Origin of the sequence: Streptomyces sp. NPDC004629 (assembly GCF_042873595.1) — a bacterium.
GTDB lineage: Bacteria > Actinomycetota > Actinomycetes > Streptomycetales > Streptomycetaceae > Streptomyces.
Genome location: NZ_JBIALO010000001.1, coordinates 1 through 55943, shown reverse-complemented (window position 1 = coordinate 55943; position 55943 = coordinate 1). Strand labels below are relative to the sequence as shown.

The window sequence follows — 55943 nt, the reverse complement described above, 5'->3', positions numbered from 1 at the left end:
CACCGAACTCCTGGGACGGGACGTACGGGCGCGAGCCCGACGCGTACTACCCCGGCGGCCGCTACGTCGACGTCGTGGGCGTCGACGACTACAGCGACACCCCGGCCAGGCCCTTCGGCGAGGGCGCCTGGACCGAGGTCTGGTACCGCGGCCTTGAGGCGTACCGCAGGCCGCGGATCGTCGCCGAGTCCTTCCACGTGCCGCTCAACGCGGCCCAGCCCCGGACCCTGGCCCGGACACCGTGGGTGCTGTGGACCGTGTGGGGCCAGGCACTGACGTACGACAACGTCTCCGCGCCCCGGCAGAAGAACACCTCGGCGGATGTGAAGCGGACCTACGGGTCGGCGAGGGTGATCACGGGCGGGCAGCACCGGCCGTTCACCCACACCACATAAGAGACGGTCGCACCACTGCACACGTGGTGAACTCTTGATGTCGCCTTCCTCACAAGAGTTCCCGCTGTCGTGCATATATGCGAAGATAGGTCGTCTGTTCGGCCAGTGGTTCGGAGCCCGGGGGGGCATCTGAGGCTCCACTGGCCAAGACGCCAGAAAAGGCGTTGAGGGGGATGGAACCCGGAACAACACCATCGCCGCGGTGCGGCCACGCCCGCCGCGACGGAGATCCGTCGATGCCTCAACGCGCCACCGATCTCACAGGAGTTCCGCAGCAGTCATGGCAGCGACAGTCGTCGACGGGGGGGTGCCGCATTCGCGGCACAACGCGAAACTGGCCAAACGCACCGCCGGCTGGAAGCCGGGCATCCTGCCGTTTCTGATCCCGATGGTGGGCCTGCTCTGTTTCAGTCTCTGGTCCTACACCCCCAGTCAGTCACCGCTGGCCTGGGTGATCACCATCGCCTGGGCCCTCCCGGTGCCCGGCGTGCTGGTGTCGATCCAGGGCTTCGTCCTGATCCGCCGCCGGCAGCGCAAGGCGCATCTGATGACCCCGCCCGCGCCGGTGGAGCAGGACTTCCTGATCGTCCTCGTCCCCACCATCGGCCGGCACGACACCTACCCGGCCCTGGAACGCTCGGTCCTGTCGTACGTGGAGCACCTGCCCTTGTGGTTCCCGTACATGCGCGTGGACGTGCTCACCGAGGAGGGCTGCGAGGCCGCCGAGCGCATCGACGCCCTGGCCGCGAACAGCCCGCTGATCCGCGTGGTCACCGTCCCGAAGGCCTACGAGACCAGGAACGGCACCCGCTTCAAGGCCCGCGCCAACAACTACGCCCACGAACTGCGCATCGAGGAGGGCGAGGCACTCGACCATGTGTGGGTCCTGCACATGGACGACGACACCGGCGTCGGCCCCGACACCGCCTCCGCGCTCGCCCAGTTCATCAACCGCCAGCGCCGGGCCCCCGCCGACCAGGTCAAGCACATGGCGCAGGGCATCCTGACGTACCCGCGCGAGAACGCGGTCAGCATGATCACCTGGTTCGCCGACGCCATCCGTCCCGCGGACGACATCGCGCGGTTCCGCGCCTTCACCGGGCTCGGCACGCCGGCCGCCGGTGTGCACGGCGAGCTGCTCGTCATCCGCGCCTCCGTCGAGGCCGAGATCGGCTGGGACTTCGGCCCCAAGGAGATCGTCGAGGACGCCCGTCTGGCCCTGACCTTCTGCCGCCTCTACCCGGGCCGCAGCGACTGGTTCAACGGCCGCTGCTACGGCGCCTCGCCGGCCAACACCAAGGACTTCATCAAGCAGCGCGAGCGCTGGGCCTGGGGCCTGGTGGCGCTCTGCTTCAACCGCAAGGTGCCGCTGCGTTACCGCTGGTTCCTGACCATCTGCGTGACCAGCTGGATCCTGGGCCCGCTGCAGCACGTCGGCACCGTGCTGTTCGTGGCCTGGTTCATCGGTGACATGAACACCTCGCCGGTGACCCAGTCGGTGGTCCTGCTGTGGTCGATCAGCTTCGCGTATGTGATCTGGGCGTACTGGGAAGGGCTACGGCTCAACGCGATCGCCTCGGTGAACGGCCGGCGCAGGTGGTGGGAGCCCTTCGCGGTCCTCGCCCTGCTGCCCTACTTCTCTCTCATCGAAGGCACCGGCGGCATCAAGGGCCTGTGGAAGTTCATCCGCCGCGAGGAGAACAAGTTCGTCGTCATCGCCAAGCCCGCCTGACCCGGAAGAGTCCGACATCTCATGAAGCGCGCCCGCTTGCCCCTGCTTGCCGTGCTGCCCATTTCCGTCATCTCCTTCGTGGTCGCGGTCCCCTTCGTCGCGGGTGACCACCCGCTGCGCTGGGACTCCGGCTCCCTCGTGCCCGACCTCGTCCTCAAGGGCGAGGACGGCACGCGGTCCGGCGGCTCCTCGGACCGCGACGGCACGACCGCCGCGTCGCCCTCCGAGCACGTCGCCAAGGTGGACAACCAGTGGAAGAAGGGGATGCCTCAGTGGGGCGTCCAGCTCTACTGGGAGGACAACCCCCACCACCCCCTGGAGTACGTCGAGAAGCAGGCCCGGCTGCACGCCGACTACCTGGTCGGCCTGCACGCCAACTCCGTCAGCGTGTCCTTCCCCTTCTTCACCCCGGGCAAGACCTCGACGAAGATCACCCGCGGTGACAAGACGCCCACCCCCGCCCGGCTCGCCCGCGTCCTGCGGATCTTCCACGAGGCCGGGCTGCGCACCACCGTCCGGCCGCTCATGGACGAGTCGTCCCTCGACATCGCGGACGGCAACTGGCGCGGAAACATCGCCCCCACCGACCGCGACGCCTGGTTCGCCTCGTACGAGAAGTTCCTGACGCCCTACCTGCGGGCGGCGCACGGCGAGAAGGCCGCGACCTTCGTCATCGGCACCGAGCTGAACTCCATGGAGGGCGACCAGCGCTGGGGCAAGCTCGTGGACAACGCCGAGAAGGCCTTCGGCGGCGAAGTCGCATACGACGCGAACTGGGACAACTACGTCAACGGCCCGATCACCATGCCGGTCAACCACCTCGGCATCGACGCCTACTTCCCGGTCAAGGTCGATGATGACGCCTCCGTGAAGGCCCTGGTCGACGGCTGGGACACGTGGCTGGACAAGAAGGCCACCGGCACCCTGCCGAAGATCACCATCGCCGAGGCCGGCATCGGCGCGATGAAGGGCGCCTACCACGCTCCCGGCGATTTCTACACCAAGCGCGCGGTCAACCCGCGAGTGCAGGCCAACTGGTACACGGCCGTCTGCAAGGTCGTCCAGGAACGGAAGATGAGCGGCGTCTACTGGTGGTCGATCTACTTCGACGACGACCCGACCACCAAGCCCGACGACAAGGTTGCCTCCCGGCTCGACTTCGCCGGACGCCCCCTCACCGAGAAGGCGATCAAGTCCTGCTTCACCTCCGATTACGCAGGCCCCGGGACCGACACCGCTAGCTGACCGAGCGAGGCAATCATGCAAGAAGCCATCATCCTGGTGGGCGGCAAGGGAACTCGCCTGCGCCCCCTGACGAACCACACCCCGAAGCCGCTCCTCGACGTGGCGGGCTCCTCCTTCATCCGCCACCAGGTGGCCAAGCTGATGGACGCGGGCGTCGAGCACCTGGTGTTCGCCACCTCGTACCTCGCGAGCCTCTTCGAGGAGGAGTTCCGGAACTTCTCCCGGGACCTGGAGATCTCCTACGCGGTCGAGGAGGTGCCGCTCGGCACGGGCGGCGCGATCCGCAACGCCGGACGCCTGCTGCGCGGCGCACCCGACGCGCCGGTCCTGATCCTCAACGGCGACATCCTCTCCGGCGTCGACCTGCGCGGCCTCCTGGAGCACCACGAGGCCCGCGCGGCCGACGTGACCCTGCATCTCACCCGGGTCGCCGACCCGCGCGCCTTCGGACTGGTCCCCACCGACGACACCGGCCGGGTGCTGTCCTTCCTGGAGAAGCCCAAGACCCAGCAGGAGTGCGTCACCGACCAGATCAACGCCGGCTGCTACGTCTTCCGCCGCTCGGTCCTGGACGCCATCCCCGCCGACCGGGAGGTCTCGGTCGAACAGGAGACCTTCCCGCAGCTCGTCGCCCGGGGCGCGCGCGTCCTCGGCCGCACCACGGACGACTACTGGCGCGACCTCGGCACGCCCCTGGCCTTCGTGCAAGGCTCCGCCGACCTGGTCACGGGCGTGGCGCCCTCGCCCCTCGTCGGACCGCCGGCCGAGGCGCTGATCCACCCCACGGCCACCGTCGACCCGGCCGCGCGCGTCACGGGCGGCTCGACGATCGGTGCGCACGCCGTCATCGGCCCCCGGGTGGTCGTCGACCGTTCCATCATCGGCGCGCACGTCACCGTGGGCGACGGCGCCCGGATCCACGAGTCCGTGGTGGACCACGACTCCACCATCGGCAGCGAATCGTTCCTCCGCGAGGTCGTGGTGGGCTGCCACGCGCACGTCGGCGCGGACAACGAGCTGCCCGCCCAGCTGCGGCTGTCCTGCGGCATCCACATTCCCGCCCAAGGGGTGCGCGTCAGCGGAACGGCTGCCGCCTGCCTGACGGCCCACTGACCACCTGCTACGGGAGAACCGTGACCCGCCATCGCTCAACGGCCGCCCAGGCAGAGCGCCTTCGCAAGTACCGGCCGGACATCCAGGGCCTGCGCGCCGTCGCCATCATGATGGTCGTCAGCATGCACTGCGGCATCCTCGACATCCACGGCGGCGTGGACGTCAGCTTCGTGCTCAGCGGCTTCCTCATCGGCAGCCAGCTCCTCGCCGAGATCGACAAGACGGGCAAGGTGTCCCTCAGCAAGTTCTGGGCCCGCCGCTTCCGCCGCCTCGCCCCGGGCGCCGCCATCACCATCATCGTCACGGCCGTCGTGGCCTGGCTCTACGCGAGCCCGTTCCACTTCCGTGAGTACATGCACGACGGCTTCAGCGCCTCCCTGAGCATCATCAACTGGCGCCTCGCCGAGAACGGCACCGACTACTTCGCCAACGACGGCAGCCAGTCCCCGTACCAGCACTTCTGGTCACTGGGCATCGAGGAACAGTTCTACGTGGTCGCCCCGATCGCGCTCGTCGCCGTCGCGTGGCTCAGCCGTGTCGTCTTCCGCAACCGCCTGCTGGTCGGGCTGTTCCTCATCGCCGTGGTGGGCGCGTCCTTCTGGATGGGCTACACAGAGACCACCAAGAACCAGCCGCTCGCCTACTTCGGGACCCACACCCGCATCTGGGAGATCGCCTTCGGCGTGCTGCTCGCCCTGTGCGCCCCGTTCATCTCCCGCATGAACACCGGGCTCGCGGCCGTCCTGTCCTGGGTGGGGCTCGGCACCACCATCGGCACGGCACTCATCATCACCGAGGAGACCCCGCTGCCCGGATACGCGGTGGCCGGCCCCGTCCTGGGCGCCTCGCTGATCATCGCCGGCGGCTGTGCCGCTCCCGCCTTCGGCGCGGAGAAGCTCCTCGACAACCCCGTCCTCAACTTCGTCGCGAACGTCAGCTACGGCTGGTACCTCTGGCACTGGCCGGTCCTCATCCTCTGGCCCAGCGTCCTCGACCGGGAGTTCACCTACTCCGACCGTTTCCGGGTGGCGTTCCTCTCCCTGTTCATGGCGATCGCCATGCACTACATCATCGAACGGCGCTTCAGGGAGAACGTGAAGCTCGTCCTCACCCCCTGGCGTGGCATCCTCGCCGGCGGGGCGCTGACCGCCTGCGCGGCCGTCGCCACGGCGATCGCCCTTCAGGTGCCGCTCAACCTGTCGCTCGCCACCTCCGCGACCGCTGCCTCCGCCACGGGCTACTCAGGCACCGCTTCGGTGAAGCAGGCCGTGAGCACAATGGACCATCCGAAGATCAGCGAGAACGCGCTGCTGAGCGCGCCCGACGACCGAGGCGACCACGGCTGCATCGACGACCTGCTGATCACCGGCTACACCCTGCGGAACGACTGCGTGATCGGCGACACCAAGGCGACCAAGACCATGGTGCTGCTCGGCGACTCGCACGCCTATCAGTGGGGCAACGCGTTCAACCAGCTCGGCCTCGACCTCAAGGTCAAGGTCATCACGGTGATCAAGAGCGGCTGCACCCCCGAGGCATACAAGATCACCCGCGAGGACCTCGGCCGCGAGTACACCGAGTGCACCACATGGCGGAAGACCGCCCTCGACCGCATCGCCGGGCTCCACCCGGACGTCATCGTCGTCGCCAACCGCGTCCAGTCGACCACCACCCGCGAGGGCGCCCGGGAGACGTTCGAAAAACTCAAGGCCACAGGTGCGGACCTGGTGTATCTGACCGACACGCCATACCCGAACTTCAACGTCCCGGACTGCCTGGCCAAGAACGCGCACCACCTCTCCGCCTGCAACCCGAAGGCCGAGAACGTCGTGGACCGCGCGGAGTACCGACAGATGGAACGCGAGGTCGCCAAGGACTACGGTGCCCGGATCATCGACACGATTCCCGCGTTCTGCGCCAACGGCTACTGCCCGGCCGTGATCGGCGGACACGTCGTCTACTGGGACTACAGCCACATGACGGGCAGTTACTCGAAGTCCCTGGCGCCCTATCTGCGGCCGGCGTTCAAGAAGGTCCTGGCCGGCTGAGCAGGGGTACGTCGCCGCGTACCCGGCGGGCCTGCCGCTGCCGCTCCGCGAGCAGCCCGTCCGCCGGGTAGGCGACCTCCTCCAGGGTCAGCCCGTGCGGACGCACGACATGGACGGCGCTGTCGCGGACACGGGCGTCCAGGACCCGCCGCGGCCAGCCCACGTCACGGTGCCCGTCGCCCACGAACAGCAGGGCACCCACCATGGACCGCACCTGGTTGTGGCAGAAGGCGTCGGCCCGGACCTCGATCTCCACGACGCCGTCCGCCCGCCGGCGCACCCCGAAGTCGAGGATCTCGCGGACCGTCGTCGCCCCCTCGCGCCGCTTCGCGTACGCCGCGAAGTCGTGCTCCCCGATCAGGGACTTCGCTGCGGCGTCCATCACCGCGACATCCAGCGCCCAGTCGTGCCAGAGCACATGGCCGCGCAGCAGCGGATCCACCCCGCCGGGCTGGTCCCCGACCCGGTACACATAGCGCCGCCACAGCGCGGCGAACCGCGCGTCGAACCCGGCCGGAGCCTCGGTGAGCGCCCACACCCGCACGTCCTTCGACAGCCGCCCGGCGAGCCGCTTCAGCAGCTTCTCCCGGTGCTCGGCCCACAGCTCCGCCGGCAGGTCCACATGGGCCACCTGGCCACGCGCGTGCACCCCGGCGTCCGTCCGCCCGGCCACGGTCAGCTCGTACGTCGTCTCCCCGGACCGCGTGACGGTCCGCAGCGCGTCCTCGATCTCCCCCTGCACGGTCCGGCGTCCCCCGGCCTGCTTGGCCCACCCGGAGAAGTCGGTGCCGTCGTACGACAAATCGAGGCGCACCCGTACATGACCGGGCTGTACTTCGTCACTCACCCCTTGATCCTCTCCACTACATGAAAGCGGGCCCGCCCCATGAAAGGAACGGGCCCGCTCACGCGCCCTGAAGGGGCGCGGGGAACTGCGCGACCAGCCACGACGAAGCCGCAGCCATCGGCCGAACAGAACCCCACGGACGCTTACGCGTCCTTGGCCTCCTCGGCGGGAGCCTCCGGCTTGGCGTCCTCGACGGCCTCGTCGGACGGGGCCTCGACGGCCTCCTCCTTCTTGAGGACGTCTTCCTTGACCGCACGCTTGGTGGCGGCCTCGGCCTCACCGGTCGCCTGCTGGGCGACGGTCAGCGCCTCCACCAGCTCGATGACGGCCATGGGCGCGTTGTCGCCACGGCGGTTACCGATCTTGGTGATGCGCGTGTAGCCACCGGGACGGTTCTCGTAGCGCGGGCCGATCTCGGTGAAGAGCGTGTGGACGATGCCCTTGTCCGTGATGACCTGAAGCACCTGGCGACGGTTGTGCAGGTCGCCCTTCTTCGCCTTGGTGATCAGACGCTCGGCGTACGGGCGCAGGCGGCGGGCCTTCGCCTCGGTGGTGGTGATACGGCCGTGCTCGAAGAGGCTCTTCGCGAGGTTGGCGAGGAGCAGCTTCTCGTGCGCGGCGCTGCCGCCCAGACGGGCACCCTTGGTGGGCTTCGGCATTCTTCTTCTCCTGTGTCTCTGCCCCGGCCGTACCAGGTACCGGGGTCAGTATCTGAGCAGACGGTTGTCTGTCAGAGATCCGGACGACAGCCCCGAAGGGGCGTGTCGTCCGGAAAGAGCGCGGGGAACTGTGCGATCAAGCACAACACACCCGCACCCGGCATCGGACCGTCGATCCCGAGCGCTTAATACTGCTCGGTCTCCACGAAACCGGCATCCGCATCGTCGTCCGCGCCGAACGCGTCCGCCGCGGCCGTCGGGTCGAATCCGGGCGGGCTGTCCTTCAGGGCCAGGCCCATGCCGGCCAGCTTCGCCTTGACCTCGTCGATGGACTTCGCACCGAAGTTGCGGATGTCCAGCAGGTCGGCCTCGGAGCGCGCGACCAGCTCACCCACGGAGTGGATGCCCTCACGCTTGAGGCAGTTGTAGGAGCGGACGGTGAGTTCCAGCTCCTCGATCGGCAGCGCAAGGTCCGCGGCCAGCGCGGCGTCCGTCGGGGACGGACCCATGTCGATGCCCTCGGCGTCGATGTTCAGCTCACGGGCCAGACCGAACAGCTCGACCAGGGTCTTGCCGGCCGACGCCATGGCGTCACGCGGACGCATGGCCTGCTTGGTCTCGACGTCGACGATCAGCTTGTCGAAGTCGGTGCGCTGCTCGACACGCGTGGCCTCGACCTTGTACGTGACCTTGAGCACCGGCGAGTAGATCGAGTCGACCGGGACACGGCCGATCTCCTGGCCCACTTGCTTGTTCTGCACGGCGGAGACATAGCCGCGACCGCGCTCGACGGTCAGCTCCATCTCCAGCTTGCCCTTGCCGTTGAGCGTGGCGAGGACCAGATCGGGGTTGTGCACCTCGACCCCGGCCGGGGGCGCGATGTCGGCGGCGGTGACCAGACCCGGGCCCTGCTTGCGCAGGTACATCACGACCGGCTCGTCGTGCTCCGAGGAGACGACCAGCTGCTTGATGTTGAGGATCAGGTCGGTGACATCCTCCTTGACGCCCGGCACGGTGGTGAACTCGTGCAGGACACCGTCGATGCGGATGCTGGTGACAGCGGCACCGGGGATCGACGACAGGAGGGTGCGACGCAGAGAGTTGCCGAGGGTGTAGCCGAAGCCCGGCTCCAGCGGCTCGATCACGAACCGGGAACGGAACTCGTCGACGACCTCTTCGGTCAACGAGGGACGCTGAGCGATCAGCATGTGTGGATCAGATCCTTCTTTCGTGGACGCCCGCTATTTGACGTCCGACGGAAACCGCACCTGTGAAAAGCGCGGGTACTGCAAGGGTACGGGCGGCACGACCATATGGAGCCGTACCGCCCGGAACCCAGAGCCCAACGAAGGACCGCCGCGGATCAGACCCGGCGGCGCTTCGGCGGACGGCAGCCGTTGTGCGGGGTCGGCGTGACGTCCTGGATGGAGCCGACCTCAAGGCCCGTGGCCTGCAGGGAGCGGATCGCGGTCTCGCGACCGGAACCCGGGCCCTTCACGAACACGTCGACCTTGCGCATGCCGTGCTCCTGCGCGCGGCGGGCGGCCGACTCGGCGGCCATCTGCGCGGCGAACGGCGTGGACTTCCGGGAGCCCTTGAAGCCGACATGGCCGGCGGAGGCCCAGGAGATCACGTTGCCGGACGGGTCCGTGATCGAAACGATCGTGTTGTTGAACGTGCTCTTGATGTGCGCGTGGCCGTGAGCGACGTTCTTCTTTTCCTTGCGGCGCACCTTCTTGGCAGCGCCCTGACGTCCCTTGGGGGGCATCCTCTAACTCCTACGGGAGGTGGTCGGTCCTACAGCGAAGACCGTGGACAGGTGTCCGCTGCGGACTACTTCTTGCCCGGCTTCTTCTTGCCGGCGATGGCGCGACGCGGGCCCTTGCGGGTGCGGGCGTTGGTGCTGGTGCGCTGACCGCGGACGGGCAGACCGCGACGGTGACGGAGACCCTGGTAGCAGCCGATCTCCACCTTGCGGCGGATGTCGGCCTGAATCTCACGACGGAGGTCACCCTCGGTCTTGATGTTGTTGTCGACGTACTCGCGGATCGCGACCAGCTGCTCCTCGCTCAGGTCGCGAACGCGGGTGTTCGGGTCGACGCCGGTCGCTGCCAGCGTCTCCTGCGCGAGCGTCCGGCCGATGCCGAACACGTAGGTGAGGGCGACCTCCACGCGCTTTTCGCGCGGGATGTCAACACCGGAAACGCGTGCCATTCAATGGCTCCAGTTACTTGTCGGAGGTCTTCCACAGGACCGGATCCCAGCCGCCGTACCAGGTACGAACTGGGTCCCCGGCCTCCGAGCCGGGGGTATCGGAACCGAACGGCTCCGGGCCCTGCGTATGAACAATTCAGCTTGCGTCGCGCGAAGTCCTGCGTGATGCAGAGGTGTGGTCCTGTGTCAGCCCTGGCGCTGCTTGTGGCGCGGGTTCTCGCAGATGACCATGACCCGGCCGTGACGGCGGATCACCCTGCACTTGTCGCAGATCTTCTTGACGCTCGGCTTGACCTTCATGGGATGTGAGGTTCTCCGGGTCAGTGCCATCACCCCGGCGAGCCGGGGCGCGGGCAAGATCTACTTGTAGCGGTAGACGATCCGGCCACGCGTCAGGTCGTACGGAGACAGCTCCACCACGACCCGGTCGTCAGGGAGGATGCGGATGTAGTGCATACGCATCTTGCCGCTGATGTGTGCCAGGACCTGGTGGCCGTTCTGGAGCTCGACCTTGAACATGGCGTTCGGAAGAGACTCGACGACAGTGCCCTCGATCTCGATGGCACCTTGCTTCTTGGCCACGCTTCGCCCTTCGAATCGACTACCTTGATCGACTCCCTCGCGTCCCTTGCGGGCACATGTGGACATGCGGATGCACGAGAGCCGACGAGTCAGTCTACGTCAGCGCCCCCGGAAAGACGAATCGCGGAAGTCTGCCCCACACCGGAGATCGTTAACCGAGCGGGTCGGGGGCGGCCGTGATGCCGTGCTCCGCCAGCTTGGCCCGGCCGCCGTCCGGGGCGGTCAGCACCAGCGGCCCCTGCTCGGTGAGCGCGACGGAGTGCTCCCAGTGGGAGGACCAGGTGCCGTCGGTGGTGATCACCGTCCAGTCGTCCTGGAGCACCTCGGTCTTCGCGGTGCCGAGGGAGACCATCGGCTCGATGGCCAGGCAGAAGCCGGGGACCAGCTTGGGGCCCTTGCCGCGCTTGCGGTCGACGTAGTTCAGCAGGTGCGGGTCCATGTGCATCTCGGTGCCGATGCCGTGGCCGCCGTAGTCCTCGATGATCCCGTAGCGGCCGCCGCCGGGCTTGGGCTGGCGGCGGATGTAGGTCTCGATGGCCCGGGAGACGTCGACGAGCCGGTTGCCCTGCCGCATCGCCGCGATCCCGGCCCACATCGACTCCTCGGTCACCCGGGACAGCTCGACCAGCTCCGGGGCGTGACCGGAGCCCACGAAGGCCGTGTAGGCGGCGTCGCCGTGCCAGCCGTCCACGATCGCGCCGCAGTCGATGGAGATGATGTCGCCGTCCTTGAGGACGACCTCGTCCGAGGGGATGCCATGGACGACGACCTCGTTGACCGAGGTGCAGATGGTGGCGGGGAAGCCGCCGTACCCGAGGAAGTTCGGCGTGGCGTTGTGCTCGGCGAGCACCTTGCGCGCCACCTCGTCCAGGTCCTTGGTGCTGGCGCCGGGCACGGCGGCCTCCCGGGTGGCCGCGTGGATGGCGGCGACGACCAGCCCCGCCGCACGCATCCTGGCGATCTGCTCGGGGGTCTTGATCTGCACCATGGGGGCCTGCGCTCTCCGTCACTCGCGACAACCGGTTACTGCACAACACTACGGCCGCGGCGCCCTGGGGGTCCGCCCGGAGCAGGTCCGGGGGGAGGGCACCGCGGCCGGGAACGGCCCGAGGGGGCTACTTGGCGCCCTCGTCCCGCTTGAGCGCTTCCAGCGCCCGGTGGGTGATCTCGTCCACCGGGCCCAGGGCGGAGATCGTCACGACCAGGCCCTGCGCCTTGTAGTAGTCGATGATCGGCTCGGTCTGCGTGTGGTAGACCTCCAGCCGCTTGCGGACGGTGCCCTCCGAGTCGTCGTCACGCTGGTACAGCTCGCCGCCGCAGACGTCGCAGACGCCTTCCTTCTTCGGCGGGCTGTAGGTGACGTGGAAGACGTGCTCCGACTTGTTGCGGCAGGTACGCCGGCCGGCGATCCGCTTGACCACCTCGTCCTCGGGGACTTCGAGGTCGAGTACCGCGTCCAGCGTGACGCTCTCGTTCTCCAGCAGTTCGTCCAGCGCCTCGGCCTGGGAGACGTTCCGCGGGAAGCCGTCGAGCAGGAAGCCGTCCTCGGCGTCCTGCTGCTCCATGCGGTCCTTGGCCATCGCGATGGTGACCTCGTCGGGGACGAGGTTGCCGGCGTCCATGTAGGACTTCGCGAGTTTCCCCAGCTCCGTCTGCTGGCTGATGTTGGCCCGGAACAGGTCGCCCGTGGAGATGTGCGGGATGCGCAGTTCTTCGGAAAGACGCACGGCCTGCGTTCCCTTACCGGCACCCGGCGGCCCGACGAGGACGATTCGCATCAGCGGAGGAACCCTTCGTAATTGCGCTGCTGGAGCTGGCTCTCGATCTGCTTCACCGTTTCGAGACCGACACCCACGATGATCAGGATGCTGGTGCCACCGAAGGGGAAGTTCTGGCTTGCCCCGAAGCCAACCAACGCCATCGTCGGTACGAGAGCGATCAGGCCCAGATACAGCGAACCCGGCCAGGTGATCCGGTTGAGTACGTACGACAGGTACTCAGCGGTCGGTCGGCCAGCCCGGATGCCCGGGATGAAGCCACCATACTTCTTCATGTTGTCGGCGACTTCTTCGGGGTTGAAGGAGATCGCCACGTAGAAGAACGCGAAGAAAACGATCAGCAAGAAGTAGAGGGTGATGTAGATCGGGTGGTCGCCCTTGGTGAGGTTCGCGGTGACCCACTGTTTCCAGCCGGAGTTGCCGCCGGCGAACTGGGCGATCAGGGCCGGGATGTAGAGCAGCGAGGACGCGAAGATGACGGGGATCACACCCGCCTGGTTGACCTTCAGCGGAATGTACGTGGACGTACCGCCGTAGGAGCGACGGCCGATCATGCGCTTCGCGTACTGCACGGGGATGCGGCGCTGGGCCTGCTCGACGAAGACGACGAGCGCGACCATGATCAGGCCGACCGCGATGACGGTGCCGAACTCGATCCAGCCGTCGGCGAGGGTGCCCTGCTTCTTGATCGCCCACAGCGCGGACGGGAAGGTCGCGGCGATCGAGATGAACATCAGGATCGACATGCCGTTGCCGATGCCGCGGTCGGTGACCAGCTCGCCCAGCCACATGACGACGGCCGTACCCGCGGTCATGCAGATGACCATCGTGATGGTGGTGAAGATCGCCTGGTCGGGGACGATGCTCGACGCGACGGTGCAGCCCGAGAAGAGGGCGCCGCTGCGGGCGGTGGCCACCAGGCCGGTGCCCTGGAGGATGGCGAGCGCCACCGTCAGGTAACGGGTGTACTGGGTGATCTTCGCCGTACCGGCCTGGCCCTCCTTCTTCAGGGCTTCCAGGCGCGGGATGACCACGGTCAGCAGCTGCAGGATGATGCTCGCCGTGATGTACGGCATGATGCCGAGGGCGAAGACGGTGATCTGCAGCAGCGCGCCGCCGCTGAACATGTTGACGAGACCGAAGAGTCCCTGGTTGCCGGATGCCTCGTTCACGCACTGCTGGACGGCTTGGTAGTTGACGCCGGGGATCGGGATGTGGGTACCGACCCGGTAGACCACGATGATGCCCAGCGTGAAGAGCAGCTTCTTGCGCAGGTCGGGCGTCTTGAACGCCCGGGCGAACGCGGTGAGCACGGTGCCTCCTGCGACCCCCGCGCAACTGCGTCAAGGGTGACGGTCTTGAGGTTCGACGAATACGTAACGGTCAACTGCCGATCAGAGTGCCCCATCTGAAGCACCCAATGAAAGTGGGCAGTGCAGGCAACCTTACCGGCGACACCGCCCCCCTTGGAACGACCAACCGGGGATACCCCTTTTGTGGAGCATCCCCGGTCGGGATCGTTCAGGTCATCGAGACGTCCGAATGGGTCAGACGAGTTCGGTGACGGTGCCGCCGGCGGCGGTGATCTTCTCCTTGGCGGAGCCGGAGACGGCGTCGACCGTCACCTGGAGCGCCACGGAGACCTCACCCTGCCCGAGCACCTTGACGAGGCTGTTCTTGCGAACGGCGCCCTTGGCCACCAGGCCCTCGACCGTGACCTCGCCACCCTCGGGGTAGAGCGCGGCCAGCTTGTCGAGGTTCACGACCTGGTACTCGGTCTTGAACGGGTTCTTGAAGCCCTTCAGCTTCGGGAGGCGCATGTGCAGCGGCATCTGGCCGCCCTCGAAGCGCTCCGGAACCTGGTAGCGGGCCTTGGTGCCCTTGGTACCACGACCGGCCGTCTTACCCTTCGACGCCTCACCACGACCGACGCGGGTCTTGGCGGTCTTGGCGCCCGGGGCGGGACGGAGGTTGTGGATCTTGAGCGGGTTCTGCTCCGCCATGATCAGTCGACCTCCTCGACCGTCACGAGGTGGCGGACGGTGTGCACCATGCCGCGGAACTCGGGACGGTCCTCCTTGACGACCACGGTGTTGATCCCCTTGAGACCAAGCGACCGCAGGGTGTCACGGTGGTTCTGCTTGCTGCCGATGTAGGACTTGACCTGCGTGATCTTCAGCTGCGCCATCACGCACCCGCCCCGGCACGCGCACGCAGCAGGGCCGCGGGGGCCACGTCCTCCAGGGGCAGACCGCGGCGGGCCGCGATCTCCTCGGGACGCTGCAGGCCCTTCAGGGCCTCCACGGTCGCGTGCACGATGTTGATCGCGTTGTCGGAGCCGAGCGACTTCGACAGCACGTCGTGGATGCCGGCGCACTCCAGGACGGCACGCACGGGACCACCGGCGATCACACCGGTACCCGGCGAGGCCGGCTTGAGGAGCACGACACCGGCGGCCTTCTCACCCTGGATGGGGTGCGGGATGGTGCCCTGGATCCGGGGGACCTTGAAGAAGTGCTTCTTGGCCTCCTCGACACCCTTGGCGATGGCGGCCGGCACCTCCTTGGCCTTGCCGTATCCGACACCTACGGTGCCGTCACCGTCGCCCACCACGACCAGCGCGGTGAAGCTGAAGCGACGACCACCCTTCACAACCTTGGCGACGCGGTTGATCGCGACGACACGCTCGACGTACGCGGTCTTCTCGGCGGCAGCAGCGCCGCCGTCACGGCCCTTCCGGTCCCGCCGCTCGCCGCCACCGGCACCGCTTCCGCGGCGCTGGGGTCCAGCCATTGGATTACCTCTCTCTTTCCGCTAGCTACAAGCGGCTCAGAACTTGAGCCCGGCTTCGCGGGCGGCGTCCGCCAGGGCGGCGATGCGCCCGGCGTACTGGTTGCCACCACGGTCGAACACGACGGCCTCGACACCGGCGGCCCTGGCACGCTCGGCGACGAGCGCGCCGACCTGCTTGGCCTGCGCGGACTTGTCGCCCTCGGCACCACGGATCGACGCGTCCAGGGTGGACGCCGACGCCAGGGTGTGGCCCTTGAGGTCGTCGATCACCTGCGCCACGATGTGACGGTTGGAGCGGGTCACGACCAGACGGGGGCGCTCCGCCGTACCCGAGATCCGCTTGCGGATCCGGATGTGACGGCGCTTGATCGCGGCGCGCTTGTAGGCGTCGCCCTTGAGGATCTTCTGCCCGTATGCCATGGCTTACTTACCCGCCTTTCCGACCTTGCGGCGGATGACTTCGCCCTCGTACTTGACGCCCTTGGCCTTGTACGGGTCCGGCTTGCGCAGCTTGCGGATGTTGGCCGCGACCTCGCCGACCTTCTGCTTGTCGATGCCCTCGACCGAGAAACGGGTCGGGGCCTCCACCTTGAAGGTGATGCCCTCGGGGGCCTCGACCAGGATCGGGTGGCTGTAGCCGAGGGCGAACTCCAGGTTCGAACCCTTGGCGGTCACGCGGTAACCGACACCGCTGATTTCGAGCTTCTTCACGTAACCCTGGGTCACGCCGGTGATCATGTTCGCCACCAGCGTGCGGGACAGGCCGTGCAGGGCCTTGTTCTGACGCTCGTCGTTCGGGCGGGTCACCTGCAGGGTGCCGTCCTCGCCCTTGGCGACCTCGATCGGCGCCGCGACGGTGTGGGTCAGCGAGCCCTTGGGGCCCTTGACCGAGACCGTACGGCCGTCGATGGTGACGTCCACGCCGGCGGGAACCGCGATGGGGAGCTTGCCGATGCGCGACATAGCTGTTTCCTCCGTTCCCTTCTGCTACCAGACGTAGGCGAGGACTTCCCCACCCACGCCCTTCTTGCCGGCCTGCTTGTCGGTGAGGAGCCCGTGCGACGTGGAGATGATCGCCACGCCGAGGCCGCCGAGCACCTTCGGCAGGTTGGTGGACTTCGCGTACACCCGGAGACCGGGCTTGGAGATCCGCTTGATGCCCGCGATTGAGCGCTCACGGTTGGGGCCGAACTTCAGCTCCAGGACGAGGGACTTGCCGACCTCGGCGTCCTCGACCTTCCAGCCCGTGATGAAGCCCTCCTGCTGGAGGATCTCCGCGATGTGCGACTTGATCTTCGAGTGCGGCATCGCCACGGAGTCGTGGTACGCCGAGTTCGCGTTCCGCAGACGCGTCAGCATGTCTGCGATCGGATCAGTCATGGTCATGAATTGGCCTGTGGCCTTTCTCGCCGGGGTTTCCTATATGCACCATCCCTCTCCCCGTACTACGAGACGGGACGGGTGCGGCGCGGGGACCTACGGCGTAGTAAGTGATCCAGGGCGGCGAAGGCCCAACCCTCCAAGCCTAAGCCATGAAGGGGGTGGGACTTCGCCGACCCAGTTGCTTACCGAGAGGTCCAGGAATCCCTAAAGGGGGGATTACCAGGAGCTCTTGGTCACGCCCGGCAGCTCGCCGCGGTGAGCCATCTCACGAAGGCACACGCGGCACAGGCCGAACTTGCGGTAGACGGAGTGCGGACGGCCGCAGCGCTGGCAGCGGGTGTACGCGCGCACACCGAACTTGGGCTTGCGAGCAGCCTTGGCAATCAGAGCCTTCTTCGCCATCTCGCTCACGCCTCCTTGAACGGGAAGCCGAGGTGACGAAGGAGCGCGCGGCCCTCAGCGTCGTTGGTCGCCGTGGTGACCACGGTGATGTCCATACCCCGGACGCGGTCGATCTTGTCCTGGTCGATCTCGTGGAACATGACCTGCTCGGTGAGACCGAAGGTGTAGTTGCCACGGCCGTCGAACTGCTTGGGGGACAGACCGCGGAAGTCGCGGATGCGCGGCAGCGCGAGCGACAGGGTGCGGTCGAGGAACTCCCACATGCGGTCGCCACGGAGCGTGACGTGGGCGCCGATCGGCTGGCCCTCGCGCAGCTTGAACTGCGCGATGGACTTGCGGGCCTTGGTGACGGCCGGCTTCTGCCCGGTGATCGTGGTGAGGTCGCGGATGGCGCCCTCGATCAGCTTGGAGTCGCGGGCGGCGTCGCCCACACCCATGTTGACCACGATCTTGACGAGGCCCGGGATCTGCATGACGTTCTCGTACTTGAACTCGTCACGCAGCTTCGGGGCGATCTCGTCGCGGTACTTCGTCTTCAGACGCGGAGTGGTGGTGGTAGCCATCAGATGTCCTCACCCGTCCGCTTGGCAACGCGGATCTTGTTGCCCTCGTCGTCGAAGCGGTAGCCGACACGCGTGACGACCTTCTTGCCGTCCTTCTCCACGACCAACTGGACGTTGGAGACGTGGATCGGCGCCTCGGTGGTCACGATGCCGCCGGCCTGGGAACCACGCGCCGTCGGACCGGCCTTGGTGTGCTTCTTGACCCGGTTGACACCCTCGACCAGGACGCGGTCCTCGCGCGGGTAAGCGGCGATGACCTTGCCCTGCTTGCCCTTGTCCTTGCCGGTGATGACCTGTACCAGGTCGCCCTTCTTGATCTTCATGCTTACAGCACCTCCGGCGCGAGCGAGATGATCTTCATGAACTTCTTCTCGCGCAGCTCACGGCCGACCGGGCCGAAGATGCGGGTGCCGCGAGGGTCGCCGTCGTTCTTCAGAATGACGGCGGCGTTCTCGTCGAAGCGGATGTACGAGCCGTCCGGACGGCGACGCTCCTTGACGGTGCGAACGATGACCGCCTTGACGACGTCACCCTTCTTCACGTTGCCACCGGGGATCGCGTCCTTGACGGTGGCGACGATGACGTCACCGATGCCCGCGTAGCGGCGACCGGAGCCACCGAGCACACGGATGCAAAGGATTTCCTTCGCGCCCGTGTTGTCGGCGACACGCAGCCGCGACTCCTGCTGGATCACGTCTATCTCCTGTTTGTCTGCCGGTTCCCGGCGAGAAGCGTGCATTGCGCACGCTTCTCGCCGAGCCTGGCGGAACTGACCTGCGAGGCAACTGCCCCGCAGGAATTACTACTTGGCCTTTTCGAGGATCTCGACGATGCGCCAGTGCTTGGTGGCGGACAGCTTCCGGGTCTCCATCAGGAGGACGCGGTCGCCGATGCCGGCAGCGTTCTGCTCGTCGTGCGCCTTGAGCTTGTTGGTACGGCGGATGACCTTGCCGTACAGCGCGTGCTTCACACGGTCCTCGACGGCGACGACGACGGTCTTGTCCATCTTGTCGCTGACGACCAGACCCTCACGGGTCTTGCGGGCGTTGCGCTCGGTCTTTGCAGTCACGTTGTTCTCGCTCATCAGGCGCTCTCCACCGTTTCGATGCCCAGCTCACGCTCGCGCATCAGGGTGTAGATCCGCGCGATGTCCTTGCGGACCGCCTTGAGACGGCCATGGTTCTCAAGCTGACCCGTCGCCGCCTGGAAGCGGAGATTGAACAGCTCTTCCTTGGCCTCGCGGAGCTTGTCCAGCAGCTCCTCGTTGCCCAGCTCGCGCAGCTCGGACGCCTTGGTACCGGCCGACATCACGCTTCACCTGCCTCGCGCTTGACGATCCGGCACTTCATCGGCAGCTTGTGGGCCGCACGGGTCAGCGCCTCACGGGCGATCTTCTCGTTGGGGTACGACAGCTCGAACATCACGCGTCCGGGCTTGACGTTGGCGACCCACCACTCCGGAGAACCCTTACCGGAACCCATGCGGGTCTCGGCCGGCTTCTTCGTCAGCGGACGGTCCGGGTAGATGTTGATCCAGACCTTGCCGCCACGCTTGATGTGACGGGTCATGGCGATACGAGCCGCCTCGATCTGGCGGTTCGTGACGTACGCCGGGGTCAGCGCCTGGATGCCGTACTCGCCGAACGCAACCTGCGTGCCGCCCTTGGCAGCGCCGCTGCGCTTCGGGTGGTGCTGCTTGCGGTGCTTGACCCTACGGGGGATCAGCATGTCGGTCAGGCCTCCGTTCCGGTGCTCTCAGCCGGAGCGGCTGCGGGGACCGCCGAGGACTCCGCCTTGGGGGCCTCGGCGCCGGCAGCCTGCTGCGGCTTACGACCGCGCCGCTCGCCACCGCGGCCACCACGGGCCGGGCGGTCGGCACCGCCACGCGCCGGGCGGTTGCCCGCACGGGCGGCGGCGTTCTCGGCGCGGACCTCGGCGATGTTCTTGACGTCGCCCTTGTAGATCCAGACCTTCACACCGATACGGCCGAAGGTCGTCTTGGCCTCGAAGAAGCCGTAGTCCACGTTCGCCCGGAGCGTGTGCAGGGGCACACGGCCCTCGCGGTAGAACTCCGAGCGGGACATCTCGGCGCCGCCGAGGCGGCCACCGCACTGGATCTTGATGCCCTTGGCGCCCGCCTTCATCGCCGACTGCATGCTCTTGCGCATGGCGCGGCGGAAGGAGACACGGGAGGACAGCTGCTCGGCGACGGCCTGGGCCACCAGCTGAGCGTCCGTCTCCGGGTTCTTGACCTCAAGGATGTTCAGCTGGACCTGCTTGCCGGTCAGCTTCTCCAGGTCACCGCGGATACGGTCGGCCTCGGCACCGCGGCGGCCGATGACGATGCCCGGACGCGCGGTGTGGATGTCGACGCGGACGCGGTCACGGGTGCGCTCGATCTCCACCTTGGAGATGCCGGCGCGCTCCATGCCGGACGTCATCATCCGACGGATGGCGACGTCTTCCTTGACGTAGTCCTTGTAGAGCTTGTCGGCGTACCAGCGCGACTTGAAGTCGGTGGTGACACCGAGCCGGAACCCGTGCGGGTTTACCTTCTGGCCCATTACCGGGTTCCTTCCTTGCTGCTGACGACCACGGTGATGTGGCTGGTCCGCTTGCGGATCCGGTAGGCACGGCCCTGGGCACGCGGACGGAACCGCTTCAGGGTCGGGCCCTCGTCGACGTACGCCTCGGAAATGAAGAGGCTGTCGGCGTCGGTGTGGTCGTAGTTGTGCGCGGCGTTGGCGATGGCGCTGTCGAGCACCTTGCCCACCGGAACCGAGGCTGCCTGCGGAGCGAATCGCAGAACAGCCTGGGCCTCCGTGGCGTCCAAGCCACGGATGAGGTCCACCACACGGCGGGCCTTCATGGGCGTGACGCGGATGTACCGCGCCTGGGCCCTGGCTTCCATGGTTGTCCCTTCAGAGTTACTTACTTGTCTGTTGCGATCCGCGCCTAGCGGCGCTTCGACTTGCGGTCATCCTTGACGTGGCCCCGGAAGGTGCGGGTCGGCGAGAACTCGCCGAGCTTGTGGCCGACCATCGACTCGGTGACGAACACCGGGATGTGGGTCTTGCCGTTGTGCACCGCGATGGTGTGGCCCAGCATGGCCGGGACGATCATCGAGCGGCGGGACCAGGTCTTGATGACGTTCTTGGTGCCGGCTTCGTTCTGCGTGTCCACCTTCTTGATCAGGTGGTCGTCGACGAAGGGCCCCTTCTTCAGGCTACGAGGCATCTCAACCCGTCCTTAGCGCTTCTTGTTCGTCTTGCGGCGGCGGACGATGTACTTGTTCGACGCCTTCTTGGGCGAACGAGTACGGCCTTCCTTCTTGCCCCACGGGGACACGGGGTGACGACCACCGGAGGTCCGGCCCTCACCACCACCGTGCGGGTGGTCGACCGGGTTCATGACCACACCACGGACGGTCGGGCGGACGCCCAGCCACCGCTTACGGCCGGCCTTGCCCCAGTTGATGTTGCTCTGCTCGGCGTTGCCGACCTCGCCGACCGTGGCGCGGCAGCGCTGGTCGACCAGGCGGATCTCACCGGACGGCATGCGCAGGTGGGCCATGGTGCCCTCCTTCGCGAGCAGCTGCACGGAAGCACCGGCCGAGCGGGCGAACTTGGCGCCGCCGCCCGGACGCAGCTCGATGGCGTGCAGCGTCGTACCGACCGGGATGTTGCGCAGAGCGAGGTTGTTGCCCGGCTTGATGTCGGCCCCGGGACCGTTCTCGACGCGGTCGCCCTGCGACAGGCCACGCGGCGCGAGGATGTAGCGCTTCTCGCCGTCCGCGTAGTGCAGCAGCGCGATGCGCGCGGTGCGGTTGGGGTCGTACTCGATGTGCGCGACCTTCGCCGGCACGCCGTCCTTGTCGTGACGACGGAAGTCGATCACACGGAAGGCGCGCTTGTGGCCGCCGCCCTGGTGGCGGACGGTCACACGACCGGAATTGTTACGGCCGCCCTTGCTGTGCAGGGGACGGACCAGCGACTTCTCCGGCGTGGACCGCGTGACCTCGACGAAGTCGGCGACGCTGGCGCCACGACGGCCAGGAGTCGTCGGCTTGTACTTGCGGATACCCATTGTCTCTCAGTCCTCGGAAGCTATTTCCGAAATCTGGACGTTCCGGACCGCCGTCAGGCGGTCGGACCGCCGAAGATGTCGATACGGTCGCCCTCGGCGAGGGTCACGATCGCGCGCTTGGTCGCGGCACGCTGGCCGAAGCCCGTGCGGGTCCGCTTGCGCTTGCCCTGGCGATTGATCGTGTTGACCCCGGTGACCTTGACCGAGAAGACCGCCTGGACGGCCTCCTTGATCTGGGTCTTGTTGGCACGCGGGTCGACGACGAAGGTGTACTTGTTCTCGTCGAGGAGCGCGTAGCTCTTCTCGGACACGACCGGCTTGAGCAGGACGTCACGGGGGTCCGTGTAGGCCTTGCTCGCCGGGGTGACGACGGTGTTCTTGCCCTCGGTGGCGTGGCGCTTCGCCTTGGCGACGCGCGCGGCCTTGGCGGCCTTGGCGGCCTTCGAGGCGATGGAGGGGTGACGCGTAGCCATCAGGCCTCGCTCCCTTCGGTGTCGTTGGCCTTGTTCGGGCCGGCGACGAAGGACTCGAAAGCGGCCTGGGTGAAGACCACGTCGTCCGACACGAGAACGTCGTACGTGTTCAGCTGGCCCGGCTCCAGGATGTGGACCTGGGGCAGGTTGCGGGCGGACAGCCACGCGGCCTCGTCGGCGCGGTCGACGACCAGGAGCAGGTTCTTGCGCTCGCTGATCTTGCCGAACAGGCTCTTGGCGGCCTTCGTGCTGGGGGTCTCGCCCTCGACCACGCCGGAGACGACGTGGATGCGGTTGTGGCGGGCCCGGTCGGTGAGGGCGTGGCGCAGCGCCGCGGCCTTCATCTTCTTCGGGGTCCGCTGCGAGTAGTCGCGCGGCTGCGGGCCGTGCACGACGCCACCGCCGGCGAACTGCGGCGCGCGGGTCGAGCCCTGGCGGGCGCGGCCGGTGCCCTTCTGGCGGTACGGCTTCCTGCCGCCACCACGGACTTCACCGCGGGTCTTGGTCTTGTGCGTGCCCTGGCGGGCGGCGGCCAGCTGCGCGACGACGACCTGGTGGATCAGCGGAATGCTGACCTTCTCCACGCCGAAGATCTCCGCGGGGAGCTCGACGGAACCGGCCTTCTCGCCCGCCGGCGAAAGGATCTCGATGTTGATCGGAGTGCTCATCGGTTACCTCAGGCCCCCTTGGCCGCGGTGCGGACCAGGACGAGGCCGCCGTTCGGACCGGGGACAGCGCCCTTGATGAGCAGCAGACCCTTCTCCGCGTCAACGGCGTGGACGGTCAGGTTCTGGGTGGTGACCCGCTCGTTGCCCATGCGGCCCGCCATGCGCAGGCCCTTGAACACACGACCCGGGGTGGCGCAGCCACCGATGGAGCCGGGAGAGCGGTGCTTGCGCTGGGTGCCGTGTCCGGCGCCGAGGCCACGGAAGTTGTGGCGCTTCATGACACCGGCGAAGCCCTTGCCCTTGCTCTTGCCGGTGACGTCGACCTTGACGCCGGCCTCGAACACCTCGGCGGTGACTTCCTGGCCCAGCGTGTACTCGGAGGCGTCCGACGTGCGGATCTCGACGAGGTGACGACGGGGGGTGACGTCGGCCTTGGCGAAGTGACCCTTGAGGGGCTTGTTCACCTTGCGCGGGTCGATCTCGCCGAAGGCGATCTGGACGGACTCGTAGCCGTCGACGTCATTCGTACGAACCTGGGTGACGACGTTCGGGCCGGCCTTGACGACGGTGACCGGAACAACGCGGTTGTTCTCGTCCCACACCTGCGTCATGCCGAGCTTCTCGCCCAGGATGCCCTTGATCTGCTTGGTCATCTCTCAGATCACCGCGCCTCAGAGCTTGATCTCGATGTCGACACCGGCCGGGAGGTCGAGTCGCATCAGAGAGTCAACGGTCTTGGGGGTCGGGTCGAGGATGTCGATCAGGCGCTTGTGCGTGCGCATCTCGAAGTGCTCGCGCGAGTCCTTGTACTTGTGCGGCGACTTGATGACGCAGTACACGTTCTTCTCAGTGGGCAGCGGCACCGGGCCCGCGACCGACGCACCCGTGCGGGTCACCGTCTCGACGATCTTCTTCGCCGAGGAGTCGATGACCTCGTGGTCGTAGGCCTTGAGCCGAATGCGGATCTTCTGTCCCGCCATGGCTACTCAGTAGTCCTGTCTCTTCTCACGCTCTGGAACCCGGTGTTCCTTCGTTCCCTTCGCCTTCTCCGACCCACGCGGTCGGGCGTGTCGCTCTCCCGCTGACACAGATGCCCCTTGTTCGAACATCCCTGCGGGGAATGCGCACGGCCCTTCCGGAACCGCAGACCGGGGACGGAAGGCCCACCGGGTGCCTGGCCGGTGCCGCGCTGACACTTCCCGGAAGATTCCCGTACGTCCAACCCACATGGGGTTGACGAGTACTGTGGGACTCGCTTCCGGTCCTCCCGGCGGGAGGCGCGCAGCATCAACACTCGACCGAGCAACTCGGACAGTCTGCCATAGGGGGCGGGGGGCTGGCCAATCGAGCGCAAGACAGTACCCGGAGGGCGAGGCGGGTCAAACCTGGTCCGGAAGGCCGGGCGCGAGAACCCGTGCGGGGCGGCGGTCGCCCGGCCGCCTGTGGGGGCGGCTCGGGCGGGCATCGTGGCGGCCGGGTCAGATGACGCCCTGCGCCAGCATCGCGTCGGCGACCCTCTCGAAGCCGGCGATGTTCGCGCCGGTCACGTAGTCACCGGGGAGGCCGTAGCGTTCGGCGGTCTCATGACAGGTGGTGTGGATGTCCCGCATGATGCGGGCCAGTTCCTCCTCGACACGGGCGGCCGTCCACGCCGTGCGCGACGCGTTCTGTGCCATCTCCAGGGCGCTGACCGCGACCCCGCCCGCGTTGGCCGCCTTGCCGGGGCCGAAGGCCACCCCCGCGCGCTGGAGCAGCTGCACGGCCTCGGGTGTCGTCGGCATGTTCGCGCCCTCCGACACCGCCTTCACCCCGTTGCGGACGAGGGTGGCCGCGTCGTTCTCGTTCAGCTCGTTCTGCGTCGCCGACGGCAGCGCGACATCGGCCGGGACCTCCCAGACCCGTCCGCCGGGCACAAACCGCGCGGACGCGCCCCGGCGCTCGGCGTAGGTACTGATCCGGCCGCGTTCGACCTCCTTGATCTGCTTGAGCAGATCCAGGTCGATGCCCTTGTCGTCGACCACGTACCCGCTGGAGTCCGAGCAGGTCAGCGGGTTCGCACCGAGGGCGAGGAGCTTCTCTATGGTGTAGATCGCGACGTTTCCGGAGCCGGAGACGACCGCCGACAGGCCCTCCAGGTCCCCGCCCCGTTCGCGCAGCATCTCCGCCGCGAACAGCACGTTCCCGTACCCGGTCGCCTCCGGCCGGATCAGGGACCCGCCCCAATGCGGGCCCTTGCCGGTGAGGACGCCGGACTCCCAGCGGTTGGTGATCCGCCGGTACTGGCCGAACAGGTAACCGATCTCACGGCTGCCTACGCCGATGTCACCCGCCGGAACGTCGGTGTGCTCACCGATGTGCCGGTGCAACTCCGTCATGAACGACTGGCAGAACCGCATGACCTCCGTGTCGCTGCGGCCCTGCGGGTCGAAGTCGCTGCCGCCCTTGCCGCCGCCGATGCCGAGCCCGGTGAGCGCGTTCTTGAAGATCTGCTCGAAACCGAGGAACTTCACGATGCCGAGGTTCACCGTCGGGTGGAAGCGCAGGCCCCCCTTGTACGGGCCGAGCGCGCTGTTGAACTCGACGCGGAAACCGCGATTGACGTGGACCCGGCCGTGATCGTCCTGCCACGGCACCCGGAAGATGATCTGCCGTTCCGGCTCGCACAGCCGCTCGACGAGTCCCGGCTCCGCGTACTCCGGACGGGCCGCGAGCACCGGCGCGAGCGTCTCCAGCACCTCGCGGACGGCCTGGTGGAACTCGGATTGGGCCGGGTTGCGGTGTTCGATCTCGGTCCGCAGGATGTCGAGTGAGGACGACGATGAGGGCAAGGTCGGCAAGGACGGCAAGGTCGGCGAGATTCTCGCTTCGGATCGGGTCGTCACGTGGTTCCCTTCCGGGCACGGCTGCTACCGGTACGCACCGGTGATGAGCGCTCGGCGCCGTTGCCGCGCGCAGGACTGGGACCGCCCCGGGGTGGACATCCAGGGGCGGCCGGCACCTCAGTGTTACCTCTGTGTAAACGCGAAGGCCAGTCTTCCTGCGGCGACTGTCCGCGATCTGAGACCCGCGCCGTCGAGCGGCTCAGTCCGCGAAGCGGAACGTCGAGGTGATCGCGTCGAAGATGTCGAAGAACGAGTCGGCCAGGTCGAGGACCTGGCTGCTGCCGGCGACGAGGGCCACCTTGCCCTCCTGCCCGGGGACCGGAATGTACGTCTGCATCAGCACGGCCCGTACGGTGCGGTTGAGGCTGTCGCCCGGGACGGGGATGTCCTCGATGCCGTGGGTGCGGGCGGCCGGGCCGACTCCGGGTATGTCGACGGTCGTCACCTTGCGCCAGGAGTCGCCGGGCTTCCTCGCTTCCTTGACGGCGAGTTGGGAGGCGATCGTGGCGGGGTCGTTGGGCAGGGGCGCGCCCTCGCTGGTACGTCCGCCGACGAGGGAGACGGTGACGGAGCCGGTGATCGGGATGTCACCGCCGAAGCTCTCGGCCATGCAGCCGCAGTACAGCGCGCCGGACTTCCAGGCGTCGGACGCGGCCTTCTGGAGGAAGCCGGTGTACGTGTCGCGGTACGGGGCCAGCTCCGGGTGCTGCTCGACCCGCTCGTTCACCATGCGCCGGATCGAGTCGTCACGCGACTCCGGGCGTACGTCGAACTCCCACCACGACTCCGGCACCTTGATGCGGAAGCCGCCGCGCTCGACGGTGAGCGTTTCCATGTAGCGGGCCATGGCTGTCGTGTCCCCCGTTTCGTCGATCAGTTGTCCAGGCAGCATGCTGTTGTACGGTGCGGCCCAGCCTACGAGAACCGAGAACGGGGGACGGACGCATGGGCAAGGGCAAGAGTGACCTCTCGCTCCCGCTGACCGAGTTGGAGGACTACGGTCGGCGTCTGCGCTCGATCAAGACCCGCCTGAACCACACCAAGAAGCTCTTCGAGTCCTACAAGGACGACATCGGCGACGGCAAGGTCAACGACGCCCTCGACGACTTCGAGTCGAACTGGGAGGACGGGCGCGAGGACATCACGCAGCAACTGGACGCCCTCGCCGACATGTCCGACACGGTGGTACGCGAGTTCAAGAAGCTCGACGACGAATTGGCGAAGAAGGTCAACGACGCGGTGAAGACCCAGGACACACGAGACCCGCGCCGGCCGGGGGCGCAATAGCGGCTGCCCGCCGAGGCGGTCAGCGGATCCGGCGGCTTCCCAGCGGCCCGAGGTACGACGGAGGTACGCCTCCGGCAGACGCCCCGTTCCGATCATCAGCCGGGCCGCGTCCTCCCCCGCACCGGCAGGTGTCGCGTGGCCGCCCGGTTCACGTCGTCCGACGTGCCCCCGGATGCCGTCCGGGGGCCGCCGAGTCATCGGTCGGCGCGTGCGGAGCGGTGGCCTCGGATGCCTCGATCCGCTGGAAGCCGGCCCATGTGCCGTCCGTCACCGAGGAGTTGAAGCGGTCGGTGAGGGAGAGGTCCCGTCTCGGCCCCGGCCGCCCCGAACGCCGAGAGGCCCGTACGACCGGAGTCGTACGGGCCTCTCAAAGACCTACCGGGTCAGCCCGAGATCACTTGTTGATCTTGGTGACCTGGCCGGCGCCCACCGTCCGGCCACCCTCACGGATGGCGAACTTCAGGCCCTCTTCCATGGCGATGGGCTGGATGAGCTCCACCTTCATCTCGGTGTTGTCACCCGGCATGACCATCTCGGTGCCCTCGGGGAGGGTCACGACGCCGGTCACGTCCGTCGTACGGAAGTAGAACTGCGGACGGTAGTTGTTGAAGAACGGCGTGTGGCGGCCACCCTCGTCCTTGGAGAGGATGTAGGCCTGCGCCTCGAACTCGGTGTGCGGGGTGACCGAGCCCGGCTTGATGATGACCTGGCCGCGCTCGACGTCCTCGCGCTTGATGCCGCGGAGGAGCAGACCGACGTTCTCACCGGCCTGGCCCTCGTCAAGCAGCTTGCGGAACATCTCGATGCCGGTGACCGTGGTGGTGGTCTTCTCGGTCTTGATGCCGATGATGTCGACGGTCTCGTTGACCTTGAGGACACCACGCTCGATACGGCCGGTGACGACCGTACCGCGACCGGTGATGGTGAAGACGTCCTCGATCGGCATCAGGAACGGCTTGTCGATGTCGCGCTCCGGCTCCGGGATCGCGCTGTCGACGGCGTCCATCAGGTCCAGGACCGACTGGCCCCACTCCTTGTCGCCCTCAAGGGCCTTGAGCGCCGAGACCTTGACGACCGGAACGTCGTCGCCCGGGAACTCGTACTCGGAGAGGAGCTCACGGACCTCAAGCTCGACGAGCTCAAGGATCTCCTCGTCGTCCACCATGTCGGCCTTGTTCAGGGCGACGACGATGTACGGAACGCCGACCTGACGGGCCAGGAGCACGTGCTCCTTGGTCTGCGGCATCGGGCCGTCGGTGGCGGCGACCACCAGGATGGCGCCGTCCATCTGCGCGGCACCGGTGATCATGTTCTTGATGTAGTCCGCGTGACCCGGGCAGTCGACGTGGGCGTAGTGGCGCGCCTCCGTCTGGTACTCGACGTGCGCGATGGAGATGGTGATACCGCGCTGACGCTCCTCAGGAGCCTTGTCGATCTGGTCGAAGGCCGAGGCCTCGTTCAGGTCCGGGTACTTGTCGTGCAGCACCTTGGTAATGGCGGCCGTGAGGGTCGTCTTACCGTGGTCGATGTGACCGATGGTGCCGATGTTGACGTGCGGCTTAGTCCGCTCGAACTTCGCCTTCGCCACTGGGGTCCTCCTGTGGAGTGGTTCTGTACGCCTTACTTCATCGGCGCCAGGTGATCTTTGCTGTAAAGGCCCGGAACCCGGGGGCATTACGTCCGCGTTCGCGGGGGAATGCCCCTGGAGGCTCCGGAGTCAAGCCTACGGCGTGTGAACGGGGTGCGTTACTCGCCCTTGGCCTTCGCGATGATCTCCTCGGCGACGTTCCGCGGAACCTCGGCGTAGGAGTCGAACTGCATCGAGTAGCTTGCGCGACCCGACGTCTTGCTGCGGAGGTCGCCGACGTAGCCGAACATCTCCGACAGGGGCACGAGGCCCTTGACGACGCGGGCACCGGCCCGCTCCTCCATGGCCTGGATCTGACCACGGCGGGAGTTGATGTCGCCGATGACCTCACCCATGTAGTCCTCGGGCGTGGTGACCTCGACGGCCATCATCGGTTCGAGCAGTACGGGGCTGGCCTTGCGCGCGGCCTCCTTGAAGGCCTGCGAGCCGGCGATCTTGAACGCGAGTTCGGAGGAGTCGACCTCGTGGTAGGCACCGTCGAGCAGGGTGACCCGGACACCGGTCATCTCGTAGCCCGCCAGGATGCCGAACTGCATGGCCTCCTGCGCACCGGCGTCTACCGAAGGGATGTACTCCTTCGGGATACGGCCACCGGTCACCTTGTTCACGAACTCGTACGAGGCGTCGCCGCCCTCGATCGGCTCGATCGCGATGATGACGCGGGCGAACTGGCCCGTACCACCCGTCTGCTTCTTGTGGGTGTACTCGACCTTCTCGACGGCCTTGCGGATGGTCTCGCGGTACGCGACCTGCGGCTTGCCGACGTTGGCCTCGACCTTGAACTCACGGCGCATGCGGTCGACCAGCACCTCCAGGTGCAGCTCGCCCATGCCGCCGATGATGGTCTGGCCGGTCTCCTCGTCCGAGTGGACCTGGAAGGACGGGTCCTCCTCGGCCAGGCGCTGGATCGCGACGCCCAGCTTCTCCTGGTCGCCCTTCGACTTGGGCTCGATGGCGACCTGGATGACCGGCGCCGGGAAGTCCATGGACTCCAGGATCACCGGGTTCTTCTCGTCGCTCAGCGTCTCACCGGTGGTGGTCTGCTTCAGGCCCATGACGGCGACGATGTCGCCGGCGCCCACCGACTCGATCTCCTCACGCTTGTTGGCGTGCATGCGGTAGATCTTGCCGATGCGCTCCTTGCGGCCCTTGACGGAGTTGAGCACGGCGGTGCCGGACACCAGGCGGCCGGAGTACACCCGGACGAAGGTGAGCTTGCCCAGGTGCGGGTCGCTCATGATCTTGAACGCCAGCGCGGACAGCGGCTCGTCCTCGGACGGCTTGCGCTTGATGACGACCTCGGGGTCCTTGACGTCGTGGCCCTCGATGGCCTCCACGTCCAGGGGCGAGGGGAGGTAGCGCACGACCGCGTCGAGCAGGGGCTGGACGCCCTTGTTCTTGAACGCGGTACCGCAGAACACCGGGGTGACGGTGGTGCCGGAGCCCTTGCCGGACGCGATGGTGATACGACGGATGGCCGCGTACAGCTGCTCCTCGGTGGGCTCCTCGCCCTCCAGGTACAGCTCCATCAGCTCTTCGTCGTTCTCGGCGACGGCCTCAAGCAGCTTGCCGCGCCACTCGTCGGCGGCCTCGGTGTGGGTGGCCGGGATGTCGACGGTGTCGTACATCTCGCCCTTGGTGGCCTCGGCGGACCACACCAGGGCCTTCATCTTCACCAGGTCGACGACGCCCTTGAAGTCCGCCTCGGCACCGATCGGCAGCTGCATGACCAGCGGCTGGGCGCCCAGTCGGTCGGAGATCATGTCGACACAGCGGTGGAACTCGGCACCGGTGCGGTCGAGCTTGTTGACGAAGCAGATGCGCGGAACGCCGTAGCGGTCCGCCTGACGCCACACCGTCTCGGACTGCGGCTCAACGCCGGCGACGCCGTCGAACACCGTCACGGCACCGTCGAGGACGCGCAGGGAGCGCTCCACCTCGACCGTGAAGTCGACGTGGCCCGGGGTGTCGATGATGTTGATGGTGTGGTCGACGTCTTCCAGCGCCCAGTGACAGGTGGTGGCAGCAGAGGTGATCGTGATGCCACGCTCCTGCTCCTGCTCCATCCAGTCCATGGTGGCAGCGCCGTCATGGACCTCACCGATCTTGTACGAAACACCGGTGTAGAACAGGATCCGCTCGGTGGTCGTCGTCTTGCCCGCGTCGATGTGGGCCATGATCCCGATGTTGCGGACCTTGGCCAGGTCAAGTGAAGTGGTAGCCATAAGGCTTCAGTCTTCTCTCGGTCTCGATGTGGGTAGCGACTACCAGCGGTAGTGCGCGAAGGCCTTGTTGGACTCGGCCATCTTGTGCGTGTCCTCGCGCTTCTTGACGGCCGCACCGAGGCCGTTCGAAGCGTCGAGAAGCTCGTTGAGCAGACGCTCGGTCATGGTCTTCTCGCGACGGGCGCGGGAGTAGCCGACGAGCCAGCGCAGCGCGAGGGTGTTGGCGCGACCGGGCTTGACCTCGATCGGAACCTGGTACGTCGCACCACCGACACGGCGGGACTTGACCTCAAGGGTCGGCTTGATGTTCTCCAGCGCGCGCTTCAGCGTGATGATCGGGTCGTTGCCCGTCTTCTCACGCAGACCCTCCATGGCGCCGTAGACGATGCGCTCGGCGGTGGAGCGCTTGCCGTTCATCAGCACCTTGTTGATCAGGGAGGTCACCAGAGGGGAGCCGTAAACCGGGTCGATGATGACCGGGCGCTTCGGGGCGGGGCCCTTACGAGGCATTCTTACTTCTCCTTCTTGGCGCCGTAACGGCTGCGGGCCTGCTTGCGGTTCTTGACACCCTGGGTGTCGAGGGAGCCACGGATGATCTTGTAGCGAACACCCGGCAGGTCCTTCACACGGCCGCCGCGCACGAGCACGATGGAGTGCTCCTGCAGATTGTGTCCCTCACCCGGAATGTAAGCGGTGACCTCGATGCCGCTGGTCAGACGCACACGCGCGACCTTACGCAGGGCCGAGTTCGGCTTCTTCGGGGTGGTCGTGAACACGCGCGTGCAGACGCCCCGACGCTGAGGGGAACCCTCAAGTGCGGGCGTCTTGTTCTTCTCGACCTTGTCCTGCCGGCCCTTGCGGACCAGCTGCTGGATCGTAGGCACTACTTCTCCGGTTTCTGTGTGCCGATGTGTACAGCTAACCTGGAACGCCTCCGACCCACGCGGTCGGGTGTGTCGAATCCCGCAGACTCCCGCCGAGCGGCGAAAAGGTCGCAGATTACGGTGGCCGATGTCGGCTCGCCATGCGGTTGAAGGCACGCACGAGAGCCAGGGCACACCCCAGGCACAAGGTCTGAGCGTACCTACCTCATACGCTGCGGTCAAAACAAATGGGACGCAGCCCCTTCACCCCGCGAGCGATGTCAAGCCAGGGCCCGCTGTGTGATCTTCGAATCGACGATCAAGCCGCTCAGCGGCATGGGACGGGTGTCCGATTGACGCCTGTTCATGCACGAGCACGTCACGTTCGCAGAACTGCCACGGCACTGCCCGGGACGGCTCGCCCGGCGGCTGCTGCTCCGGCTCCCATCCGGCCGTCCGGCTGTCGGCCGTCCATACCCCGCCGCATCGCCTCCAGGCCGGGCCGGAGCGCGCCACCGGCACGCCGAAGGGCGGCCACCCGCAGTGGGGCGGCCGCCCTTCGGTTCAAGCTGCTCGCTTACTGGTTGTACGGACCGTAGTCGTAGTCCTCCAGCGGTACGGCCTGGCCGGAGCCCGTGCCGAACGGCGAGTAGTCGATGTCGTCGTAGCCGACGGCCGAGTACATCGCGGCCTTGGCCTCCTCGGTCGGCTCGACCCGGATGTTGCGGTAGCGGGACAGACCCGTACCGGCCGGGATGAGCTTACCGATGATGACGTTCTCCTTGAGGCCGATCAGGGAGTCGGACTTGGCGTTGATCGCCGCGTCCGTGAGGACCCTGGTCGTCTCCTGGAAGGACGCGGCCGACAGCCACGACTCCGTCGCCAGCGACGCCTTGGTGATACCCATGAGCTGCGGACGGCCGGAGGCCGGGTGACCGCCCTCCTGGACCACACGACGGTTCTCGTGCTCGAACTTCGAGCGCTCGACCAGCTCGCCGGGCAGCAGCTCGGCGTCGCCGGACTCGATGATCGTCACACGGCGCAGCATCTGCCGGATGATGATCTCGATGTGCTTGTCGTGGATCGACACACCCTGCGAGTTGTAGACCTTCTGGACCTCGCCGACCAGGTGGACCTGGACGGCACGCTGGCCCAGGATGCGCAGCACGTCGTGCGGGTTGGTGGCACCCACGGTGAGCTTCTGGCCCACCTCGACGTGCTCGCCCTCGCTGACCAGGAGTCGGGCGCGCTTCGAGATCGGGTAGGCCGTCTCGTCGCTGCCGTCGTCCGGGGTGACGACGATCTTCTTGGTCTTCTCCGTCTCCTCGATCCGGACGCGGCCGGTGGCCTCGGAGATCGGGGCGACACCCTTCGGGGTGCGGGCCTCGAACAGCTCGACGACACGCGGCAGACCCTGGGTGATGTCGTCACCGGCCACACCACCGGTGTGGAAGGTACGCATAGTCAGCTGGGTGCCGGGCTCGCCGATGGACTGGGCGGCGATGATGCCGACCGCCTCACCGATGTCGACCAGCTTGCCGGTGGCGAGCGAGCGGCCGTAGCACATGGCGCAGGTGCCGACCGCGGACTCGCAGGTCAGGACCGAGCGGGTCTTGACCTCCTCGACGCCCTGGAGGATCAGCTCGTCCATGAGCACATCGCCCAGGTCGGTGCCGGCCGGGGCCAGCACCTTGCCGTCGACCACGATGTCCTCGGCGAGGCAGCGCGCGTACACGGACGTCTCGACGTTCTCCGCCTTGCGCAGCACACCGTCGGCGCCACGCTCGGCGATCTGCAGCTTGAGGCCACGGTCGGTGCCGCAGTCCTCCTCGCGGATGATGACGTCCTGCGAGACGTCCACCAGACGACGGGTCAGGTAACCCGAGTCGGCGGTCCGCAGGGCGGTGTCCGCGAGACCCTTACGGGCACCGTGCGTGGAGATGAAGTACTCAAGGACGGACAGGCCCTCACGGAACGACGCCTTGATCGGACGCGGGATCGTCTCGTTCTTCGCGTTCGACACCAGACCACGCATACCGGCGATCTGACGCATCTGCATCATGTTGCCGCGCGCACCCGAGTTCACCATCATGAAGATCGGGTTGGTCTTCGGGAAGTTCTCGTTCATCGCCTCGGCGACCTCGTTGGTCGCCTTGGTCCAGATCGCGATGAGTTCCTGCGTGCGCTCGTCCTTGGTGATCAGACCGCGCTCGTACTGCTTCTGGACCTTCTCGTCCTGCGCCTCGTAGCCGCGGACGATCTCCTTCTTCGCCTCGGGAACGACGACGTCGGAGATGGCCACGGTGACACCGGAACGGGTCGCCCAGAAGAAGCCGGCCGCCTTCAGGTTGTCGAGCGTCGCCGCCACGATGACCTTCGGGTAGCGCTCGGCGAGGTCGTTGACGATCTCGGAGAGCTGCTTCTTGCCGACCTCGTAGTCGACGAAGGGGTAGTCCTCGGGCAGCAGCTCGTTGAAGAGCGCACGCCCCAGCGTGGTCCTCAGCCGGAAGCTGTCACCCTGCTGCCACGCCGCCGCTCCGACGAGCTCGTCGACCTCCTCCTGCGCCGGCGGGGTCCAGCCACGCGGCGGGATGGTGCCCACCGGGAAGCGGATGTCCACCTTCGACTGGAGCGACAGCTCGCCCGCGTCGAACGCCATGATCGCCTCGGCCGCCGAGCCGAAGGACCGGCCCTCGCCCTTGACGTCCCGCATCTCGGAGTCCGTGGTGAGGAAGAACAGACCGAGGACCATGTCCTGGGTCGGCATCGTCACCGGACGGCCGTCGGCGGGCTTGAGGATGTTGTTCGAGGACAGCATCAGGATGCGGGCCTCGGCCTGCGCCTCCGCGGACAGCGGCAGGTGCACGGCCATCTGGTCACCGTCGAAGTCCGCGTTGAACGCGGTGCACACGAGCGGGTGGATCTGGATGGCCTTGCCCTCGACCAGCTGCGGCTCGAAGGCCTGGATGCCGAGGCGGTGCAGGGTGGGAGCACGGTTCAGCAGCACCGGGTGCTCGGCGATGACCTCTTCGAGGACGTCGTACACGACGGTGCGGCCGCGCTCCACCATGCGCTTGGCGCTCTTGATGTTCTGCGCGTGGTTCAGGTCGACCAGGCGCTTCATCACGAACGGCTTGAACAGCTCCAGCGCCATGGCCTTCGGCAGACCGCACTGGTGCAGCTTGAGCTGCGGGCCGACGACGATGACGGAACGCGCCGAGTAGTCGACTCGCTTGCCGAGCAGGTTCTGGCGGAAGCGGCCCTGCTTGCCCTTGAGCATGTCGGACAGCGACTTCAGCGGACGGTTGCCGGGGCCCGTGACGGGGCGACCGCGGCGGCCGTTGTCGAAGAGCGCGTCGACGGCCTCCTGGAGCATGCGCTTCTCGTTGTTCACGATGATCTCGGGCGCGCCGAGGTCGAGAAGCCGCTTCAGTCGGTTGTTGCGGTTGATGACACGGCGGTACAGGTCGTTCAGGTCGGAGGTCGCGAAGCGGCCACCGTCCAGCTGCACCATCGGACGCAGGTCCGGCGGGATGACCGGCACGCAGTCGAGGACCATGCCCTTGGGGCTGTTGGACGTCTGCAGGAACGCGGAGACGACCTTCAGCCGCTTCAGGGCGCGGGTCTTCTTCTGGCCCTTGCCGGTGCGGATGATCTCGCGGAGCTTCTCGGCCTCCTCGTCGAGGTCGAAGGACTCCAGGCGCTTCTGCAGCGCCGCGGCACCCATCGAGCCGTCGAAGTACGTGCCGAAGCGGTCACGCAGCTCGCGGTAGAGCAGCTCGTCGCCCTCCAGGTCCTGGACCTTGAGGTTCTTGAACCGGGTCCACACCTCGTCGAGGCGGTCGATCTCGCGCTGCGCACGGTCGCGCAGCTGCTTCATCTCGCGCTCGGCACCCTCGCGCACCTTGCGGCGCACATCGGCCTTGGCGCCCTCGGCCTCCAGCTCGGCGAGGTCCGCCTCCAGCTTCTTGGCGCGGGCTTCGAGGTCGGCGTCGCGACGGTTCTCGACCTGCTGCCGCTCCACGGAGACATGCGCCTCCAGGGAGGGCAGGTCGCGGGTGCGGCGCTCCTCGTCGACGTACGTGATCATGTACGCCGCGAAGTAGATGACCTTCTCCAGGTCCTTCGGGGCGAGGTCGAGCAGGTAGCCGAGGCGCGACGGAACGCCCTTGAAGTACCAGATGTGCGTGACGGGCGCGGCCAGCTCGATGTGGCCCATCCGCTCACGGCGCACCTTGGCGCGGGTGACCTCGACGCCACAGCGCTCGCAGATGATGCCCTTGAAGCGGACGCGCTTGTACTTACCGCAGTAGCACTCCCAGTCCCGGGTGGGGCCGAAGATCTTCTCGCAGAAGAGTCCGTCCTTCTCGGGCTTGAGGGTGCGGTAGTTGATGGTCTCGGGCTTCTTCACCTCGCCGTGGCTCCACTGACGAATGTCGTCAGCGGTGGCCAGGCCGATCCGGAGCTCGTCGAAGAAGTTGACGTCGAGCACTATGCGTCAATCCCTCTCAGGGTCGTAAGTCTGTGGTCTGAAACGGGGGGCCTGGGGGTCGGCGGGCCTCCTGGTCAGGTGGCCCGCCGGACTCCCGTCAGACCTCTTCGACGCTGCTCGGCTCGCGCCGGGACAGGTCGATGCCGAGCTCCTCCGCAGCGCGGAAGACGTCCTCGTCGGTGTCACGCATCTCGATGGACATACCGTCGCTGGACAGCACCTCCACGTTCAGGCAGAGCGACTGCATCTCCTTGATGAGCACCTTGAAGGACTCGGGGATGCCGGGCTCGGGGATGTTCTCGCCCTTGACGATGGCCTCGTAGACCTTCACACGGCCGGTGACGTCGTCGGACTTGATGGTCAGCAGCTCCTGGAGGGCGTAGGCGGCGCCGTACGCCTCCAGCGCCCACACCTCCATCTCGCCGAAGCGCTGACCACCGAACTGCGCCTTACCACCCAGCGGCTGCTGGGTGATCATCGAGTACGGACCGGTCGAGCGGGCGTGCAGCTTGTCGTCGACCAGGTGGTGCAGCTTCAGGATGTACATGTAGCCGACCGAGATCGGGTCCGGGAAGGGCTCACCGGAGCGGCCGTCGAACAGCCGCGCCTTGCCGGACGGGAGGACCATGCGGTCACCGTCGCGGTTCGGGATGGTGTGCTCCAGCAGACCCGCCAGCTCGTCCTCGCGGGCACCGTCGAACACCGGGGTGGCGACGTTGGTGCGCGGGTCGACCTGGTCGGCGCCGATGTTCTGCAGACGCTGCGCCCACTCGTCGGCGAGTCCGGAGACGTCCCAGCCCTGGCTGGCGAGCCAGCCGAGGTGGATCTCCAGAACCTGTCCCGGGTTCATCCGGGACGGCACACCGAGCGGGTTCAGGATGATGTCGACGGGGGTGCCGTCCTCCAGGAACGGCATGTCCTCGATCGGCAGGATCTTGGAGATGACACCCTTGTTGCCGTGCCGGCCGGCGAGCTTGTCACCGTCTGTGATCTTGCGCTTCTGCGCGACGTAGACGCGGACCAGCTGGTTCACGCCCGGCGGCAGCTCGTCGCCCTCCTCGCGGTCGAAGACCCGTACGCCGATGACCTTGCCGGTCTCGCCGTGCGGCACCTTCAGCGAGGTGTCACGGACCTCACGGGCCTTCTCGCCGAAGATCGCGCGCAGCAGGCGCTCCTCGGGGGTCAGCTCGGTCTCGCCCTTGGGGGTCACCTTGCCGACGAGGATGTCACCGGCGATGACCTCGGCGCCGATGCGGATGATGCCGCGCTCGTCGAGGTCGGCCAGGACCTCCTCGGAGACGTTCGGGATGTCCCGGGTGATCTCCTCGGGGCCGAGCTTGGTGTCACGGGCGTCGACCTCGTGCTCCTCGATGTGGATCGAGGAGAGGACGTCGTCCTGCACGAGGCGCTGCGACAGGATGATCGCGTCCTCGTAGTTGTGACCCTCCCACGGCATGAACGCCACGAGCAGGTTCTTGCCGAGCGCCATCTCGCCGTTCTGGGTGGCCGGACCGTCGGCGAGGACCTGGCCCTCGACGACCCGGTCGCCCTCGTTGACGATGACCTTCTGGTTGACGGAGGTGCCCTGGTTGGAACGGGCGAACTTGGCCAGGCGATACGTGATGTACGTGCCGTCGTCGTTGGCCGTGGTGATGTAGTCGGCGGAGACCTCCTGGACCACACCGGCCTTCTCGGCCTTGACGACGTCGCCGGCGTCGACGGCGGAGCGGTACTCCATGCCGGTGCCGACGAGCGGTGCCTCGGACTTGATGAGCGGCACGGCCTGGCGCATCATGTTCGCGCCCATCAGGGCACGGTTGGCGTCGTCGTGCTCCAGGAAGGGGATCATGGCGGTCGCGACCGACACCATCTGGCGCGGCGAGACGTCCATGTAGTCCACGTCCTCGGGGCCGACGTAGTCGACCTCACCGCCACGGCGGCGGACCAGCACGCGGGCCTCGGCGAACCGCATCTCCTCGTTCAGCGGCGCGTTGGCCTGCGCGATGACGAAGCGGTCCTCCTCGTCGGCGGTCAGGTAGTCGACCTCGTCGGTGACCTGGCCGTCGACGACCTTGCGGTAGGGCGTCTCGATGAAACCGAACGCGTTGACCCGGCCGTACGAGGCGAGCGAGCCGATCAGACCGATGTTCGGGCCTTCCGGCGTCTCGATCGGGCACATGCGGCCGTAGTGCGACGGGTGCACGTCACGGACCTCGAAGCCGGCCCGCTCACGGGAGAGACCACCCGGGCCGAGGGCGTTCAGACGCCGCTTGTGCGTCAGCCCCGACAGCGGGTTGTTCTGGTCCATGAACTGGGACAGCTGGCTGGTGCCGAAGAACTCCTTGATGGAGGCGACGACCGGCCGGATGTTGATCAGGGTCTGCGGCGTGATCGCCTCGACGTCCTGGGTGGTCATGCGCTCGCGCACGACGCGCTCCATACGGGCGAGACCCGTACGGACCTGGTTCTGGATCAGCTCGCCGACGCTGCGGATACGACGGTTGCCGAAGTGGTCGATGTCGTCGGTCTCGACCATGATCGAGCGACCGGACTCACCGATCGTCTCGGTCTCGCCGGCGTGCAGCTTCACCAGGTACTTGATGGTGGCGATGACGTCGTCGGTGGTGAGCACGCCGGCGTCCAGCGGCTCGTCCGCACCGAGCTTCTTGTTGACCTTGTAGCGGCCGACCTTCGCCAGGTCGTAGCGCTTCGGGTTGAAGTAGAGGTTCTCAAGGAGCGTCTGCGCGGCCTCACGCGTGGGGGGCTCACCCGGGCGCAGCTTGCGGTAGATGTCGAGCAGCGCGTCGTCCTGGCCCTGGGTGTGGTCCTTCTCCAGGGTGGCGCGCATCGACTCGTAGTCGCCGAACTCCTCCAGGATCTGCTCGGTCGTCCAGCCGAGCGCCTTCAGGAGGACGGTGACGGACTGCTTGCGCTTGCGGTCGATACGGACACCGACCATGTCGCGCTTGTCGATCTCCATCTCCAGCCAGGCACCCCGGGACGGGATGATCTTGGCGGAGAAGATGTCCTTGTCGGACGTCTTGTCGATGGTGGAGTCGAAGTAGACACCGGGGGAACGGACCAGCTGAGACACAACGACACGCTCGGTGCCGTTGATGACGAAGGTGCCCTTGTTCGTCATGAGCGGGAAGTCGCCCATGAAGACGGTCTGGGACTTGATCTCGCCGGTCTCGTTGTTGGTGAACTCGGCCGTGACGAAGAGCGGGGCGGCGTACGTGAAGTCGCGCTCCTTGCACTCGTCGATCGAGTTCTTCGGCGGCTCGAAGCGGTGGTCCCGGAAGGTCAGCGACATCGACCCGGAGAAGTCCTCGATCGGGGAGATCTCCTCGAAGATCTCCTCCAGACCGGACTTGGTGGGGACGTCGTGACCGTTCTCAAGAGCCTCCTCGACCCGACTCTGCCAGGCGGTGTTGCCGAGCAGCCAGTCAAAGCTCTCGGTCTGCAGCGCGAGCAGGTTCGGAACCTCAAGAGGCTCCTTGATCTTTGCAAAGGAAATGCGCAGCGGGGCGGTGCTGGCGCCGTTGTTCGTATTCGCGGTCGAGGCGTTGCGCGAGGCGGCCAAGAGGGGGTCCTTCCGAGGGCTCGGACTCACTACGCGCGTACCGGCCCCTCTCCCATACACGAAGACAGAAACCCCAGGTCGAGGGGGGTTCGGTCATCGATGCTCGGGTGAGGACAGACCCCTGGTGACGGGCAGGGGACAGCTAACAGGCAGCGCAAAGGGTCAGTGTAGCCACTTGGCACACTGATGTCCAGTCTCGCTTTTCTGAGACCCTCGTTGTCCTCAACGCCTGCGCCATGCCTGCCCTCAACGCACGTTGATACTGCCCTCTTCGCCGTCGATCCATGCCTCGGAACCTGGATCGTTGTGACGACGCGTCCTGAGAATTGCGCGCTGCGTGCGGTTCGTCAAGGCCCCCCAGTCCAACCCGGGCTTCCGGAGACACAACGAAGATCACCATACCCCCCGCTCACGCGGGTGCAAGGCAGCCGCGGTCGGACCTCCGGGAAAGCCGAAGAGCGACCACCCGGATGGATGATCGCTCCTCGGTGCGCTCGCGTTACAGCCCGCTCGGGGACCGCAGGGGGCGTGCGACGGGGTTCGCTGAACCCCGGAAGGTCTTACTTGACCTCGACGGAGGCGCCGGCGCCCTCAAGGGACTCCTTGGCCTTGTCCGCGGCCTCCTTGTTGACCTTCTCCAGAACCGGCTTCGGCGCACCGTCGACCAGGTCCTTGGCCTCCTTCAGACCCAGCGAGGTCAGCTCGCGCACGACCTTGATGACCTGGATCTTCTTGTCGCCGGCGCCGGTGAGGACGACGTCGAACTCGTCCTTCTCCTCGGGGGCCTCGGCCGGGGCGGCCGGACCGGCCGGGCCCGCGACGGCAACCGCGGCGGCGGCGGTGACGTCGAACTTCTCCTCGAACGCCTTCACGAACTCGGAGAGCTGGATGAGGGTCATCGACTCGAACTCGGCGAGCAGTTCGTCCTGGGTGAGAGCCATGGTGGCTTTCCTTCCACTAATTCGGCTGGTGCCGGATGTACATGTCTGGCGGGCGTACGTACGGCCCGCTACGACCTCCGCGTCGGGCGGCGGCGGTCATGTCGCGAGCCGAATTACTCGGCACCGCCCTGCTCGGCCTGCTTGGCGCGCAGCGCGTCCACGGTGCGGACGAGCTTCGACGGGAGCGCCTGGAAGACCTGAGCAGCCTGGGTCTGCTTGCCCTTCAGAGCGCCCGCCAGCTTGGCGAGCAGAACCTCGCGGGACTCAAGGTCCGCGAGCTTCTTGATCTCGTCGGCGGACAGCGCCTTGCCGTCAAGGACACCGCCCTTGATGACGAGATTCGGATTGTCCTTGGCGAAGTCACGGAGACCCTTCGCCGACTCCACCGGGTCACCGGTGACGAAGGCGACAGCCGTCGGACCGTTGAACAGGTCGTCCAGCGTCGTGATCCCGGCCTCGTTGGCCGCAATCTTGGTCAGCGTGTTCTTCACCACGGCGTACTGGGCGTTCTCACCGAGCGACCGGCGCAGCGTCTTGAGCTGCGCCACGGTGAGACCGCGGTACTCGGTCAGCACGGCGGCGCTGGAGTTGCGGAACTGCTCCGTCAACTCGGCCACCGCGGCAGCCTTGTCGGGCCTCGCCATAGAGCCTCGGCCTCCTTCCGGGTGATTCTGACCGCGCGGACCCGAAGGAGGACTGGGGAAACGAAACGCCCCGGCGCAGGCGCACGGGGCGGACTCGACCGGTCGTACACGCGCGGGAGGCGCGCACTCCGGGAGTTCTTCCTCTGTCACCTGCGCGGGTCGCCCACTTTTCAGCGGATCCTTCGGCCACCGCACACTCATCCGAGCGCACGGCAACGACCAGCGGTCTTTGGCTTCTGTAGAAGAGTAAAGGAACGGATCGCCGTCAGGCAAATCCGTCCCTACGGCGACTTCCGCGCGGACTCAGGCCTGCTCGGCGGCCTTCATCATCTCGACCTGTCCGTCGGTGGCCTTGTCCTCGAACTGCCATCTTCATGCTCATGGCCAGCGGCTTGACGCTCATCGCCGCCTCGCCCTTGATCTTGCCCTCGCCCGGGACGCTGCCGGTCAGCCGGTAGCGGAACGACGTGATGCCGTCCGCGTTCTTCGCGGCCGCGGCGACGGCCGCGGCCGGCTCCATCGCCGACGACTTCGCCGCGTCGTCCTTCGCACGGGGGTACGCGCGGGGTCTTCCCGGTTTGCTGCCGCTCTCTTGGCGAACGGTTTACCGGACACCGGCTCAGGAGGTCGGTCCGCTTCCGCCCTGCTTGGCGATGAGGGCCTTGAAGTCCTCGGTGTCGGCCGCGGGAGGCTCCTGGACCGAGACCCATACGCCGTAGTCGCTGTAGTACGCGGTGCTGGTCATCGTGCCGTTGGCCGTGTCGCCCTTCTCCACCTTCTTGACCAGCAGGTCCTGGTCGTTGACCCAGATGTCTACGGTCTCGGTGGTGATGCCGGCCTGGTCGAGCTGCTTCTTCAGGTCGGCCAGCCGGCTCGCATCGAGGTGGGAGCTGCGGGTGACGAGGTCTGCGACCTCCACCGTCCCGGTGTAGTGCGTGGTGTTCTTGCCGGACACCCTCTCCTCGCCGACCTTCCGCACATCCCCGGAGGCCAGCAGGAGCTTCACGGACTGCTCCGGTGTGGAGTTCCGCATCTGGTCCTTGATGTACACGCCGGAACTCCCGCCGAGGCCGGCCAGGTCGTCGTAGGCGTACTTGATCCAGTGCTTGCCGCCCGCCTGCTCGGCGAAGATGTCACCCATCCTGGCGTAGTAGGCGTCGGAGAGATAGCGGGCCTGCATCGAGGTGGAGCCGAGCCGGCGCATCGCGTCGGCTGCCGTGCCGCCGGTGTAGGTGAGGGTGAGCGTGCCGGTGATCCCGTCGCCCCAGCCGAGGGACCCCTCCGCCGTCATGGACATCACGGAGCCCACGGTGGTGGTGGAGCGGACCTTGGCCGACTCGGCACCGGCCGTGGACTTCTCGGCGGAGCGCAGGGCCGCGACGGGGCTGACCCGCGTCGTCTGCTCCTCCGCCGTGTTGCCGCCCGCTAACCCGTCGCCGGAGGGGCCTGGGGAACCGCAGGCGGCCACCGCCGCCAGCGCGGTCGCCACCGCCGCCGAGAGAGTCATGCGGCGCACGCTCGTGCTCTTCATGTCGTCCCACCCCTGTGCGAGTCCTGTGTGCGCACGCTAACGCAGCGCACCGACAGCCGTACCGCGAAGTGCACAAAGAAGAAGTGCACAAAGAAAAGGACGGGCCCCGCACCTCGAAAGGGTGCGGGGCCCGCCCTGTGCGACGCGTGCCTGACGCGGCGGCCGTTTGGGTGAGCGCAGGCTCAGACGGCGGCCGGGTCCTCCTCGACGAGGAGGTTGCGGGTGCGGTTCGGGTCGACCGGAATGCCGGGGCCGATCGTGGTGGTGATGGCGGCCTTCTTGATGTAGCGGCCCTTGGCTGCGGACGGCTTCAGACGCAGGATCTCCTCCAGCGCGGCGCCGTAGTTCTCCACCAGCTTGCTGTCGTCGAACGACGTCTTGCCGATGATGAAGTGCAGGTTCGAGTGCTTGTCGACGCGGAACTCGATCTTGCCGCCCTTGATGTCGCCCACGGCCTTGGTCACATCGGGGGTGACGGTGCCGGTCTTCGGGTTCGGCATCAGACCGCGCGGGCCGAGGACGCGGCCGAGGCGGCCGACCTTGCCCATGAGGTCCGGGGTGGCGACGACGGCGTCGAAGTCCAGACGGCCCTTCGACACCTCGTCGATCAGCTCGTCGGCGCCGACGATGTCGGCGCCCGCGGCACGCGCGGCCTCGGCACGGTCACCGGTCGCGAAGACCAGGACCCGGGCGGTCTTGCCGGTGCCGTGCGGAAGGTTCACGGTGCCACGGACCATCTGGTCGGCCTTGCGCGGGTCGACACCCAGACGGAAGGCGACCTCGACGGTGCCGTCGAACTTGCTCGTGGAGGTCTCCTTGGCGAGACGGACGGCTTCGAGCGGGGCGTACAGCTTCTCCCGGTCGACCTTGGCGTCCGCAGCGCGGAGAGCCTTGCTGCGCTTGCTCACAACTGCTCCTGAGGTGTGCTGGAAAGGAGTCGTGGTACGGGCCGAGCAGGCCCTGCCACGTGCGGCGTCGCACCGCCGCATGGGTGCTGCGGGGTGGGACTCAGCCCTCGACCGTGACGCCCATGGAACGGGCGGTGCCAGCGATGATCTTCGCGGCGGCGTCCAGGTCGTTGGCGTTGAGGTCGGGCATCTTGGTCTGGGCGATCTCGCGGACCTGCGCCTCGGTGATCTTGGCGACCTTGGTCTTGTGCGGCTCGCCGGAGCCCTTCTCGACACCCGCGGCCTTGAGGATCATCTTCGCGGCCGGCGGAGTCTTGGTCACGAAGGTGAAGGAGCGGTCCTCGTAGACCGTGATCTCCACCGGGATGACCCAGCCGCGCTGCGACTCGGTCGCGGCGTTGTAGGCCTTGCAGAACTCCATGATGTTGACGCCGTGCTGACCCAGCGCGGGGCCGACCGGCGGGGCCGGGTTGGCGGCGCCGGCCTGGATCTGGAGCTTGATCAGCCCCGTGACCTTCTTCTTCTTGGGAGGCATGTGCTCTCTCCGGGTCCTTAGTGAGAGTGTTCCGCCATCCGATCCGGATCATCCGGACGGAGGCATACCGCACTACGGTAACGGGTACACGTGTGCGGCCAAAAACCGAGCAGGTCAGGCGCCCGCCCGAGCGTCCGCCCGACCTGGTCGGAGGCGTTACGTCCGTAAGGACGTCAGTTCTTCTGGATCTGGTCGAAGGACAGCTCGACCGGCGTCTCGCGGCCGAAGATCTCCACCAGGCCCTTGACCTTCTTCGAGTCCGGGTTGATCTCGTTGATGGTGGCCTGGAGCGTGGCGAACGGGCCGTCGGTGACGGTGACCGAGTCGCCGACCTCGAAGTCCAGCACCTGGACCTCGACCTTGCGCTGCGGAGCGGGCTTGCCCTCGGCCTCGGCGGCCTCACGGGCGGCCTTCTCCTCGGCCTCCGGGGCGAGCATCTTGACGATCTCGTCCAGGGTCAGCGGGTACGGGTCGTAGGCGTTGCCGACGAAGCCGGTGACGCCCGGCGTGTTGCGGACGACGCCCCAGGACTCGTTGGTCAGGTCCATGCGGACCAGGACGTACCCCGGCAGCTTGTTCTGCTTGATCGTCTTGCGGTCGCCGTTCTTGATCTGGACGACCTCTTCCTGCGGCACCTCGGCCTGGAAGATGTAGTCCTCGACGTTCAGCGAGACGGCGCGCTGCTCCAGGTTGGTCTTCACGCGGTTCTCGTAGCCGGCGTAGGTGTGGATGACGTACCACTCGCCGGGCAGGGTACGCAGTTCCTCGCGCAGCGCCGCGACGGGGTCGACGGGCTCCGCGGGCTCCTCCTCGGCGGCCTCGCCCTCGGCGTCCTCGTCCACGACCTGCAGGGCGGCCTCCTCGGCCGGCTCCCCCGCCTCGGCCTCGGCAGCCTCGAACTCGTCCTGCTCGTCCGCGCCCTCGACGATGTCGAGCTCGTCGTCCACCGCCTCGGCGGCATTCCCGCGAGGCTCGATGGCGTCGTTCAGGTTCGGGTCAGACACGATGGCTGCTTCTTCCTGGATACATAGAGGTGGAACATGCGAAAACGGGCGCCGGTACCACGGCGCCCTTCGCTCTTGGCTCAGCCGAAGACGTACTTGGCCGCGTGGTTGAGCCCATAGTCAATCACGGTCACCAACGCGATCATGATGGCGACGAAGAAGATCACCACGGTTGTGTACGACGTCAGCTGGTTACGCGACGGCCAGACGACCTTGCGGAGTTCCGCGACAATCTGGCGGTAGAAGATCGCCAGCCGCTTCAGCGGGCCCTTCTTGGCGCGCTTGCCACCCTTACGGGTCTTCTTCTTGGACTCCGGTACCTCGTCCTGGGCATCAGGAGTGTCGATGGAGCCCACGGCGTCCGTCATTCGTCCTCACCTGATCCCGGGTCGTGGCCGTGCCGCGCCCGGTTCTGAGCCGCACGGCGGTGCAATGCTGTACGTACATGCGCACACATCCTGGCGGTGTGTGTAGCAGGGCCGGAGGGACTTGAACCCCCAACCGCTGGTTTTGGAGACCAGTGCTCTACCAATTGAGCTACGACCCTTTGATGTCCCCCAACGTACCGCATCCGACCGGGTGCTCGGTGTGCACCGGCGCAGACGCGGCCCCCGAAGGCCAACGAGGTGAGAGTGTACGTGGTCCAGGGCCCGGCGTCGAACAGTAAGTGCCCTCCGACGCCCGCGCAACGCAAGATCGTCCTGGCCGGAGGCCGAATCCGGACGCATGTTCACGGTTCGGCCCCTTGCCGTTCAGTCTGTGAAACCCGCGTGCCGGGGACATTTCCAGTCTGAAACGATGGCTCCATGAGCGCTGCAACCCCTCCCACCGAGCGCCGGGTCTCCGCCCGAGTCGGCGCGATCTCCGAGTCCGCCACCCTCGCCGTGGACGCCAAGGCCAAGGCCCTCAAGGCCGCCGGGCGTCCGGTGATCGGCTTCGGCGCCGGCGAACCCGACTTCCCGACGCCCGGCTACATCGTCGAGGCCGCGATCGAGGCCTGCAAGAACCCGAAGTACCACCGGTACACCCCGGCGGGCGGCCTGCCCGAGCTGAAGGCCGCGATCGCCGCGAAGACGCTGCGCGACTCGAACTACGAGGTCGACCCGTCGCAGATCCTGGTCACCAACGGCGGCAAGCAGGCCATCTACGAGGCCTTCGCCGCGATCCTCGACCCGGGCGACGAGGTCATCGTCCCGGCGCCGTACTGGACGACGTACCCGGAGTCGATCCGTCTCGCCGGCGGTGTCCCGGTGGAGGTCGTGGCGGACGAGACGACCGGCTACCGGGTGAGCGTGGAGCAGCTGGAGGCGGCGCGCACGGACAAGACGAAGGTCGTCCTCTTCGTCTCGCCCTCCAACCCGACCGGCGCGGTCTACAGCGAGCCGGAGGCCGAGGCGATCGGCCGCTGGGCCGTCGAGCACGGCCTGTGGGTGCTGACGGACGAGATCTACGAGCACCTCGTGTACGGCGACGCGACGTTCACCTCGCTGCCCGCGATCCTGCCGGAGCTGCGTGACAAGTGCATCGTCGTCAACGGCGTCGCGAAGACGTACGCGATGACCGGCTGGCGCGTGGGCTGGGTCATCGGCCCGAAGGACGTGATCAAGGCCGCCACGAACCTCCAGTCGCACGCCACCTCGAACGTGTCGAACGTCGCGCAGGCGGCGGCCCTCGCCGCGGTCTCCGGCGACCTGAAGGCCGTCGCGGAGATGCGCGAGGCCTTCGACCGGCGGCGCCGGACGATCGTGCGGATGCTGGACGAGATCGACGGCGTGGTCTGCCCGGAGCCGGAGGGCGCGTTCTACGCGTACCCGTCGGTGAAGGCGCTGATCGGCAAGGAGATCCGGGGCAGGCGCCCGCAGAGCACCGTGGAACTGGCCGCGCTGATCCTGGAGGAGGCCGAGGTCGCGGTCGTCCCGGGCGAGGCGTTCGGCACCCCGGGCTATCTGCGGCTGTCCTACGCCCTCGGTGACGAGGACCTGATCGAGGGCGTGAGCCGGATCCAGAAGCTGCTGGCGGAGGCCAGGGACTGAATCCGCTCACGGTCAGCGGGCCGGCGGGCCGTCTCCTTCGGGAGGCGGCCCGCTTCTGTGTGCGGGCAAGACCACGAACGGGGAAACGGCTACCGGGACGCGGGCGAGGTGCGGCAGGATCCTCGGATGGAGCGTGTACGTGATGTCTCTGACCTGCCGAAGGCCCATCTCCACCTGCACTTCACCGGCTCGATGCGGCCCAGCACCCTGCTGGAGCTGGCCGACAAGCACGGCGTGCGCCTGCCGGAGGCGCTGACCGACGCACTGACCAGCGGAGAGCCGCCGCGGCTGCGGGCCACGGACGAGCGGGGCTGGTTCCGCTTCCAGCGGCTGTACGACGCGGCACGCTCCTGCCTGAGGGAACCTGAGGACATCCAGCGCCTGGTCCGCGAGGCCGCGGAGGAGGATCTGAAGGACGGCTCCGGCTGGCTGGAGATCCAGGTCGACCCGACGTCGTACGCACCACGCCTGGGCGGCCTCATCCCGGCCCTGGAGATCATCCTGGACGCGGTGGACACGGCCTCGCGGGACACCGGTCTGGGCATGCGCGTCCTGGTGGCCGCCAACCGCATGAAGCACCCACTGGACGCCCGCACCCTGGCCCGGCTAGCGGTGCGCTACGCGGACCGGGGCGTGGTCGGCTTCGGCCTGTCGAACGACGAACGCCGGGGCATGGCACGGGACTTCGACCGCGCGTTCCACATCGCGCGCGAGGGCGGCCTGCTGTCCGCCCCGCACGGCGGCGAGCTGACCGGCCCGTCCTCGGTCCGTGACTGCCTCGACGACCTGTACGCGAACCGGGTCGGCCACGGGGTGCGCGCGGCGGAGGACCCGCGTCTGCTCAAGCGGCTCGCGGACCGGGAGGTGACCTGCGAGGTGTGCCCCGCGTCGAATGTGGCGCTGGGCGTGTACGAGAAGCCGGAGGACATCCCGCTGCGCACGCTCTTCGAGGCGGGGGTGCCGATGGCACTGGGGGCCGACGATCCGCTGCTGTTCGGCTCGCGCCTGGCCGCCCAGTACCGGCTGGCCCGGGAGCACCACGGCTTCACGGACGCGGAACTGGCGGAGCTGGCCCGGCAGTCGGTCAGGGCGTCGGCCGCGCCACCGGAGATGCGGGCGAAGCTGCTGGCCGGCGTCGACGACTGGCTCACCCGCCCGGCCGTCTGAAGCGGGGGGCGGTCCCGCCGAACGAGGGCTCACCCTGGGTCACGACCGTGGTCCACGACCCCGCGCGGCTGACCGTGACCGGGGCCGGTCTGAAGGCGGTCCGAGCCGACCTCACCGACCCGGGGACGGTGCGCCCCGCCGCCGCCGACCGGGCCGCGGTGCTCTCCGGCCTCGGCGCGCGCAGCCGCAAGGACGTTTTCCTCGACCGCACGGTGCGCGCCCTGATCTCCACGGCCCTCAAGAACGTGCACGCGGCCCCACTCCGAGAGCACCCCCACAGAACCGCGAAAACCCACGCAACCAAGCGCCCCGCAGGGCCGCGGGGAACTGCGCGATCAGCCCCCACGGCGCCGCACCCGACCCACAGACCCAGCCCACCACCCCCCTATAGGGGCGCGGGGAACTGCGCAACCAGCCACGACCCAGCCGCACTCCACCCTCCAACCCCAGCCCACCACCACCCCATAGGCCCGCGAGGAATTACGCAACCGGCCCAGACACCGGCCGCACCCCAAACCGGCCAAGCCAGCGGAGCTACAGGCGGAGCTACAGGCTGACGCCGACCGTCACAGGCTCATTGACCAGCGTGATCCCGAAGGCCGCGCGAACCCCGGCCACGACCTCCCGGCCCAGCGCGAGCAGATCCTCCGTGGTGGCCCCACCCCGGTTGGTGAGGGCAAGGGTGTGCTTCGTGGAGATGCGCGCGGGCCCGCTGCCGTACCCCTTGGTGAAGCCCGCCTTGTCGATCAGCCAGGCCGCGGAGGTCTTGGTGCGGCCCTCGCCCGCGGGGTACGCGGGCGGCTCGGCACCGTCCCCGAGCTGTTCCCGCACGCGCGCGTGGAACGCGGCGAACTCCGCGTCCGTGAGGATCGGGTTGGTGAAGAAGGACCCCGCCGACCAGGTGTCGTGGTCCTCGGGGTCGAGGACCATGCCCTTACCCGCGCGCAGCTTCAGAACGGCCTCGCGCACCGCGGCCAGCGGTACCCGGTCGCCGGGCTCCACCCCGAGCGCTCGGGCCGTCTCGGCGTATCTGACCGGCGCCGACAGCCCGTCCGCGTCCTCCAGTGCGAAACGGACCCGCAGCACGACGTACCGCTCCGGGTCGGCCTTGAAGCGGCTGTGCCGGTACGAGAACGCGCACTCGGCGTTGGTGAGCGTGACCGTCTCCCCGGCCCTGCGGTCGTAGGCGATCACCTCGGTGATGCTGGAGGAGACCTCCTGGCCGTACGCCCCGACGTTCTGGATCGGTGTCGCGCCCGCGGAGCCGGGGATCCCGGCAAGGCACTCGACGCCCGCGAGCCCGGCCTCGACGGTACGGGCGACGGCGTCGGTCCACACCTCGCCGGCCGCCAGTTCCAGGCGCGTGCCGTCCAGTTCGATCCCGCGGGTGGCGATGCGCAGGGCGGTGCCGTCGAAGCCCTTGTCGCCGATGACCAGGTTCGACCCGCCGCCGATCAGCAGCAGGGGGGTTCCGCTGTCGTCGGCCTCGCGGACGGCGGCGACGACCTCGGCGTCGGTGGCGGCGGTGACCAGCCGGGCGGCGGGTCCGCCCAGCCGGAAGGTGGTCAGCGGGGCGAGCGGGGCGTCGTGGAGTTCCTGCACGCGCCCAAGACTACGAGACGGCACCGACATCCCCGGCCGGCCCGCGGGTACGCGCGCGTACGGCCCAGCCGGGGAGGGCGGGGCCGTACGCGCGCGTACCGGTCGGGCGTTCAGTGGGCGGCGGTCTCCAGTACCGGCGCCGGTTCGGCCTGGGTCACGGGCCGGCCGGGGGTGCGGCGGGCCGGGATCAGCAGGGCGGCGATCCCGGCGAGCGCCACCGCCGCGGCGCCGGTCACCAGGGCGGGCCGCAGGCCGTCTACGAAGGACTGCGCGGACTCATAGCCGCCCTGCGCCGCGAAGATCGACGACATGACCGCGATGCCGAGCGCGCCGCCCACCTCGCGCAGCGCGTTGTTGGCGCCGGACGCGATGCCCTGCTCGGACGCCCGGACGCTGGACATGACCAGGTTGGCGGCCGGAGCGAAGTACAGGGCCATGCCGATGCCGCTGACGATCAGGCCGGGCAGTTGGGCGGCGTAGGAGACGTCGGCGGTGACCACGGAGGCCAGATAGCCGAGCCCGGCGGCCTGGAGGAACAGGCCGGCCGCGACGACCGGACGGCCGCCGATGCGGTCGGAGAGCATCCCGGCGACCGGCGCGACCAGCATCGGCATGCCGGTCCACGGCAGCATCCTGAAGCCCGCCTCGGTCGGCGAGTAGCCGAGCACGCCCTGCATGTACTGGCTGAGCAGGAAGATCGAGCCGAACATCCCGAGGAACATGAGAAGGCTGGCCGCGTTGATCCCGGCGAAGGCGCGGGAGCGGAAGAGCCGCATCGGGAGCATGGGGTTGCGGGCGCGGGAGCCGTGGACGACGAAGGCGATCAGCAGCGCGCCGCCGGCGAGCAGGCCGGTGAGGACGACGGAGTCGGTCCAGCCGTCGGCGGGGCCGCGGACCAGCCCGTAGACGATCCCGAAGAGTCCGCCGCTGGCGAGCAGGGTGCCGGGGATGTCGAGCGGTGCGCCGCTGCCGTGGGACTCGGCGAGGTGGAGACGGGCGAGCGGCAGCAGGGCCAGGCCGAGCGGGACGTTCAGCCAGAAGATCCAGTGCCAGGAGACGTGTTCGGTGAGGCTGCCGCCGATGAGCGGCCCGGAGGCCACCGCGAGTCCGTTGACGGCGCCCCAGATCCCGTACGCCATGCCGCGCTTGGCGGCGGGCACGGCCGCCGTCAGCAGGGTGAGCGTGAGGGGCATCATCACCGCCGCACCGACGCCCTGCACCGCGCGGGCCGCGATCAGCGAGTCGATGCCGGGCGCCATGGCCGCGGCGGCGGAGGCACCGGTGAAGACCGTGAGCCCGGCGAGGAAGAGCCGGCGCCGGCCGAAGCGGTCGCCGAGCGCGGCGCCGAATATCAGCAGGACGGCGAAGGTGAGCGTGTAGGCGCTGACGGTCCATTCCAGGTCGTCCAGCGCCCCTCCCAGGTCCTCGCGGATGGAGGGCAGGGCGGTGGTCACGACGAGGTTGTCCAGGGACGCCATGAATCCGGCGACGCTGGTGATGACGAGGGCCCATATGGCTCCCCCGCGATGTGCCGTGCTCGGCGCGGTCTGCTGTGGCATCGCTCCCCCAGAGCGTGATCAATGATTAGTTATGGATTACTAACTTTTGAAGCCATGAGAAGGCGGCGATGCAGGCCCACCTCAGTTCCCCTGCCCGTCGGCCGGCCCGCCGATCCTCGCGGACGGATACATCCCCTGCCAGACCCGGTGACCCGGCGGAAAGCCCATGGCGGCAAGGGTGTTGATGAGCATTCCGTAGGCCAGGAAGACCGTCGTCTCTCCGTCGTCGGCCCCGAGCGGCAGATGCACGGTCTCCCACAGCCGCATCCAGCCGGCCCGCACGGCCTCGCCGAACTCATGGTCGCCCTCCGCCTCAGCGGCGGCGACCGCGATGTACGTCTGCATCTGCATCAGGAGCCGCTCCGGCTGCTCCTGGATCAGCCGCACATACGCCCGGGCCATGGCATGCACGGCCTCTTCGCCCTCGAAGCCCTCACCCGCCTCCCCCAGGACCCGGCACACGTCGTCGACGCAGCGCAGCGAGGCAGCGGCGAAGATCGCCTTCTTACCCGGGAAGAGCCGGAAGAGATACGGCTGTGAGACACCCACCCGCTTGGCGATCGCCTCGGTCGAGGTGCCGTAGTAGCCCCTCTGGGAAAACTCCGCGATCGCCGCGCGAATGACGACCTCACGCCTCTCGTCCGCGCTCATCCTGACCATGCGGGTAAGTTAGTACTCAATCACTAACTACGTCAAGCGGTGCCGTCCATGGATGGAGTCGAGCGGTGCCGTGCGCGCCCATGGACCAGGCGCGTGCCGATGGGACACGTAAGGGGCGCCCTCCCTGCCAGGACTTGGCGGGTCCTGGTAGGGCACCCCTTACCTCGCCGCGGCGCCGAGGCCGGCCGTGCGGGGCTCAGGCCAGTCGCACGAGCGCCCGGGACATGCCCAGCACCTTCTGGCCGCCGCTCGTGGCCGTCAGGTCCACCCGCACCGTGTTGTCGTCGAGCTTGGCCGCGACCTTGCCACCGACCTCGATCACGGCGCCCTCGTCGTCGTTCGGGACGACGACGGGCTTGATGAAGCGGACGCCGTACTCGACGACCGCGCCCGGGTCCCCGGTCCAGTCGGTGACCACGCGGATCGCCTCGGCCATGGTGAACATGCCGTGCGCGATGACGTCCGGCAGTCCCACCTCCTTGGCGAACTTCTCGTTCCAGTGGATCGGGTTGAAGTCCCCGGAGGCGCCCGCGTAGCGCACGAGCGTCGCGCGGGTCACCGGAAAGGTCTGCGCCGGCAGCTCGGTGCCGACCTCCACGCCGTCGTAAGTGATCTTCGCCGTCATCTCTCAGGCCTCCCCGGCCGCGCGCGCCACCAGCTTGGTCCAGGCCGTCACGACATGCTCGCCCGCCTCGTCGTGGACCTCGCCCCGGACGTCCAGGATGTCGTTTCCGGCCAGGGACTTGATGGCTTCGATGGTCGAGGTGACCTGGAGCCGGTCGCCCGCGCGCACCGGGCGCGTGTACGTGAACCTCTGGTCGCCGTGCACCACCCTGCTGTAGTCGAGGCCGAGCTGGGGGTCCTCGATGACCTGTCCCGCGGCCCGGAAGGTGATCGAGAAGACGAAGGTCGGCGGCGCGATCACATCGGGGTGACCGAGCGCCTTGGCGGCCTCCTGGTCCCGGTACGCCGGATGGGTGTCCCCGACCGCCTCGGCGAACTCGCGGATCTTCTCCCGGCCCACCTCGTAGGGCTCGGTGGGCGGGTAGCTCCGCCCTACGAAGGACTGGTCGAGCGGCATGGCCCGGCACCTCCTGATGTCAGCTGTGATGGTCCACAAGGTAGCTGGATTCCAGCCGGTGGAAACGACGCGAGGCCGCCCCCTGACTGCGGGGGCGGCCTCGCGTACGAGCCTTGATGATCAGCGCGTCTCGCGGTGCGCGGTGTGCGCATTGCAACGCGGGCAGTGCTTCTTCATCTCAAGTCGGTCCGGGTTGTTACGCCGGTTCTTCTTGGTGATGTAGTTCCGCTCCTTGCACTCCACGCAGGCCAGCGTGATCTTCGGGCGGACGTCGGTGGCAGCCACGTGAGTGCTCCTATGACGAACGGGTGGACTTGTTCAACGCAAGAAAGAGTAGCCGATCGAAGGACCGACCCCGCAATCGGCTACTGTCAGTAGCGGTGACCGGACTTGAACCGGTGACACAGCGATTATGAGCCGCTTGCTCTACCGACTGAGCTACACCGCTTTGATGAGATCGGGACCCGTCTTACGACGGGAACCTCTCACACCAGAGCCCCAAAACGGAATCGAACCGTTGACCTTCTCCTTACCATGGAGACGCTCTGCCGACTGAGCTATTGGGGCGAGCGATGAAGACATTACACGCTCGGCAGCCGTTCACCCAAATCCGTTTCGTACCGCATGCCCAGGCGTCGACCGCCCGTGTCCCGGCAGCCTCGCGGGCCCCTTTGAAGGGCTGTCCACGCGCGCGTAGCGGTCCGGTGAAAGGGGTCTCCGCGCACGTAGCGCTCCGGTGAAAGGGGCCGCCACGCGCGTGTAGCGCTCCGGACGGGCCACGCCGGTACGACTATTGCGCTCCTCCCCGCCCCGTGCGGCCGACCACCCTAGGCTCGACTCACTCTGCGTGATCATGAGTTCCCCTCGGTCCGCTCACGCGCCCGGAAGCCCCAAGCCCCGAAGAGCCCCAAGCCCCCATCCCTTGGACCCCGATGCCCGACAGCCAGCCGCAGCCGCCCCCACCGTCGTCGAATCCCCAAGGCTCCCCGGGCCGGTCCGACGGGACCCTCGTTCTGTGCGGGGCGCGGCTCACCGACGGCCGCACCGTGGACGTGCGGCTGGGCGGCGGGCGCATCGAGGCGGTCGGCACGGCAGGCAGCCTGGCACCGGGGCCGGCCCGCTCCGGTTCCCGCGTCGACCTCAGCGGCTACCTGCTCCTTCCGGCCCCGGTGGAACCGCACACCCACGCCGACACCGCGCTCTCCGCCGACCACGGCGGACCCGTCCCGTACGACGCGGAGGACGTCCAGCGCCGGGCGACGGAGGCCGCCCTGCTGCACCTCGCGCACGGGGCGACGGCACTGCGCGCACACGTGCGCGTGGGCGACGTCCGGGGGCTGGGCCCTCTCGACGCCGTCCTTGAGGCGCGGCGTTCGCTGCGTGGGCTCGCGGAACTGACCACGGTGGCCGTACCGCGGCTGCTGACCGGGGCGGCCGGCGCCGACGGGCTGGCGATACTGCGCGACGCGCTGAAGATGGGCGCCTCCGTGGTGGGCGGCTGCCCCGACCTGGACCCCGATCCCACGGGCTATGTCGAGACGGTCCTGGAGGTGGCCTCCGAGCACGGCTGCCCCGTCGATCTGCACACGGACGCCGCCGAACCGGCCCGCCTCGCGCGGCTCGCGGCGATGGCGGGCGGGCTGCGGCCCGGCGTGACCCTCGGTCCCTGCGGTGGTCTGTCCCGGCTGCCGGCCGAGTCGGCCGCCCGCGTCGCGGACCGGCTGGCGGCGGCCGGGGTGGCCGTGGTGTGCCTGCCGCAGGGCGGCTGCGGCGGCGTCGAGCGGCGGGGTACGGCTCCGGTACGGCTGCTGCGTGCCGCCGGAGTGCGGGTGGCGGCCGGGAGCGGTGCCCTGCGGGACGTGTCCAACCCGGTCGGCCGCGGCGACCCCCTGGAGGCCGCCTATCTGCTCGCCTCGGGCCACGGGCTGCGCCCGGAGGATGCGTACGGCGCCGTGAGCGTCTCGGCCCGCGCCGTCCTCGGCCTTCCCGAGGTCCGTGTGGAGGCCGGCTTCCCCGCCGAACTGCTCGCGGTACGCGGTCAACATCTGGCCGGTGCGCTCTCCCTCGCGTACAGCCGGATCGTGGTGCACCGGGGGCGCGTCGTGGCGCGCACCAGCGCGGTTCGCGAGTACTGCAACTCGGCGGTCGCCGCGGAACTGGGGCTGCCGCGCCAGGGCCGGGGCGAGGTGTCGTGAGCGGGCGCGGAGCCGGAAAACGCGACCCGGGGGTGCCTCTATGTCGTTCGTCAAGGCGCCTATGTCGGGTTTGAGGCGGTTCGGGGTTTCTGGGTTATGCGGCGAGCTCGATGTTCTTCGGCG

General features: G+C 67.8%; 62 protein-coding genes and 3 tRNA genes (1 of these 65 running past the window's edge). 9 read left to right on the top strand and 56 right to left on the bottom strand.

From position 1 onward, the window contains the following. From ACFYTE_RS00325 to ACFYTE_RS00305, 5 genes are all read left to right on the top strand, one after another. On the top strand, positions 1-395 hold the 3' end of the coding sequence (locus ACFYTE_RS00325) for a glycoside hydrolase family 26 protein (protein WP_388702784.1). It extends 979 nt beyond the left edge of the window; the window shows 395 of its 1374 coding nt (coding positions 980-1374); its start codon lies beyond the left edge, outside the window; the stop codon is at positions 393-395. 280 nt (positions 396-675) lie between these two features. Beyond that, positions 676-2127 (top strand): glycosyltransferase family 2 protein, encoded by a 1452-nt coding sequence (locus ACFYTE_RS00320; RefSeq protein ID WP_388702782.1) that lies wholly within the window; start codon positions 676-678, stop codon positions 2125-2127. Between the two features lie 21 nt (positions 2128-2148). Next, a complete protein-coding gene (locus tag ACFYTE_RS00315) occupies positions 2149-3372 on the top strand; it encodes a glycoside hydrolase family 113 (RefSeq protein ID WP_388702780.1) in 1224 nt (407 codons plus the stop codon). Between the two features lie 15 nt (positions 3373-3387). Continuing rightward, positions 3388-4485 (top strand): sugar phosphate nucleotidyltransferase, encoded by a 1098-nt coding sequence (locus ACFYTE_RS00310; protein WP_388702777.1) that lies wholly within the window; start codon positions 3388-3390, stop codon positions 4483-4485. A 20-nt stretch (positions 4486-4505) separates the two neighbouring features. Beyond that, positions 4506-6533: an acyltransferase family protein gene (locus ACFYTE_RS00305; RefSeq protein WP_388702775.1), complete on the top strand. Its 2028-nt coding sequence runs from the start codon at positions 4506-4508 to the stop codon at positions 6531-6533. On the opposite strand, the gene truA is transcribed toward ACFYTE_RS00305, so the two are convergent. The 33 genes from truA to ACFYTE_RS00140 all read right to left on the bottom strand — a co-directional run bounded on the left by truA (position 6511) and on the right by ACFYTE_RS00140 (position 26709). Then, positions 6511-7380 (bottom strand): tRNA pseudouridine(38-40) synthase TruA, encoded by an 870-nt coding sequence (gene truA / locus ACFYTE_RS00300; RefSeq protein ID WP_388702773.1) that lies wholly within the window; start codon positions 7378-7380, stop codon positions 6511-6513. The two genes, ACFYTE_RS00305 and truA, sit on opposite strands and share 23 nt — an antisense overlap. Positions 7381-7523: 143 nt before the next feature. Continuing rightward, a complete protein-coding gene (rplQ, locus tag ACFYTE_RS00295) occupies positions 7524-8039 on the bottom strand; it encodes a 50S ribosomal protein L17 (RefSeq protein WP_388702771.1) in 516 nt (171 codons plus the stop codon). Between the two features lie 185 nt (positions 8040-8224). Next, entirely contained in the window at positions 8225-9247 is a 1023-nt protein-coding gene (locus tag ACFYTE_RS00290) for a DNA-directed RNA polymerase subunit alpha (protein ID WP_062640332.1), read from the bottom strand. A 155-nt stretch (positions 9248-9402) separates the two neighbouring features. After that, the gene (rpsK, locus tag ACFYTE_RS00285; RefSeq protein ID WP_003956432.1) at positions 9403-9807 is read right to left on the bottom strand and encodes a 30S ribosomal protein S11; all 405 of its coding nucleotides are present in this window, start codon (positions 9805-9807) and stop codon (positions 9403-9405) included. Between the two features lie 65 nt (positions 9808-9872). After that, on the bottom strand, positions 9873-10253 hold the full coding sequence (gene rpsM, locus ACFYTE_RS00280; RefSeq protein WP_388702768.1) for a 30S ribosomal protein S13: 381 nt from the start codon (positions 10251-10253) through the stop codon (positions 9873-9875). A gap of 186 nt (positions 10254-10439) precedes the next feature. Next, on the bottom strand, positions 10440-10553 hold the full coding sequence (gene rpmJ / locus ACFYTE_RS00275; RefSeq protein WP_003998809.1) for a 50S ribosomal protein L36: 114 nt from the start codon (positions 10551-10553) through the stop codon (positions 10440-10442). Positions 10554-10613: 60 nt separating this feature from the next. After that, positions 10614-10835, bottom strand: a complete 222-nt coding sequence (gene infA / locus ACFYTE_RS00270; protein ID WP_003948620.1) for a translation initiation factor IF-1 — start codon at positions 10833-10835, stop codon at positions 10614-10616. Between the two features lie 151 nt (positions 10836-10986). Continuing rightward, positions 10987-11823 carry a type I methionyl aminopeptidase gene (map, locus tag ACFYTE_RS00265; RefSeq protein ID WP_388702766.1) on the bottom strand — a complete coding sequence of 279 codons (837 nt, stop codon included), beginning with the start codon at positions 11821-11823 and terminating at the stop codon, positions 10987-10989. Between the two features lie 127 nt (positions 11824-11950). Beyond that, positions 11951-12613, bottom strand: a complete 663-nt coding sequence (locus ACFYTE_RS00260; protein WP_388702764.1) for an adenylate kinase — start codon at positions 12611-12613, stop codon at positions 11951-11953. Beyond that, positions 12613-13926, bottom strand: a complete 1314-nt coding sequence (gene secY / locus ACFYTE_RS00255) for a preprotein translocase subunit SecY (protein ID WP_388702761.1) — start codon at positions 13924-13926, stop codon at positions 12613-12615. The genes ACFYTE_RS00260 and secY overlap by 1 nt, the downstream gene beginning before the upstream one ends. Positions 13927-14160: 234 nt before the next feature. After that, complete coding sequence (gene rplO / locus ACFYTE_RS00250; protein ID WP_030745257.1) at positions 14161-14616, bottom strand: 50S ribosomal protein L15; 456 nt, start codon at positions 14614-14616, stop codon at positions 14161-14163. 2 nt (positions 14617-14618) lie between these two features. Then, a complete protein-coding gene (rpmD, locus tag ACFYTE_RS00245) occupies positions 14619-14801 on the bottom strand; it encodes a 50S ribosomal protein L30 (RefSeq protein ID WP_003998814.1) in 183 nt (60 codons plus the stop codon). Then, the gene (gene rpsE, locus ACFYTE_RS00240; protein WP_019753099.1) at positions 14801-15406 is read right to left on the bottom strand and encodes a 30S ribosomal protein S5; all 606 of its coding nucleotides are present in this window, start codon (positions 15404-15406) and stop codon (positions 14801-14803) included. Before rpsE ends, rpmD begins: the two co-directional genes overlap by 1 nt. Before the next feature lie 36 nt (positions 15407-15442). Then, positions 15443-15826, bottom strand: coding sequence for a 50S ribosomal protein L18 (gene rplR, locus ACFYTE_RS00235; protein WP_388702757.1), 384 nt, complete (start codon positions 15824-15826; stop codon positions 15443-15445). 3 nt (positions 15827-15829) lie between these two features. Continuing rightward, positions 15830-16369 carry a 50S ribosomal protein L6 gene (gene rplF / locus ACFYTE_RS00230; RefSeq protein WP_388702755.1) on the bottom strand — a complete coding sequence of 180 codons (540 nt, stop codon included), beginning with the start codon at positions 16367-16369 and terminating at the stop codon, positions 15830-15832. A gap of 24 nt (positions 16370-16393) precedes the next feature. Continuing rightward, the gene (gene rpsH, locus ACFYTE_RS00225; RefSeq protein WP_351354146.1) at positions 16394-16792 is read right to left on the bottom strand and encodes a 30S ribosomal protein S8; all 399 of its coding nucleotides are present in this window, start codon (positions 16790-16792) and stop codon (positions 16394-16396) included. 213 nt (positions 16793-17005) lie between these two features. Continuing rightward, positions 17006-17191, bottom strand: a complete 186-nt coding sequence (locus ACFYTE_RS00220) for a type Z 30S ribosomal protein S14 (protein WP_003956452.1) — start codon at positions 17189-17191, stop codon at positions 17006-17008. 5 nt (positions 17192-17196) lie between these two features. Further along, positions 17197-17754, bottom strand: a complete 558-nt coding sequence (gene rplE, locus ACFYTE_RS00215; RefSeq protein WP_388702751.1) for a 50S ribosomal protein L5 — start codon at positions 17752-17754, stop codon at positions 17197-17199. After that, on the bottom strand, positions 17754-18077 hold the full coding sequence (gene rplX / locus ACFYTE_RS00210) for a 50S ribosomal protein L24 (protein WP_073940530.1): 324 nt from the start codon (positions 18075-18077) through the stop codon (positions 17754-17756). Before rplX ends, rplE begins: the two co-directional genes overlap by 1 nt. Before the next feature lie 2 nt (positions 18078-18079). Then, positions 18080-18448, bottom strand: coding sequence for a 50S ribosomal protein L14 (gene rplN, locus ACFYTE_RS00205; protein ID WP_003998823.1), 369 nt, complete (start codon positions 18446-18448; stop codon positions 18080-18082). Positions 18449-18556: 108 nt separating this feature from the next. Next, on the bottom strand, positions 18557-18838 hold the full coding sequence (rpsQ, locus tag ACFYTE_RS00200) for a 30S ribosomal protein S17 (RefSeq protein ID WP_388702747.1): 282 nt from the start codon (positions 18836-18838) through the stop codon (positions 18557-18559). Then, the gene (gene rpmC / locus ACFYTE_RS00195; RefSeq protein ID WP_121894850.1) at positions 18838-19062 is read right to left on the bottom strand and encodes a 50S ribosomal protein L29; all 225 of its coding nucleotides are present in this window, start codon (positions 19060-19062) and stop codon (positions 18838-18840) included. The genes rpsQ and rpmC overlap by 1 nt, the downstream gene beginning before the upstream one ends. Further along, positions 19062-19481: a 50S ribosomal protein L16 gene (gene rplP / locus ACFYTE_RS00190; RefSeq protein WP_210922737.1), complete on the bottom strand. Its 420-nt coding sequence runs from the start codon at positions 19479-19481 to the stop codon at positions 19062-19064. Before rplP ends, rpmC begins: the two co-directional genes overlap by 1 nt. 5 nt (positions 19482-19486) lie before the next feature. Continuing rightward, positions 19487-20317 (bottom strand): 30S ribosomal protein S3, encoded by an 831-nt coding sequence (rpsC, locus tag ACFYTE_RS00185; RefSeq protein ID WP_388702745.1) that lies wholly within the window; start codon positions 20315-20317, stop codon positions 19487-19489. Then, a complete protein-coding gene (gene rplV, locus ACFYTE_RS00180; protein WP_037680403.1) occupies positions 20317-20664 on the bottom strand; it encodes a 50S ribosomal protein L22 in 348 nt (115 codons plus the stop codon). The genes rpsC and rplV overlap by 1 nt, the downstream gene beginning before the upstream one ends. A gap of 44 nt (positions 20665-20708) precedes the next feature. After that, entirely contained in the window at positions 20709-20990 is a 282-nt protein-coding gene (gene rpsS / locus ACFYTE_RS00175; RefSeq protein ID WP_003974263.1) for a 30S ribosomal protein S19, read from the bottom strand. A gap of 12 nt (positions 20991-21002) precedes the next feature. Then, complete coding sequence (rplB, locus tag ACFYTE_RS00170) at positions 21003-21839, bottom strand: 50S ribosomal protein L2 (RefSeq protein ID WP_388702743.1); 837 nt, start codon at positions 21837-21839, stop codon at positions 21003-21005. A gap of 53 nt (positions 21840-21892) precedes the next feature. After that, the gene (gene rplW / locus ACFYTE_RS00165) at positions 21893-22312 is read right to left on the bottom strand and encodes a 50S ribosomal protein L23 (protein ID WP_351735969.1); all 420 of its coding nucleotides are present in this window, start codon (positions 22310-22312) and stop codon (positions 21893-21895) included. Beyond that, positions 22312-22980: a 50S ribosomal protein L4 gene (gene rplD, locus ACFYTE_RS00160; protein WP_388702741.1), complete on the bottom strand. Its 669-nt coding sequence runs from the start codon at positions 22978-22980 to the stop codon at positions 22312-22314. Before rplD ends, rplW begins: the two co-directional genes overlap by 1 nt. Positions 22981-22988: 8 nt before the next feature. Then, positions 22989-23633, bottom strand: a complete 645-nt coding sequence (gene rplC, locus ACFYTE_RS00155) for a 50S ribosomal protein L3 (RefSeq protein WP_388702738.1) — start codon at positions 23631-23633, stop codon at positions 22989-22991. Between the two features lie 18 nt (positions 23634-23651). After that, on the bottom strand, positions 23652-23960 hold the full coding sequence (rpsJ, locus tag ACFYTE_RS00150) for a 30S ribosomal protein S10 (RefSeq protein WP_003948644.1): 309 nt from the start codon (positions 23958-23960) through the stop codon (positions 23652-23654). A 498-nt stretch (positions 23961-24458) separates the two neighbouring features. Further along, a complete protein-coding gene (gdhA, locus tag ACFYTE_RS00145) occupies positions 24459-25817 on the bottom strand; it encodes an NADP-specific glutamate dehydrogenase (protein WP_388702735.1) in 1359 nt (452 codons plus the stop codon). Between the two features lie 244 nt (positions 25818-26061). Then, positions 26062-26709 (bottom strand): hypothetical protein, encoded by a 648-nt coding sequence (locus tag ACFYTE_RS00140; protein WP_388703961.1) that lies wholly within the window; start codon positions 26707-26709, stop codon positions 26062-26064. 98 nt (positions 26710-26807) lie between these two features. On the opposite strand from ACFYTE_RS00140, the gene ACFYTE_RS00135 reads away from it, so the two are divergent. Further along, positions 26808-27149 carry a hypothetical protein gene (locus ACFYTE_RS00135; RefSeq protein WP_388702733.1) on the top strand — a complete coding sequence of 114 codons (342 nt, stop codon included), beginning with the start codon at positions 26808-26810 and terminating at the stop codon, positions 27147-27149. Between the two features lie 394 nt (positions 27150-27543). Here the strand turns inward: ACFYTE_RS00135 and tuf are convergent, their stop codons facing one another. The 15 genes from tuf to ACFYTE_RS00060 form a co-directional block, all read right to left on the bottom strand. Beyond that, a complete protein-coding gene (tuf, locus tag ACFYTE_RS00130) occupies positions 27544-28737 on the bottom strand; it encodes an elongation factor Tu (RefSeq protein WP_351735953.1) in 1194 nt (397 codons plus the stop codon). Between the two features lie 158 nt (positions 28738-28895). Then, positions 28896-31022, bottom strand: coding sequence for an elongation factor G (gene fusA, locus ACFYTE_RS00125; protein ID WP_388702730.1), 2127 nt, complete (start codon positions 31020-31022; stop codon positions 28896-28898). Between the two features lie 39 nt (positions 31023-31061). Further along, complete coding sequence (gene rpsG / locus ACFYTE_RS00120) at positions 31062-31532, bottom strand: 30S ribosomal protein S7 (protein ID WP_181650348.1); 471 nt, start codon at positions 31530-31532, stop codon at positions 31062-31064. A gap of 2 nt (positions 31533-31534) precedes the next feature. Beyond that, positions 31535-31906 (bottom strand): 30S ribosomal protein S12, encoded by a 372-nt coding sequence (gene rpsL, locus ACFYTE_RS00115; RefSeq protein WP_003948652.1) that lies wholly within the window; start codon positions 31904-31906, stop codon positions 31535-31537. A 556-nt stretch (positions 31907-32462) separates the two neighbouring features. After that, positions 32463-36377 (bottom strand): DNA-directed RNA polymerase subunit beta', encoded by a 3915-nt coding sequence (locus ACFYTE_RS00110; RefSeq protein ID WP_388702727.1) that lies wholly within the window; start codon positions 36375-36377, stop codon positions 32463-32465. Between the two features lie 97 nt (positions 36378-36474). Then, positions 36475-39960: a DNA-directed RNA polymerase subunit beta gene (rpoB, locus tag ACFYTE_RS00105; protein ID WP_388702725.1), complete on the bottom strand. Its 3486-nt coding sequence runs from the start codon at positions 39958-39960 to the stop codon at positions 36475-36477. Between the two features lie 560 nt (positions 39961-40520). After that, positions 40521-40901, bottom strand: a complete 381-nt coding sequence (gene rplL, locus ACFYTE_RS00100; RefSeq protein ID WP_388702722.1) for a 50S ribosomal protein L7/L12 — start codon at positions 40899-40901, stop codon at positions 40521-40523. 113 nt (positions 40902-41014) lie between these two features. After that, positions 41015-41545, bottom strand: a complete 531-nt coding sequence (rplJ, locus tag ACFYTE_RS00095; RefSeq protein WP_388702719.1) for a 50S ribosomal protein L10 — start codon at positions 41543-41545, stop codon at positions 41015-41017. A gap of 265 nt (positions 41546-41810) precedes the next feature. After that, entirely contained in the window at positions 41811-42065 is a 255-nt protein-coding gene (locus tag ACFYTE_RS00090; protein ID WP_388702716.1) for a hypothetical protein, read from the bottom strand. A gap of 99 nt (positions 42066-42164) precedes the next feature. Then, entirely contained in the window at positions 42165-43076 is a 912-nt protein-coding gene (locus tag ACFYTE_RS00085) for a hypothetical protein (protein WP_388702713.1), read from the bottom strand. 182 nt (positions 43077-43258) lie between these two features. Further along, on the bottom strand, positions 43259-43984 hold the full coding sequence (gene rplA / locus ACFYTE_RS00080) for a 50S ribosomal protein L1 (RefSeq protein ID WP_388702710.1): 726 nt from the start codon (positions 43982-43984) through the stop codon (positions 43259-43261). A 100-nt stretch (positions 43985-44084) separates the two neighbouring features. Then, positions 44085-44519, bottom strand: a complete 435-nt coding sequence (gene rplK / locus ACFYTE_RS00075; protein WP_030747472.1) for a 50S ribosomal protein L11 — start codon at positions 44517-44519, stop codon at positions 44085-44087. Positions 44520-44692: 173 nt separating this feature from the next. Beyond that, a complete protein-coding gene (gene nusG / locus ACFYTE_RS00070) occupies positions 44693-45523 on the bottom strand; it encodes a transcription termination/antitermination protein NusG (protein ID WP_388702707.1) in 831 nt (276 codons plus the stop codon). Positions 45524-45603: 80 nt separating this feature from the next. Continuing rightward, complete coding sequence (gene secE / locus ACFYTE_RS00065; protein WP_351735887.1) at positions 45604-45891, bottom strand: preprotein translocase subunit SecE; 288 nt, start codon at positions 45889-45891, stop codon at positions 45604-45606. Positions 45892-45997: 106 nt separating this feature from the next. Beyond that, a tRNA-Trp gene (locus tag ACFYTE_RS00060) sits at positions 45998-46070 on the bottom strand. A gap of 259 nt (positions 46071-46329) precedes the next feature. Here ACFYTE_RS00060 and ACFYTE_RS00055 point away from each other — a divergent pair. Together ACFYTE_RS00055 and ACFYTE_RS00050 are read left to right on the top strand one after the other, a co-directional pair. Beyond that, positions 46330-47556, top strand: coding sequence for a pyridoxal phosphate-dependent aminotransferase (locus ACFYTE_RS00055; RefSeq protein ID WP_388702704.1), 1227 nt, complete (start codon positions 46330-46332; stop codon positions 47554-47556). A 126-nt stretch (positions 47557-47682) separates the two neighbouring features. Then, on the top strand, positions 47683-48723 hold the full coding sequence (locus tag ACFYTE_RS00050) for an adenosine deaminase (protein WP_388702701.1): 1041 nt from the start codon (positions 47683-47685) through the stop codon (positions 48721-48723). Between the two features lie 546 nt (positions 48724-49269). Here the strand turns inward: ACFYTE_RS00050 and ACFYTE_RS00045 are convergent. The 8 genes from ACFYTE_RS00045 to ACFYTE_RS00010 form a co-directional block, all read right to left on the bottom strand. Then, positions 49270-50325 carry a UDP-N-acetylmuramate dehydrogenase gene (locus ACFYTE_RS00045; RefSeq protein ID WP_388702698.1) on the bottom strand — a complete coding sequence of 352 codons (1056 nt, stop codon included), beginning with the start codon at positions 50323-50325 and terminating at the stop codon, positions 49270-49272. Between the two features lie 110 nt (positions 50326-50435). Then, complete coding sequence (locus ACFYTE_RS00040) at positions 50436-51884, bottom strand: DHA2 family efflux MFS transporter permease subunit (protein ID WP_388702695.1); 1449 nt, start codon at positions 51882-51884, stop codon at positions 50436-50438. Between the two features lie 81 nt (positions 51885-51965). Further along, positions 51966-52544: a TetR/AcrR family transcriptional regulator gene (locus tag ACFYTE_RS00035; protein ID WP_388702692.1), complete on the bottom strand. Its 579-nt coding sequence runs from the start codon at positions 52542-52544 to the stop codon at positions 51966-51968. 196 nt (positions 52545-52740) lie between these two features. Continuing rightward, a complete protein-coding gene (locus tag ACFYTE_RS00030; protein WP_388702690.1) occupies positions 52741-53169 on the bottom strand; it encodes a MaoC family dehydratase in 429 nt (142 codons plus the stop codon). Between the two features lie 3 nt (positions 53170-53172). Continuing rightward, entirely contained in the window at positions 53173-53625 is a 453-nt protein-coding gene (locus ACFYTE_RS00025; RefSeq protein WP_388702687.1) for a MaoC family dehydratase N-terminal domain-containing protein, read from the bottom strand. A 120-nt stretch (positions 53626-53745) separates the two neighbouring features. Continuing rightward, complete coding sequence (gene rpmG / locus ACFYTE_RS00020; protein WP_003948671.1) at positions 53746-53910, bottom strand: 50S ribosomal protein L33; 165 nt, start codon at positions 53908-53910, stop codon at positions 53746-53748. A gap of 90 nt (positions 53911-54000) precedes the next feature. Next, positions 54001-54073: transfer RNA gene (locus ACFYTE_RS00015), tRNA-Met, on the bottom strand. Positions 54074-54119: 46 nt separating this feature from the next. Then, a tRNA-Thr gene (locus ACFYTE_RS00010) sits at positions 54120-54192 on the bottom strand. Between the two features lie 365 nt (positions 54193-54557). Between ACFYTE_RS00010 and ACFYTE_RS00005 the strand changes: the two genes are divergently transcribed. After that, on the top strand, positions 54558-55820 hold the full coding sequence (locus tag ACFYTE_RS00005) for an amidohydrolase family protein (RefSeq protein ID WP_388702683.1): 1263 nt from the start codon (positions 54558-54560) through the stop codon (positions 55818-55820). The last annotated feature ends 123 nt before the right edge of the window (positions 55821-55943 follow it).

Coding starts and splice junctions, on each gene's coding strand:
- ACFYTE_RS00320 (WP_388702782.1), top strand. CDS start 676: ATGGCAGCGACAGTCGTCGACGGGGGGGTGCCGCATTCGCGGCACAAC.
- ACFYTE_RS00315 (WP_388702780.1), top strand. CDS start 2,149: ATGAAGCGCGCCCGCTTGCCCCTGCTTGCCGTGCTGCCCATTTCCGTC.
- ACFYTE_RS00310 (WP_388702777.1), top strand. CDS start 3,388: ATGCAAGAAGCCATCATCCTGGTGGGCGGCAAGGGAACTCGCCTGCGC.
- rplQ (WP_388702771.1), bottom strand. CDS start 8,039: ATGCCGAAGCCCACCAAGGGTGCCCGTCTGGGCGGCAGCGCCGCGCAC.
- ACFYTE_RS00290 (WP_062640332.1), bottom strand. CDS start 9,247: ATGCTGATCGCTCAGCGTCCCTCGTTGACCGAAGAGGTCGTCGACGAG.
- rpsK (WP_003956432.1), bottom strand. CDS start 9,807: ATGCCCCCCAAGGGACGTCAGGGCGCTGCCAAGAAGGTGCGCCGCAAG.
- rpsM (WP_388702768.1), bottom strand. CDS start 10,253: ATGGCACGCGTTTCCGGTGTTGACATCCCGCGCGAAAAGCGCGTGGAG.
- rpmJ (WP_003998809.1), bottom strand. CDS start 10,553: ATGAAGGTCAAGCCGAGCGTCAAGAAGATCTGCGACAAGTGCAGGGTG.
- map (WP_388702766.1), bottom strand. CDS start 11,823: ATGGTGCAGATCAAGACCCCCGAGCAGATCGCCAGGATGCGTGCGGCG.
- ACFYTE_RS00260 (WP_388702764.1), bottom strand. CDS start 12,613: ATGCGAATCGTCCTCGTCGGGCCGCCGGGTGCCGGTAAGGGAACGCAG.
- rplO (WP_030745257.1), bottom strand. CDS start 14,616: ATGGCGGAGCAGAACCCGCTCAAGATCCACAACCTCCGTCCCGCCCCG.
- rpmD (WP_003998814.1), bottom strand. CDS start 14,801: ATGGCGCAGCTGAAGATCACGCAGGTCAAGTCCTACATCGGCAGCAAG.
- rpsE (WP_019753099.1), bottom strand. CDS start 15,406: ATGGCTGGACCCCAGCGCCGCGGAAGCGGTGCCGGTGGCGGCGAGCGG.
- rplR (WP_388702757.1), bottom strand. CDS start 15,826: ATGGCATACGGGCAGAAGATCCTCAAGGGCGACGCCTACAAGCGCGCC.
- rplF (WP_388702755.1), bottom strand. CDS start 16,369: ATGTCGCGCATCGGCAAGCTCCCCATCGCGGTTCCCGCCGGCGTGGAC.
- rpsH (WP_351354146.1), bottom strand. CDS start 16,792: ATGACCATGACTGATCCGATCGCAGACATGCTGACGCGTCTGCGGAAC.
- ACFYTE_RS00220 (WP_003956452.1), bottom strand. CDS start 17,191: ATGGCGAAGAAGGCTCTGATTGCCAAGGCTGCTCGCAAGCCCAAGTTC.
- rplE (WP_388702751.1), bottom strand. CDS start 17,754: ATGGCTACCACCACCACTCCGCGTCTGAAGACGAAGTACCGCGACGAG.
- rplX (WP_073940530.1), bottom strand. CDS start 18,077: ATGAAGATCAAGAAGGGCGACCTGGTACAGGTCATCACCGGCAAGGAC.
- rpsQ (WP_388702747.1), bottom strand. CDS start 18,838: ATGAGCGAGAACAACGTGACTGCAAAGACCGAGCGCAACGCCCGCAAG.
- rpmC (WP_121894850.1), bottom strand. CDS start 19,062: ATGTCGGCCGGTACCAAGGCGTCCGAGCTGCGCGAGCTGGGCAACGAG.
- rplP (WP_210922737.1), bottom strand. CDS start 19,481: ATGCTGATCCCCCGTAGGGTCAAGCACCGCAAGCAGCACCACCCGAAG.
- rpsC (WP_388702745.1), bottom strand. CDS start 20,317: ATGGGCCAGAAGGTAAACCCGCACGGGTTCCGGCTCGGTGTCACCACC.
- rplV (WP_037680403.1), bottom strand. CDS start 20,664: ATGGAAGCCAGGGCCCAGGCGCGGTACATCCGCGTCACGCCCATGAAG.
- rpsS (WP_003974263.1), bottom strand. CDS start 20,990: ATGCCTCGTAGCCTGAAGAAGGGGCCCTTCGTCGACGACCACCTGATC.
- rplB (WP_388702743.1), bottom strand. CDS start 21,839: ATGGGTATCCGCAAGTACAAGCCGACGACTCCTGGCCGTCGTGGCGCC.
- rplW (WP_351735969.1), bottom strand. CDS start 22,312: ATGGCTACGCGTCACCCCTCCATCGCCTCGAAGGCCGCCAAGGCCGCC.
- rplD (WP_388702741.1), bottom strand. CDS start 22,980: ATGAGCACTCCGATCAACATCGAGATCCTTTCGCCGGCGGGCGAGAAG.
- rplC (WP_388702738.1), bottom strand. CDS start 23,633: ATGACCAAGCAGATCAAGGGCATCCTGGGCGAGAAGCTCGGCATGACG.
- rpsJ (WP_003948644.1), bottom strand. CDS start 23,960: ATGGCGGGACAGAAGATCCGCATTCGGCTCAAGGCCTACGACCACGAG.
- ACFYTE_RS00140 (WP_388703961.1), bottom strand. CDS start 26,709: ATGGCCCGCTACATGGAAACGCTCACCGTCGAGCGCGGCGGCTTCCGC.
- ACFYTE_RS00135 (WP_388702733.1), top strand. CDS start 26,808: ATGGGCAAGGGCAAGAGTGACCTCTCGCTCCCGCTGACCGAGTTGGAG.
- fusA (WP_388702730.1), bottom strand. CDS start 31,022: ATGGCTACCACTTCACTTGACCTGGCCAAGGTCCGCAACATCGGGATC.
- rpsG (WP_181650348.1), bottom strand. CDS start 31,532: ATGCCTCGTAAGGGCCCCGCCCCGAAGCGCCCGGTCATCATCGACCCG.
- rplL (WP_388702722.1), bottom strand. CDS start 40,901: ATGGCTCTCACCCAGGACGAACTGCTCGCCGAGTTCGAGTCGATGACC.
- rplJ (WP_388702719.1), bottom strand. CDS start 41,545: ATGGCGAGGCCCGACAAGGCTGCCGCGGTGGCCGAGTTGACGGAGCAG.
- ACFYTE_RS00090 (WP_388702716.1), bottom strand. CDS start 42,065: ATGGAGCCGGCCGCGGCCGTCGCCGCGGCCGCGAAGAACGCGGACGGC.
- ACFYTE_RS00085 (WP_388702713.1), bottom strand. CDS start 43,076: ATGAAGAGCACGAGCGTGCGCCGCATGACTCTCTCGGCGGCGGTGGCG.
- rplK (WP_030747472.1), bottom strand. CDS start 44,519: ATGCCTCCCAAGAAGAAGAAGGTCACGGGGCTGATCAAGCTCCAGATC.
- secE (WP_351735887.1), bottom strand. CDS start 45,891: ATGACGGACGCCGTGGGCTCCATCGACACTCCTGATGCCCAGGACGAG.
- ACFYTE_RS00055 (WP_388702704.1), top strand. CDS start 46,330: ATGAGCGCTGCAACCCCTCCCACCGAGCGCCGGGTCTCCGCCCGAGTC.
- ACFYTE_RS00050 (WP_388702701.1), top strand. CDS start 47,683: ATGGAGCGTGTACGTGATGTCTCTGACCTGCCGAAGGCCCATCTCCAC.
- ACFYTE_RS00040 (WP_388702695.1), bottom strand. CDS start 51,884: ATGCCACAGCAGACCGCGCCGAGCACGGCACATCGCGGGGGAGCCATA.
- ACFYTE_RS00035 (WP_388702692.1), bottom strand. CDS start 52,544: ATGGTCAGGATGAGCGCGGACGAGAGGCGTGAGGTCGTCATTCGCGCG.
- ACFYTE_RS00030 (WP_388702690.1), bottom strand. CDS start 53,169: ATGACGGCGAAGATCACTTACGACGGCGTGGAGGTCGGCACCGAGCTG.
- ACFYTE_RS00025 (WP_388702687.1), bottom strand. CDS start 53,625: ATGCCGCTCGACCAGTCCTTCGTAGGGCGGAGCTACCCGCCCACCGAG.
- ACFYTE_RS00005 (WP_388702683.1), top strand. CDS start 54,558: ATGCCCGACAGCCAGCCGCAGCCGCCCCCACCGTCGTCGAATCCCCAA.